Below are 57,671 nucleotides of genomic sequence, written 5' to 3' on the forward strand. Positions count from 1 at the left end.
GCGTCAAAACGAACAGCTTTCTCCACAATGCATATAGTAATATGAATGCATTCACAAGGAGGAAAATGTATGAAGGATGACGTTACAAATTCAATTATGGATCATCTGAGCAAGAAAGCTGATATTTCACCACAGGAAATCATGCAAGTAGCAAATGCTATGCAGCAAGCAAATTTCTCGGATGAAAATACGGTTAGAAATCTTGTCAGGAAGTTAGGAAAAATAGCCAATCGTCCGGTAACAAAAGAGAAAGAAGACCGAATTGTTGAATTGGTTACAAAAAAGAATCAAACAATGGATGCGAACATGCTTCAACAAATTTTTAAAAAATAGCAATTGTATAGGCTAGCGAACGTTCAAACCCACACGATTGTCATATGATATGGTGAAAGATTGATGAGCTGCTTGTGAGGAATTAGTCTGAGAGGTGTATGCCCCTACACCTCTTTTTTCTTTTTTTTGGTTTGTTATATCGTTTTCACCTGACCTGTACATTTGGCCTAAGAATTCACAAAGCTTTCAAGTTCAATACTTATAAGCGAAGGATAGAATGTGATATAATCTGTGGGGAAGAAAGTGAGGTTGTAACATGTCTCAATCAATGCTGAATATGTACATATCATTTGGAGGAATGGTTTTACTCTTTGCTGCAACTGGATTAATTATTTTGGCCCGAAACAAGCTGTCAGGTATTTTGCGATTTATCGTTTCTTTAACAGCTTACATATGTTTGATAGTCGGAGCAATCATTATTTTCTATATTGTTCTAAGTGGACCTACTGAATAAATGAGGGATGAAGAATGATGCGTATTCTTTTATTGATCTTTTCGAGCATCCTTTTAACTGGGTGTCTTTATCCGAATGATCAGCTTACTGAAAACCAAGCAACGAATGATGAACAATTAAATCGTGTGCAAGAAGCTGTTGATGAATACCGAAAAGCAACAGACGGATTGTTGCCAATTGAAACAAAAGATCAAAACACACCTATCTTTATTAAATACCCTATTGATTTCCAAGTGTTACGAGAAAAAGGAATAATGGGTGAAGTACCTAGCAACTCATTCGCAGGTGGAGGTGCTTATTCTTATGTTCTAATTAATCCAGAGAACGATCCAACCGTAAAGGTCGTTGACGCACGAATTACACAACGTTTAAGAACAGTCAATTATCAAATCAATTTATATCGGAATGAATATGATTTTGCACCCTTTGGTGATCGGTTAGGTAAAGGGGTTTTCTCCATAGACCAGGAAAAATTAAGACTAAAAGATGGTTATACAGTCGATAGTCCCTATACCGGACAAACGTTAGATCTCGTTATCGGTAAAGGAGGAGAAGCAAAAGTCGACTTCAGGCCAGATGTATATCAATTAATGGAAGAAGAAGGGATTGAGGAATACGAAGGAGATCTTCGTTTCCTTCTTACAGAGCATTATCCAATCGTGCCAGCCTATTCACCAGCCATGTTTTTGGATAATGGAGAAATTATATTAGAGTCATCCGAATAACTTTTAATCTGATGACATAGAGATTCTACTAAGGAAACTGTAGGATCTCTATTTTTTTATGTGTTTCTGGCATATTCAAGTAGGACAACGTCATAAGTTAATAGTGCATATGAATAACAGTTAATCGATACTGTATAAAAGGTCGGAGGGATAAGATGGATAATTTCAACGTGTTTCACGACATATCAAAGCGGACCAACGGAGATATTTACCTAGGTGTTGTAGGTGCTGTGCGAACAGGTAAATCCACGTTCATCAAAAAATTCATGAATCAGATTGTTTTGCCAAACATTGAATCTGAAGATGAGCGTGATCGTGCTACGGACGAACTTCCACAAAGTGCAGCCGGAAAAACAATTATGACGACAGAACCTAAGTTTATACCGAACAACGCAGTGGAAATTTCCGTTGATGAAGGTTTGGATGTCAAAGTCAGATTAGTTGATTGTGTAGGGTATACGGTTAATGGAGCAAAAGGTTTTGAAGATGAGAATGGCCCACGAATGATTCATACACCTTGGTATGAAGAGGCTATACCTTTTCCGGATGCAGCGGAGATTGGAACAAGAAAAGTTATTCAAGAGCATTCGACGATTGGCGTTGTCGTGACAACAGATGGGTCTTTTGGTGAAATTCCAAGGGATGAATATGTGGATGCGGAAGCTCGTGTGGTAGAAGAATTAAAAGAGGTGGGAAAACCTTTTATTATGGTGCTCAATTCCTCTAGGCCACATGAACAGGAAACGATCGAGCTTCGTAATGAATTGGCGGAGGAATATGATATTCCTGTCATCTCAGTATCTGTGGAAGATATGAGAGAAGATGACATTCACAATATTTTACGGGAAGCATTGTATGAGTTTCCAGTCATTGAAGTCAATGTGAATCTACCAAGTTGGGTCATGTCCTTAAAAGAAGAACATTGGCTTAGAAAGCAATTTCAAGAGGCCATACAAGAAACGGTCAAAGATGTTCGGCGCCTGAGAGATGTCGACCAAGTAGTAGGTAATTTTTATGATTATGATTTCGTCACCGATGCCAGATTGTCCGGAATGGAGATGGGCGAAGGTATTGCTGAAGTTGAGTTACACACATCAGATGAGTTATATGATCAAGTATTGAATGAAATTGTTGGTGTTGAAATACGTGGTAAAGATCATTTACTTGAATTGATTCAGGATTATGCAGATGCCAAAAGAGAATACGATCAGTATCAAGATGCGATTGCTATGGTCAGGCAGACCGGTTATGGGGTTGCAAATCCTACCTTAGAAGATATGAAATTGGAAGAGCCTGAAATTATACGTCAAGGTCCTCGATATGGAGTCAGGTTAAAGGCTGTTGCTCCTTCCATTCATATGATTAAAGTGGATGTCGAATCGGAATTCGCTCCGATTATTGGAACAGAAAAACAAAGTGAAGAGCTTGTTCGCTATTTAATGCAAGATTTTGAAGAAGATCCTTTATCCATTTGGAAGTCAGACATTTTTGGGCGTTCATTGAGTTCTATTGTCCGAGAAGGAATACATGCTAAGTTAACACTCATGCCAGAACACGCACGATATAAACTGAAAGATACACTAGAGCGAATCATTAATGAAGGAAGCGGCGGGTTGATTGCCATTATCCTATAAATTTGCAAAAGCGACAAAAAGTTGTCGCTTTTTTTCTGTTTAAAATGAGAAAAATGTCTTAAAACGTTGATAAATTAGGGCTTTTAGGCATTTTTATATTGAAAGGTGGATATGCTTGTGATACTATTCAAATACAGCTAGCGAGCCTAGAGGATATAGGCTTTGTAAAGCTTAGAAGCCAATGTTCCGGTTTGTGAATTGAAAACAAGCAACACAAGTAAACGATGCAGAATTATCATTTCGTGTAAATTATGGTTAAGTTGCAATTGTATAAATTCTACAATGTGCAATTTAATATAGTTACTCACTCTTTGAGAGGAGGTGAGACGGATGAACAAAACAGACTTAATTAATGCAGTTGCAGAGCAAGCTGATCTTTCTAAAAAAGATGCTTCCAACGCTGTTGATGCAGTATTTGATGCAATCACTGGTTCATTGAAAAAATCAGAAAAAGTACAATTAATCGGTTTCGGTAACTTTGAGGTACGTGAGCGTTCTGCTCGTAAGGGACGTAACCCTCAAACTGGTGAACAAATTGACATCCCTGCAAGTAAAGTTCCAGCATTTAAAGCTGGTAAAGCCCTAAAAGATGCTGTGAAATAACAGTACATAGGGTGTTCCCTAAAAAGGAGGTTTAACCTCCTTTTTTTATTTTTGTCTATAATAACGATAGAGATAATTTTTGACCTCGTTTATATTGTTTTTTTGGTCAAATTAGCGAATCGTTTAAATCAGATCCAAAGGTGTAACCGGGGAGTCAATATATCCTGTAAGAAGTCGAACTAAACGAATGAGGAATAAAAAATCGATTTTCAATTTAAATCAGTAAATGAAATTTTGATTTTTCCCTTCATCTTGTTAGCGAATTTCACTCGGACATGCTAAAATATCATAGGAGTCCTAGAACGTAATAGTTGGTGATTTAATTGAATTCAGTAAATGAGTATCAGGATCAATTGGTCCATACATTTATAGAACAATACAAACATACATACGTAAAAGCAGACCGTTATGACATGACCGGTCTTAAGCATCACCTACGTTTTTTTAGGGAATTAAAACCTGAACTGGATAGTCGGGAGCAGGTTATTTATGATGCTGTCATTCATATGCAAGTTTCCCTTCAAATCCACGACCGTGTCGAGTTTGATTTTTTACCGAATGACCGCACATATAACATGGTTGGATCGATACAAATGAATGCACTGATTGGGGATTATCATAGTTCCTGGTTCTATAAACTGTTATCTGGCAGTGGTGAACTAAGCGCTCTGGATCACTTTCTTGAACCAGTTAAGCAAGTTAACCGTACGAAAATTGAGCTTCTACATAATGAACAGTTATCCGCTATAGAGATCCTTGATAAAGTCGAGGATATTTATATCGGTTTATATGATGCTTATGCCTCGTATTATCAGCTTACTGACTATAATTACCTGCGCAAACAAATTATTTATCATTTTGTCTATCGGCAACAGCCATTTTGGATTGAAAAGATGATTAAACAAAACAGCCAAGTAATAGAGAAATGGCTAGAACGAAAATCACAGTTTGAAGAGACTTCAATTAACTGTGAATGAAAGTAGGAGACAAATGGACCCTCAAACAAAATCTGAAAAAGTACATTCTGTATTTGAAAAAATATATAGCCGCTACGATAAAATGAATTCAATCATATCTTTTCAACGCCACAAAGCATGGCGCAAAGATGTAATGAAGCGAATGGCTGTCGAACAAGGTTCTGATTGTTTGGATGTATGCTGTGGGACTGGCGATTGGACGATTGCCTTATCTGAAGCAACCGGACAAGATGGCCATGTCGTCGGTTTGGATTTTAGTCAAAATATGCTTTCGGTCGGAAAGAAAAAAATCTCAGACCAAAAAATTGAGAACATCACCTTCACTCATGGAGATGCAATGAATTTGCCGTATGCGGATAACTCATTCGACTATGTCACTATCGGATTCGGTTTACGTAATGTTCCTGATTACGATCGTGTATTGCAAGAGATGTACCGCGTTGTTAAACCCGGTGGAAAAGTTGTCTGTCTCGAGACATCACAGCCAACATTACCGGTTTATAAGCAACTGTATTTCTTTTATTTCCGACATATCATGCCTTTGTTTGGTAAGTTATTTGCAAAAAGTTATGACGAATACGTCTGGTTAAATGAATCAACAAAAAACTTTCCCGATAAAGCAACACTGAAAAAAATGTTTTTAAAAGCAGGATTTAAGAAAGTCCAAGTGAAATCATACGCACTTGGCGCAGCAGCAATGCATAAAGGCACTAAATAAAGAAAAGGTGAAAACGGATGAAACTTGCAGCGACTTTATCATCAATCAAGCCAGAGATGGATCAAGTTGAACGTAAAATCAAAGAGATAACCTCTGCTGAACCGTCTATGATCAGCAATACATCCAATCACCTATTGGAAGCGGGTGGCAAGCGGATTCGTCCGGTGTTTGTCTTGCTAGCATCCAAATTTGGTGCTTCAAAACAGGAAGATGTTATTGAAGTTGCCGTTGCACTTGAATTGATCCACATGGCTTCGCTTGTCCATGACGATGTCATTGACCGAGCAACAATACGGAGAGGGCGACCGACTGTAAACGATCGTTGGGATAATGGCACAGCTATGTTTACGGGTGATTTTATCTTTGCTCGGTCAGTGGAATTATTGCAACAATTGAATGAACCGAGACTTCACCACGTTTTATCCCATACGATTCATCAGCTTACTTTAGGTGAGATTGAACAATTGAAAGATCGTTACTTGATCGGTCAAAATTTATTTCGGTATTTTAGAAGGATCAAGCGTAAAACAGCTCTATTAATTGCTTCGAGTACGGAGCTTGGAGCAATCTCTTCGAAATGCAACGATGAAGAAATCATTCAGCTGAAGAAGTTTGGCTACTATATCGGAATGGCTTATCAAATCATCGATGATATTCTTGATTTCACTTCAACCGAAGAAAAACTTGGTAAACCCGTTGGAAGTGATTTGCTGAATGGCCACCTTACATTGCCGACGATTTTAGCCATTCAAAATGATGATGCTTCCCGTTCATCGATTGAAGCTTATTTTAAAGATCCAACTGAATACAATAAAGGTCTGATTAAACAAACCATCCAAGATATCAGCAGTTCACCTTCAATTGATGAAGCTTATGCTTGGAGTGATGCCTATTTAGACAGAGCGCTAAATGCATTAGAGTCGTTACCGTCTCATCCGATTAAAAAAACGCTACGAAAAATCGCAGTCTACTTAGGAAAACGTAAATATTAATATTTAAATTGTAATTTTCGTCAATCTTTGATAAACTTTTTACGGTTTGAAGAATGCATAAATATATTAAAGAGGTGTTATCTATGGAAAGAACTTTCGTTATGGTCAAGCCTGATGGTGTACAACGCAATCTAGTAGGAGATATTGTATCTCGCTTTGAAAACAAAGGATTTAAACTAGCAGGCGCTAAATTAATGCAAATCTCCCAGAACTTAGCTGAAACACATTACGGTGAGCATAGTGATAAACCATTCTTCGGTGAGTTGGTTAACTTCATCACTTCCGGACCTGTCTTTGCAATGGTATGGGAAGGTGAAAATGTTATTGCAACAGCACGTAAAATGATGGGTGCAACAAACCCGAAAGATGCAGACGTTGCAACAATTCGCGGTGATTTTGGTTTAACAGTTGGGAAGAACATCATTCATGGTTCTGATTCTGAAGAGTCAGCAAAACGTGAGATCGAACTATTTTTCCTAAATGAAGAGCTAGTTGATTATCAAAAAGATCAAGATACTTGGGTTTACTAATTATCTAAATGCCCTTAAAACCAGCTACAAATCGTAGCTGGTTTTTTGCTGTTTGTTTAAATGATTGAATTAATTTCATATACTTGAGCTTATGGAACAATGGCATTATATCGCTATTTTCTTTATAATAAGAAGTATTACAGATATAGGAGAGTAAAAGTTGTGGGGAATGATTATACTGAATTTGTACGTTCGATTAAACAGCAAACAGGTATTGATTTAGGGTTATACAAAGAGAAACAAATGAAACGGAGATTGACTTCTTTAAGGGATAAGCGAGGGTTTGACACGTTTTCTGGCTATTTCGAAGCAGTAAAGAATAATCGTGATCTATTAACGGAACTGTTAGACCGAATGACAATCAATGTATCCGAATTTTTTCGAAATCGTTCAAGATGGGATCGGCTGAAGTTTAATTTATTGCCTGAATTGATAAAAGATAAAAATCAAATCAACGTATGGAGTGCTGCTTGTTCAACAGGTGAAGAACCTTACACGCTCGCAATTCTTTTACATGAGTTCTTACGTTGGGATCAAATGAAGATCTTGGCAACGGACTTGGATGAAACCGTATTACATAAAGCACAACAAGGTATTTATCATGAACGTTCATTGAAAGAAGTTACAACTGGACAAAAGAGAAAGTATTTTCATCAAAACGGTCAAGTTTTTCAAGTCAACAATGCATTAAAAGAGGTCATATCATTTAAACAACATAATTTACTCGCTGATCTTTATACAGGAATGTATGATCTAATTTGTTGCAGAAACGTATTAATTTATTTTACGGACGAAGCGAAGACGAAAATATATACACAATTTGCGAATCATTTAAAGCAGGGTGGAATTTTATTTGTAGGGAGTACAGAACAAATATTTCAACCTGAAAAATATGGTCTAAAAGCGATTGATTCATTTTTTTATCAAAAGGTTTAAAAGGAGTCTTGAGCAATGCGTTACTTAACTGCAGGAGAATCACATGGAAAACAACTTACTACCATTATCGAAGGGATACCAGCTCATTTACAATTACTAGCTGAGGATATCAATCACTCATTGAACCGTAGACAAGGTGGCTACGGCAGAGGCCGTCGAATGAAAATCGAAAAAGATTTAATTGAGATTACTTCCGGAGTCAGACACGGATCTACTTTAGGTTCACCGATTAGTCTAGTACTAAAAAATGATGATTTTAAGCATTGGACGGATATCATGGGAGCAGAACCACTGCAGGATGATACCGAAATACGTAGGCAAGTAACGAAGCCTCGTCCAGGGCACGCCGACTTGAACGGTGCGTTGAAGTACAATCACCGAGATATGCGCAATATCCTTGAGCGTTCTTCGGCTCGTGAAACAGCTGCGAGAGTGGCAGCTGGGTCCGTTGCCAAACAGTTATTACGTGAAATCGGTATTGAAGTATTGGGTTTTGTCAAACAAATTTATCAAGTAGAAGCAAGTGACCAACCAGAGCTAACGATGCAAGAAAAACAAGAAATTTCTCATCGATCAGCACTGCATGTCATTGATCCTTCAGTTGAAGAAGATATGAAAGCTGCTATTGATCAGGCGAAACAAGATGGCGACTCCATAGGTGGCATATGTGAAGTGCATGTAGAGGGTGTACCAGTAGGATTGGGGTCGCATGTTCATTTTGATCGGAAACTGGACGGGAAGATAGCTGGAAGTGTGATGAGTATCAATGCATTCAAAGGAGTAGAGTTTGGCGAAGGATTCGAGGTAGCAAACAAACGCGGAAGTGACATTCACGATGAGATTAGCTATAGTGAGCAAAATGGATATCAACGAGAAACGAATCGATTAGGTGGTTTTGAAGGCGGCATGACAACGGGGATGCCAATCGTCGTAAAAGGAGTAATGAAGCCAATTCCCACTTTGTATAAACCATTAAACAGTGTTGATATCGATACGAAAGAAACGTTTAAAGCGAGTATCGAACGGTCAGATTCTTGTGCTGTTCCGGCCGCTGCTGTTGTCATGGAACATGTTGTTGCTTGGGAAGTCGCTAACGCAATTCTTGATCAGTTTCCAGCTGACTTCATGGATCAATTGAAAAAATCAGTTGCAGAATACAGAGAAAGGACTCGTTTATTTTGATCGAACTTTCGGTTACAGCAGCGTCACATAATTACCATATCTCAATTGATGCAGGCATACGCCATAAATTGGCTGAACTTCTTGATCCATCGATCGAAAAACTGGTGATTGTCACTGATGAACATGTAAAAAGGTATTATCTCGATGATTGCTTGCATGCATTGAACTTAACTTTTCCGACTGACATATACGTCATTCCACCTGGCGAGCAATCAAAGTCCTTGGAAGAATATAAAAGCTTACAACAATTTCTATTAAGACAACGAATGACAAGGAAATCAGCCATTCTCGCACTTGGTGGTGGGGTTGTTGGTGATTTAGCAGGCTTTGCTGCTGCTACCTATGCGAGAGGCATTGGTTTTATTCAAATGCCATCTACAATTCTTGCACACGATAGTAGTATTGGAGGGAAAGTTGCTGTCAATTTGGATGGAAAGAAAAATATCATCGGTAGCTTTTATCCCCCTCACCAAGTTATTTTTGATCTCGACATGTTCCAAACACTGAATGACCAAGAAATACGCTCAGGCCTAGCTGAAATGGTGAAACATGGTCTAATTGCCGATCGACGGTTGTATGATGATTTACTGACATTCACCCGAATGGGCATGGACCTTTCTTCAAGTGACTTTAAGCATTTACTCGTACGATCGATCCAAGTGAAAAACAACATTGTTCAATTGGATGAAAAAGAAACGAACATCCGTCAATTTTTGAACTTCGGCCACTCATTTGGTCATGCATTGGAAGCCGTCCGAATGAACGAACGTACACATGGTGAATGTGTGATGCTTGGTATGATTTTTGCTTTATGGGTATCGAACGAAAAGTTTAATCACCTAAACGATTTATCAATACAAGAATTGATCCATTGGGTGAAAAAGATGGATTACCCATTAAACTTGGATAACGTAACAAGTGAAGAAATTCTGAATCTCATGAAATTTGATAAAAAAAATACACGTGATGATTTTCAATTCGTCCTTTTAGAACAGGTTGGAAAACCTTACTTACAAAAAATAGATGTGAATACAATGGAAAACTATCTCAATGAATTTATGACAAAGTGGAATCAGGGTGAATTTAATTGGCTCAAATAAACGCATTACACGGAACAATCAGCATCCCTGGTGACAAATCCATCTCCCATCGTGCAGCCATTTTAGCAAGCTTATCTACTGGAAAAACTGTCATTGACAATTTTTTGTTCTCAGACGATTGTTTACGTACGTTAGATGCTTTTCAAGCGATGGGTGTTCAAGTGAAGAAGCAGGACCAGCAAGTCATCATAGATAGTGAAGGTGCATCGAAGCTATCCGCACCTACAGATGCGATTGACCTCGGTAATTCAGGTACGACAGCTCGGTTATTGGCAGGTGTGTTGGCTGCCATGCCGTTTCAAACGGAATTAGTAGGTGATCCCTCTTTATCAAAGCGACCGATGAAGCGGGTGTCCCAACCACTCTCTATGATGGGAGCAACGGTTGAATTTTTGACAGAAGATGGACATTTGCCAATGAAAATTGTTGGTGGGTCACTAAAGAAAATTGAGTATGATATGCCTGTTGCCAGTGCTCAAGTAAAATCAGCCATTCTTTTAGCAGGATTAACCGGACAAGTTAATGTTACGGTGACGGAACAAACTAAATCAAGAGATCATACTGAACGCATGCTCGAAGCTTACGGGGTTCATATCACGGATGAAAATGGTACAATTACATTAAAAGAAAACCAAGTGTTACATGCAAAAAACATAAAAGTCCCTGGAGATTTTTCTTCAGCTGCCTATTGGATTGCTGCGGCAGTCATTACACCGGGAAGTGAATTGACCATTGAACGAGTCGGCCTTAATCCGACGAGAATCGGCTTTCTGAATGTACTGAAGAGAATGGGAGCATCCATCGAAGTTATACAGAAGCCGAACATGATGAACGAACCTGTCGGAACAATTATTGCTAAGCATTCAACATTAAAAGCGACAACATTGAAAGAAGAGGAGATACCAACTTTAATTGATGAGATACCGATTTTAGCTTTGGTCGCATCACAGGCAAAAGGTATATCTCGCTTTCATCATTTAAGAGAGTTACGCTTTAAGGAGACGGACCGAATTCAAGCAACTGTTCAAGGGTTAGCCGCATTGGGTGTATCGATTAAAGCGGAAGAGGATGGAATGATTGTACAAGGCCAGAGTCGACTACATGGCGGGATGGTCAAAACATTTCATGATCACCGAATAGCCATGACAGCGATGATCGCCTCATTGATTACAAATGATGCCGTTACAATCGATGATTATGATTGTGTTAAAATCTCTTATCCTAATTTCTTTGAACAATTTAACCAACTCAAGCAACCGGAACATTCACCAAAAGATTGAAAGAAAGGTGACCGATGACAATGGATATTATTAATCAGGCACTTCAATTGAAGGACCAAGACAAAATTAATGATGCAATTCAGCTCCTGCAGGAATATCAACGGAGTGCTGGAGAAGAGGAGCGTCTAGAAATTGCCCAACTTTTTCAAGACTGGGGGTTAATGAATGATGCCATAGCCATTTATGAAGACATGTTATTGCTTTACCCAGAAGATTCACATATTAAATTACTATTGGCTGAAATATATACCGATATCGGTGATGACGAGAAAGTCATCGAGTTAATGGAGGCCATCAGTCCTGAGGAAGAAGCATATGTGCCAGCTTTAGTTCAATTAGCGGATTTATATCAAACACAAGGGTTGTTTGAAGTATCGGAACAGAAGTTATTGGAAGCAAAAGACCTCGCCCCCACTGAGCCAATCATTGATTTGGCATTAGCTGAATTGGCTTTCTCAAATGGTGAATTTCAAAAAGCCATTCCATACTATGAACGGATTGAACGATTGGATGAAGAAGTATCTATTGTCAATGTTAAGGAACGATTGGCTGAATCACTATCATCACTGGGTAATTGGGAAGAAGCATTACGTTACTATGAAATGATTACTCTGGAGCATCCAGATCAATTATTTAAATATGGATATACAGCTTATCAATTGGAAAGATATCAGGTAGCGATTGAAGCTTGGCGAAAACTGCTTGAAATTGACCAAGACTATACAAGTGTTTATCCCCTATTGGCAACCTCCTTACATGAAGAAGGTGCCGTACAAGAGGCTTTTGAAGCATTAGAACAGGGAATCCAAAAAGATGAATTCAACAATGAATTATACTTATTGGCAGCAGAGTACGCTGTTGAGCTAGGAAGACGAGAGGATGCAGAAGCGTATTTGAAGCAATCTCTATCGTTAGATCCTGGATTTGAAGAAGCTGCTGAACGGTTGCTAGAGCTATATGAAGATGATTTGGATTATGAGGCGGCAAATGACTTATTGGATGAACTGTTAAGCTATGAAGCCTACCCAGACCTATTATTATGGCGAAAAGCTCAAGTTTCTGTCGAACTGGAACAGTTTAAAGAAGCTAAGAAAGCCTACGAAAAGGCTTATCCGTCATTTCGAGAGCAACCAGACTTTTTAAAAGAATATGGTTACTTTATGAACGAAGAAGGCAATCGCGAACAAAGTCTATCGTTGTTGGAAAGTTATTTGACGTTTCGTCCCGAAGATGAAGAGGTTAGTGAATTTGTCAGTCGTTTGACGAATGAGTAAAGGCAGGTGAGCCGAAATGCAAGTACCTTCTGAAAAGAAAAAGGCTTTCATTGAATGGTTTTTAGCCACACATCCGCCAGAACAGCGAGAAGTCGTGTGGTTACTTCAATATATGTCAAAAAGGGATCAATTGCTTAGTCGCATTCATTTCATCTATGAAGCTCACTTAACACCACGAAGTATCATTATTTCTACCGAAGCGGCTGAAAATAGACCCTTCCGCTTTTACAAAGAGCATATTGTGACCACAGACGTTGATAAAGCATTTCATGACATTCGTTTAAATCAAGATCAAGAACTGTTTGTGGAATTCATATTTGAAGACGTCCGTCATTCAGCTGAATATGCAGAAGTATTAGAAGAAAATCCATACCTACCTGATGATTATTATTTAGAAAACACGGATTATCATGCGATCGAACAATTTCTACAGGCAACCTCCCAAGAAAATAAGAGACAATCCTTGCGAAAAAGGGTGAATGAAGCATTAGACCAGGGAGATGAGAAAGCTTTTCTAAAGTGGAGCAAGTTATTGAATAATCACAACAAAGAACACTCCGAATGAGAAGGGAAGTATAATATGAAATATATTGAAGAAGATATAAAAATGTATATTGCCGAAAAAGAATATATTGATACAGCAATCATTCCACTCGTTCCTTATGCGATTGATGATGATCAAGAAATGATTTTGACATCATTCCAACAAGAGCTAATGACTTTATATTCCCATCAACTTGAACAAAGATTGAAAGGCCGGTTATTTCTTTTCCCGGTTTATACGTACTTAAATAATAGTTTGATTGAAAATGAAATTGATCGAATCAATCAGCTGATCGATGAAGTGAAAAAACAACCTTTCAACGAAGTGTTTCTATTAACGTTTGATAAACAATGGCGTAAACATGGAACTTCATTAAAAGGTGAATTAGTATGGCTACCGGCAATCAAAAACGGTAATTTACAATCCAATGAAGTTCGTGAAGTCATTCAATCTCAAATTATCGATATCGAAGAATTAATCAAAGAAAGTTGGTCTTAATTTTGAAAAATTTTCGTCGAAATAGGATTTTTATTGACCGTAATGATGGGATACGCTATCATTGTATTGTCCTAATAAATAATCGTTACGAAAGACCCTATGCGTTGCATCAGATGGTAGAGGGGGGAAAAGAATGAGCAATAAAAAGAATAACCAAGTTTCTCGTCGACAATTTTTGAACTATACCTTAACAGGTGTTGGTGGTTTTATGGGTGCTGCATTGATAGCTCCGATGGTTGGATTTGCAGTAGATCCACTATTGAAAGGTGAGAAATCTGGTGACTTTGTTTACGTTTTGGACGTAGATGAGATCACGGAGACACCACAGAAAGTCTCATTCCAAGTCGATCAAACAGATGGTTGGTATGAATCGAAAGTTGAAAAAAATGCTTTCGTATTTTATGACAGTAATGGTGATATTTTAGCTTTATCACCAGTATGTACGCACTTAGGTTGTACAGTAGACTGGGCGACAGAAAAGGAAAACGAGTTTTTCTGCCCATGTCATGATGGTCGTTACAACGCTGAAGGAGAAAACATTGCAGGTACTCCTCCAACTGAACCATTACATGAGTATACGTTTAAGGTTGAAGAAGGAAAACTGTATCTAAGTCCAGAAACGCATGCAAGAGGGGGGGCATAATACGTGTTAAACAAAATTTATGACTGGATTGATGAACGATTGGATGTGACGCCAATCTGGCGTGATATTGCCGATCACGAAGTTCCTGAGCACGTAAACCCAGCCCACCATTTCTCAGCTTTTGTTTATTGTTTTGGTGGATTAACGTTTTTCGTTGTCGTCATTCAAATTCTATCTGGTATGTTTTTAACGATGTACTATGTACCGGATATTGAAAACGCTTGGGAATCTGTTCGCTACTTGCAAACAGAAGTTGCTCACGGGCAGATCGTTCGAGGAATGCACCACTGGGGTGCCAGTGTAGTAATCGTTATGATTTTCTTACATACACTGCGTGTGTTTTTCCAAGGTGCATACAAAAAACCTCGCGAATTGAACTGGATTGTTGGTGTATTATTATTCTTTGTCATTTTAGGTTTAGGGTTTACTGGTTACCTATTACCATGGGACAACAAAGCATTTTTCGCTACACAAGTTGGGTTGGAAATTGCTGAAAGTGTACCATTTATAGGAACTGAGATTAAAACGCTTCTAGCTGGTGATCCTACGATAGTTGGTGCACAGACCCTGACCAGATTCTTTGCGATTCATGTGTTCTTCTTGCCAGCTGTTTTATTTGGTTTATTAGCAGCTCACTTTATCATGATTCGTCGTCAAGGAATCAGCGGACCACTATAAGTTATATTTAGTGAATACAAAAAGGAGGGAACACTGTGCAAAAAGGTAAAGGTATGAAGTTTGTTGGCGATTCCCGTATTAAAGTGGGACCAAAGCAAACCATTCCAAAAGACTATTCAGAATATCCTGGTAGGACAGAACCATTTTGGCCAAACTTTCTATTGAAAGAATGGTTAGTGGGTGCTGTATTCTTAATTGGTTTTCTATGCTTGGTTGCTGCTCACCCATCTCCATTAGAGATTAAAGCAGATCCAAATACATCAGGCTATATTCCGTTGCCTGACTGGTATTTCTTGTTTTTATATGAACTGTTGAAATATGAGTACGCGGCTGCAGAGTATGTGGTAATCGGTACGATCGGAATTCCAGGACTAGCTTTCGGTGCACTATTACTTGCACCTTTCCTAGATACAAAACCTGGTCGTCGTCCGACACAACGACCAATTGCAGTTATCCTTATGCTTTTAGCGGTTACTTCCGTGATCTGGTTAACGTATGAATCTGCTTCTGCAGTTAACTGGGAAGAGCGCGCTGAATATTCCGTTGCAAATATGACGGAAGTTGAAGTAGATACAGACCATGCAGGTTATGAAGTATATGCGAATAACTGTATGAGCTGTCACGGTGACAGTTTGCAAGGTGTCCCTGGAATGGCTCCAGAATTAATAGGTCTTCCATACGATGCTGAAGCAATTAAAGACATTGCACAAAATGGTATCGGAGAAATGCCTGCAGACATGTTTAGCGGCACTGATGAAGAATTAAACCAGCTTGCTGAATTTATCGTCGCAACCAATTCCGACGGTGAAGGTTCAGAAGGAGAGAGCTCTGGTTCTGAAAGTAGCAATGAAGGTGAAGATTCTTCTGAGTAAAGTAATAATTTAAAGAAGTAGACCGGCAAAATCGATTAATTGATTTTGTCGGTCTTTTTCACATAAGCATTCAAGAAAGTGCGGGTTGAAAAATACATGTTTAAATACTTATTGATGGATCGAACGTTTCTTATTCTTTTATTAATCATCAACATCTTAGGTACAATATATGGGTACATTTGGTATGGTTGGCAGCTTGAGATAACCCCACCGATCTTTATTCCTTTCGTTCCCGATTCTCCTACAGCATCTTTGTTTTTCGTTATTGTTTTAATTGGCTTCTTATTAGGACGAAATTTTAAATACATAGAAGCTTTAGCTATGCTGACATTATTCAAATATGGTGTGTGGGCTGTTGTTATGAATGGTTTAACATTTATTCAATTGTCTTCTGTATCCGCTGTCGGTTTAATGTTGGTCGTTTCACATGGAGCTATGGCTGTACAAGGATTACTGTATGCTAAATTTTATCGAATCGAAATGAAGCACTTGGTTGTTGCGGCAATTTGGACATTACACAATGATGTCATTGACTATGTATATGGTATGATGCCAATCTATCACCAATTGACCGATTCGATGAACCATGTCGGTTATTTCACCTTTTGGTTAAGTATACTCTCAATTTGGCTCGTCTATCGATATGGCATAAAATCCACTCGTTCTAATTGGACACTATAAGCGCATAAAATGAACAAAGCCTTATAGAGGGGTGGAGCTGTGGATTACAAATGGCATCTGATTGGTTCTTTTTTTGCATTAAGCAGAACGCCCAGCTGGGGACAATTCTTTCTTATTGTGGCCATTATTTTTACCATTGTTATCAGTTCATTAATTTACGTTTCATGGAAAAAATATAAACAGACGCAACAGAGCAAAAGTGTTGAAAACGATGATGAATTTGACTAAAATTGACCTATAGAGAGAGAAAGAAATATGGGAGGAACGACTATGACAATCGGTTCAATGTTAGTTTATTTCGGAATATTGCTCCTACTACCCTTATGGGCGAGTAACAGAGTAAAGAAAACGTATCAAAAATATTCAAAAGTACGTAACTCCTCTGGCATGACTGGAAGAGATGTCGCTTTAAAAATATTACAGGATAATGGTTTATACGATGTGCGCGTTGAGGAAACGAAGGGCGTGCTATCCGACCATTATGATCCACGGCAAAAAGTTGTCCGATTATCGTCGGATAACTATCACCGACCTTCACAAGCAGCTGCAGCCATTGCAGCTCACGAGGTAGGACATGCTATCCAGCATGCGCAAGATTATGCATTCTTGCGTTTTAGAACGGCTTTGGTTCCAATGGCGAGTTTAGGTTCCAATATGTCGTACTTTTTGATTTTAGGTGGTATATTCCTTGGCCTCGGAGAACTTTATCTAGCTGGAATCGTCCTAATGGCTTTTGCCGTACTGTTCCAGTTGGTCACATTACCTGTTGAATTTGATGCTTCTAACCGAGCGATGAATCAACTGGTCTCAACAGGCGTTGTGACAAGTAGTGAACATCGTGAAACGAAGAAAGTATTGAATGCCGCAGCTTTAACATATGTTGCTGCAGCAGCAGTAGCAGTTATGGAGCTTCTCCGTTTTGTTCTGTTGTATTTAAACAGTGATAACTAATAACCTGAAGCAGGAAAAAAATTAATATTCATACATGGCATACTAGGCGTTACATACTGGTATGCCATTTTTTATTAGAGGGATGATGCTGATGAAATCATATTCAAAATACATACTCTTAATTTTATCACTCAATATAATGTTAACAGCTTGCAGTGAAACAGAAGTAACCGAACATATCGAAGTGTTTGTATCAGAAAGTCTTGAAGCAAACGAAGAAGGGATGTTTGAAAGGAAGGGTTATGAGAAAATAAATTCCATAACAACGACTGAGAGGAGTGAGAATCATATCAATACAACAATCAAAGCGATTAAGGATTATTATGACGCAGAGGGGCGTTATTTGCATACAGAGATTATTCATTCCTATTTCGAAAAATCAACAGTGACACAGTTCGAGGATGGAAACGAACAAAAGAAGACAACCACAACACCATTAACGATATTCATTCCGCAAGAAAACTTTGAGCAGTTTAGCAAAACATTATCAGCCGACGAAAAGAAAAAAGTGAAGAAGCATGTTTCATCATTCGTGGATGATTTGTAAACCTAATTTATAACATTAAAATGCCTGAATAAAGAGGCGTTTGCAACTTCATTCAGGCAATGAAATTATGAATCAATCGGATTTTTATTTTCATCCAGAGTGAATCCTTCTCCTAGAACGTCATGAACAGTCATCATGGAAACGAAGGCATGTGGGTCAATTTCGTTAATTAAATTTTTCAATCGAATAATCTCATTTCGTCCGACTACACAGTAAATAACTCTCTTATCTTCGCCTGTGTAACTTCCACTTCCATGTAAGAGCGTCACTCCACGATCCATATCCTTCAATATCTTACTGGCAATTGCATCTTGGTGCTCTGATACAATCAATGCACCTCTTGCAGCGTAAGCACCATCTACCATGAAATCAATCACTCGAGCGGCGATAAATACGGCAACTAACGTATACATTCCTTCAATTTCATTTAGATAAAGAATCACGGATGCAACAATAACGACAGCATCAAACAAAAACATCGTTCGTCCCATTCCCCAGCCAACATATTTATTGACTAGCCGGGCAATGATGTCGACTCCGCCAGTTGTACCTCCATAGCGGAAAATAATTCCCAATCCTACACCAATAAAGGAACCGGCAAACAATGCTGCCAATGTCATATCGTTTTGTAACGAAAAACCGTACGGAAAGATTTGAAATACCCATAGAAATACAGAAACCATAACTGTTCCGATTACCGTATAAATAAACGTCGACACTCCTAATAAACGCCACCCTACAATAAATACCGGGATATTCAGAACAAGGTTCATAATTGCGGGATCCCAAGAAAATAGAAAGTATAATAGAAGGGTGATACCGGTAAATCCACCTTCTGTTAAATTGTTCGCCATGTTGAAATTGACGACTCCGAATGAAAAGATTGCAGAACCAATGATAATAAACAGTGTATTCTTCATTTTAATCGGTATTTTCATTTAACCACTCCAAACATATCTCCAGAATATTATAGACAAATAAATCAGATTCATCAAACAAAGTTTAATGATTTGTCAAAATTCGTCTGTTTAGCTACCATATGATTAGATGTTTTCATGAAGGAGACGTATATCATGGAGAAACAATCAGTAACATTGAAAGAATCTCAAGAACGTGTTGATCGGTTTATCAGTCAATTTGAAGAGGGTTATTTTTCTCCACTTTCTATGATGGCTAGGTTTACTGAAGAAATGGGTGAGCTAGCTCGAGAAATTAATCATTACTACGGAGAAAAGCCAAAAAAATCAACAGAAAAAGAGAAATCGATTGAAGATGAGCTAGGTGATGTTTATTTTGTGTTGGTAACACTAGCTAATTCACTTGGCATTCAGCTTGATGAAGCATTTGATCGAAGTATGTCAAAAATAGAACAAAGAGACCAAAATCGTTGGACTAAGAAGGAGAATCAACATGAATAAGACCATTAATATGATCGTTGCCGGTCCCCGCGGTAAAATGGGGCAAGAAGCTTTAGCATTAATTGAACGAACGGACCATTTTCATTTAGTCGGTTGTATCGACCGGAAGAATAATGGAAAGAAACTACGTGATCTAGAAGGTCTGCCGGCATTCGATGCACCTATTTTCACAGATGCGACGGAAGCATTCGATCAGGTGAATGCTGATGTATTAATCGAATTGACGAACCCTGAGGCCGGGTATCACCATGCGAAGCAAGCACTGATTCATCACGTACGTCCAGTGGTTGGTACTTCTGGATTTTCGGAAGATCAGTTGCAAGAACTTAAAGACTTAAGTACGTCGAATGCAACAGGCATTGTCATTGCACCGAATTTTGCGATTGGTGCTATTTTAATGATGCGGTTTGCGAAAGAGGCTGCTAAATATTTTCCTGATGTGGAAATTATTGAAAAACATCATGACAATAAGCTGGATGCGCCATCTGGAACAGCAGTCAAAACAGCTAAGCTCATTCAAGAAGTAAGGGAAAAGCATAAACAAGGCCACCCAGATGAAAAAGAAACGATTGAAGGAGCACGAGGAGCTGATGTGGATGGGATGAAAATTCATAGCATGCGACTCCCAGGGTATATTGCACAGCAAGAGGTTGTGTTTGGAATGAGTGGACAAACTTTAACCATTAATCATAATTCAGCAGATAGAGCTTCGTTTATGAGTGGTGTTGAATTTGCGGTCAATGAAGTTGTGAACCGTGAAGATTTCGTTTATGGACTTGAAAACTTAATGGAATAGGTTGTGAAATAATGAAAATCGCATTAATCGCACATGACAAAAGAAAAAGAAATTTACTCAATTTCGTTACAGCTTACAAAGATATCTTTAGTGATTATGAATTGTTTGCTACAGGTACAACAGGAAAAATGATTCAAGAAGAGATTGGGTTGGATGTTCATCGGTTTCAATCAGGTCCATTAGGTGGCGACCAGCAAATCGGTGCTAAAATCGCAGCCAATGATTTAGATTTGGTTGTTTTCTTTAGAGATCCATTGACAGCTCAGCCACATGAACCAGATGTGACTGCATTATTAAGATTATGCGATGTATATCGAATCCCTCTCGCAACCAACGAAGCATCTGCTGAAATTATGATACGAGGCATTCAAAGCGGATGGCTTGATTGGAGAAACGTCAAGGAGTCAACATCCCTATATGATGAATAAAAAAATAGGTATCGTTTGCTATCCAACAGTCGGGGGATCTGGCGTGGTAGCAACTGAACTAGGTATGCACTTATCGGATCATGATTATGAAATTCATTTCATTTCACAGACAATGCCGTTTCGCTTAAAACGTCTAGACCCAAATATCTTTTTTCATGAAGTGGATGTTGCAAATTATCCGGTATTTAAGCATCCACCTTATGATTTATCACTGGCCAGTAAAATCGCTGAGGTCATCGATCGTGAACAATTAGATATTATTCATGCCCACTATGCTATGCCTCATGCAATTTGTGCGTTGTTGGCGAAACAAATGGCTAAAAAAGATGTTCGTGTCATTACGACTCTTCACGGTACAGATATTACCGTGCTGGGAATTGATCCGAGTTTGACTAATTTAATTCGTTTTGGTATCGAAGAGTCAGATGCAGTCACCGCTGTTTCTTATAGTTTAAGAGATCAAACAAAGAAATTATTGAATATACAAAAAGAAATTCAAGTTGTTCATAATTTTATCGATACAGACAAGCTGGAGGAACCGAGTGATACTGATAAATTAAAAAGAAGACTGAATATTCAATCAGACGAAAAAGTAATGATTCATATCTCTAACTTTCGTAAAGTGAAGAGAGTTCAAGATGTCATTCATGTTTTTCACCGAGTCCAGCAATCGATTAAAACAAAACTTCTTTTAGTGGGCGATGGACCAGAATATGGAGATGCATATCAACTTGTTCAAAATCTAGGTTTACAAGATAAAGTTATTTTTATGGGGAGACAGGACAATATACATGATTTATTCGCAATGAGTGATTTAAATCTATTGGTTTCTGAGAAGGAGAGTTTTGGACTGGTGCTTTTGGAAGCTATGATCTCTGGAGTACCATCTATTGGGTCGAACACCGGTGGAATCCCTGAAGTGATCGATGATGGAGAAACAGGGTATATTTGTGAAGTTGGCGATGTTGAAACCATGAGCAAGAGAGCCATTCATCTATTATCCGAAGAGTCCGAGTGGAAACGGCAATCCCTTCTTTCCAAGGCTCGTGTAAAAGAGTTATTTGATGCTGAACAAATTATTAAGCGCTATGAGAATATTTATTATGAAGTATAGAAGGCGGTAGATCCTATGGTTGGTAAACCATTCAATCAAGCGGCACCAATTATACATACATTCAATAATAATGGATATGAGTGTTTCTTTGTGGGTGGGTCCGTGCGTGATTATCAATTGAAACGACCGATTGGGGATATTGATCTGGCCACGAATGCCGATCCATACACCGTTCAACGTTTATTTGATCGAACCGTACCTGTTGGCATCGATCATGGAACGATATTGGTTTTATTGGGTGATGAATCCTATGAAGTAACGACTTATCGGACAGAAGGGGAGTATAAAGATCACCGCCATCCAGAACAAGTGTTTTTTGTAGAGAATATCGAAGAAGACTTAAGTCGAAGAGATTTCACTATTAATGCTATGGCTATGGGTCTTGATGGTAAGATTATCGATCCATTTAATGGCCTGCAGGACTTAAAACTAAAACGAATCCAGACCGTTAGATATGCACAAGACCGTTTCAGCGAGGACGCACTTCGGATGTTACGGGCCATTCGATTCTCCAGTCAATTGAATTTCAGCATCGATGATGAGGTCATTACCGCTATCAAGGAAAACCGTACACTTTTAGAGGCGATTTCTGTAGAACGAATTACAGTGGAATTGACCAAAATGTTCGGCGGAATGGGTGTTGGCAAAGCGCTGGATTATTTAAACGAAACATCTCTTTACCAACAATTGCCGATATTTGGAATGAATGAGAATGTTTTTTCACTGGTACATGAACAACTTTCAGAACCAATTGCCGATGCAACTGTTTTGGTCGCTTACTTTCACTATATGGACCCGTCGATATCAATTTCAACATGGGTAAAAGCCTATAAACTGTCTAACGCAGTCAAACGAAAAGCGACTATTATTTATGAAGCTTTTGACAAACATCAAGAACAGGGTTTAACAAAAGGCCTCCTGTATCAATTGACGTATGAGCACATCCAACCATGGAACGATTTTGTTCGCTTCGTTGCAGGGAAATCGTATGTGTTAGAAGAACTTTATTCAATGTACGATCAATTGCCCATTCAGCAAAAGAGCGACTTGGCGATTAATGGTACTGACTTGATTCGTCTATTCCCTGAACGGAAACAAGGAAAATGGATCAGTGATTATCTCCGTGAATTAGAACATTTAGTACTTTGTGGGGAGTTACAGAATCAAAAAGATACATTGGAAGGACAAGTGAAAGCATGGAATCAAACCGGACAAAACTAATCGAGTTGCTTTCAAATCATTCAGATACGTATGTATCAGGTGAAAGTTTATCTAAGCAACTCGGCATTTCCAGGTCAGCGATCTGGAAGCATATGAATGAGTTGAAGAAAGTTGGCTATCAAATTGAAGCAGTAAGAAACAAAGGGTACCGTATTACAGGGGTTCCGAGTGAATTATCAGCCTCTTCCTTACAATGGGGTCTTTCTACAAATTGGCTTGGAAAAAACTTGATTCACCATAAATCTATCGATTCAACTCAATTTTCAGGTCACGACTTAGCGAGAGAGGATGCACCACACGGGACCGTCATTATCGCTGATCATCAAACGAAAGGTCGTGGCAGGCTTAAAAGACAATGGCATTCTGAGGACAAGCACGGACTTTGGTTTACTGTTATTTTAAGGCCTACATCTCTTGAACCCAAAGATGCCAACCAATTAACACTGGTTGCTGCAGTTGCGTTGGTTGAAACCTTTCGTCATTTAGGTCTTGACGTTAAAATTAAGTGGCCGAACGATGTTTTTTCGAGAGGTTTTAAATTAACGGGAATTTTGACCGAAATGCAAGCTGAACAAGATCAAATTGAATATATATTGCTTGGAATCGGAATGAATATTAATCAAGAGCGAGAACATTTTCCTGAAGAACTTAGAGATAAAGTGACATCCTTAAAGATTGAAACGGGTAAGGCAAACGATTTAGCACATGTTTTTCATGAGGTTGCACAGCGGTTGGAAGAAAAGTATGATACATTTATAAAAGAAGGATTTCAACCGATCAAGAGAGAGTGGGAGCAGCACGCTTACCGATTAAATGAATGGTTGACAATAAAGACAAAAGATTCTTTCCAAGCGAAATTTGTTGGAATTCAACACGATGGCGCTCTTCTTATCGAAGATGAATATGGAAAACAAACAGCATTGTATTCGGCAGAAATATATTGGTGAAGGAGGCATTGATTTTGAAAACAAGACGGAGTTTCGAAAAAATGAAACGGGAAAATGAAAAAATTACCATGTTAACGGCCTATGATTATCCATCTGCCAAAACAGCAGAAACAGCAGGTGTTGACATGATCTTAGTAGGAGATTCGTTGGGGATGGTTGTCCTTGGCTACGACTCAACGATTCCCGTGACAGTAGATGACATGATTCATCACGGAAAAGCCGTGAAGCGCGGGGCACCCAATACATTTACCGTAGTTGATTTGCCTTTTATGTCTTTTCATATTTCCGAAGCAGATGCGATGAGAAATGCTGCTCGTATTGTTCAGGAAGCTGGTGCAGATGCAGTGAAATTAGAAGGCGGAAAAGAACTTGTGCCAATTATTCGTAAACTGACACAAGCAGGCATTCCAGTGGTCGGGCATATCGGACTGACACCTCAAACATTCCAAGTGTTGGGTGGCTATCGTGTTCAAGGTAAAACAACAGAAGAAGCGAGACAATTAATTGAAGATGCTGTCGCTTTAAATGAAGCAGGTGTTATTTCTATTGTTCTTGAATGTGTTCTTGCGAAACTTGCCACGAATGTAACTAAGAACTCCAAAGTGCCGACAATTGGTATTGGAGCAGGGAATGGAACAGATGGGCAAGTGCTTGTCTATCATGATCTCTTGCAATACGGTGTCGACCGTCTAGCGAAATTCGTGAAACCACAAACCAATTTAAATGAAAGTATCGATCAGGCTATTAGAAGCTACATAAACGAAGTAAAAACGACTGCTTTTCCGTCTGATGAGCATACATATGCCATTGACGATGATGTGCTTGATGGGTTGTATGGTGGAGAAAAATGATACACATTGAAACGATCAAAGAAATGAGAGACAAATCGCAAGCCGCTCGACAGAATGGGCAGTCGATCGGCTTCGTGGCTACAATGGGCTTTTTGCACGAAGGCCATCTGCAATTGGTGAAAAATGCAAGGAAAGAAAATGACTTAGTCGTCGTCAGTATTTTCGTGAATCCATTACAATTCAATCAATCGAGTGATTTAGCTACTTATCCAAGAGATTTAGCTCGAGACACTGCACTTTTGGAAGCAGAAGGTGTTGATATTGTTTTTCATCCGAGCGTCGAAGAAATGTACCCTAAACAAAGCGTTGTCCAAATGAGTCTTCTCAGTAGACAGGACGTTCTTTGTGGAGCAAGTAGACCAGGTCATTTCGAAGGAGTTCTGAAAGTCCTTTCAAAATTATTTTTGATCATTCAACCAACAAAGACTTATTTCGGATTAAAAGATGCACAACAAGTAGCAGTCGTTGAAGCATTAATTGAGGAATTAAACTTCGATATTACACTTGTTCCTGTTCCGACTATACGTGAGCCAGATGGATTGGCCTTAAGCAGTCGAAATGTTCGTTTATCTCCTGAAGAGCGAAAGGATGCAACGAATATCTATCAAGCCTTGCGTGCTGGCCAACAATACATTCGTTCCAATGAATATTGGTCGCGCGATCAAGTGATCGACTATATGGAACATATACTCCGAGAACGGATCAGTGGTAAGGTTGATTACGTGAACTGTTTGACTTACCCAGATTTACAGCCTTTAATAAATGAAAATGATTCGGTCATATTAGCGGTAGCTGTGTATTATGAGAATGCCCGGTTAATTGATAATCTCATTCTTGATCAATCGGGCGAAGAAATCTACAGGAGTGACAAAAAATAATGATTCATACCATGATGAACGCAAAGCTTCATAGAGCGACAGTGACAGAAGCAAACTTAAACTATGTTGGAAGCATCACAATTGATTCTACATTGTTGAAAGAGGTAGGCATCTTGCCTCATGAAAAGGTTCAGATTGTCAATAATAATAATGGTGAGCGGATTGAAACCTATGTGATCGCCGGTGAACCAAACAGCGGGATCATTTGTCTGAATGGAGCTGCAGCACGGAAGTTTCAACCGGGGGATCATGTTATTATTATTTCATATGTCCAAGTTGATGCGAAGGAACTTAGCGACCACAAACCATCCATCGCTATTTTGAATGAAAATAATCAAATTGAACAGCAGCTTGAAGAGGAACCGCCATTAATGATCCTATAACTCCCATTTCAAGTGGGAGTTTGTTTTGTTAGTTACTATTAATGGTAGAGAGGAGGAGAAAAATGACTCGGTTTGTATCAGTCGATTTAGAAACGACGGGAAACTCGGTAAAAAACGGAGACGAAATTATAGAAATTGGCATTGTGGTCATCGAAGACGGCAAAATTATCGATGAGTGTGAAACACATGTCAGACCGAATGGGTCGATTCCACCGTTCGTATCACAATTGACAGGAATCAACGAAAGCGATTTAGTCGACGCCCCGACATTCAAGGAAGTGATCCCTGAAATCTTACCTTACTTTGATGATTGCTTTTTCATTGCACATCCGGTTCATTTTGATTATGAGTTTTTAAATCAAAGTTTGGTTAAAGCGGGACACTCTCCGATTGCTTGTGCAGTCATCGATACAGTGGAATTGTCACGTGTTTTTTTCCCTTCGGCACCCGGTTATCGACTTCAAGATTTGACAAATTATTTAAACATCAAGCATTTCAAACCACATCGTGCGCTATCTGATGCATATGTAACGGCTCTTATTTTTCTGGAAATCGTTCAAAAAATGAATGGACTCCCACTAGAAACACTGCTACAACTGAAGCCGTTAATTAGTAATTTTCAAACGGACACGGAGTTTTTCTTCGATGATTTGATCAATGAAAAAAGAAAACATAATGACTCGAATTATGCGCTTGATTTTCGTTATGGATTGGCGATCAAGCAGAGTAATAGTATTGGCAAGGAAAACGACATAGAACTTAGTGATTTTAATTACTTTTTGAATGAAACTTTGTCAGGTCCTTTGTTTGAAAAGCGTGAAGGTCAGCAAGAAATTGCTGGTGAGATTTACCAAGGCTTTCAGATGAGACAGCATCGGGTGATCGAGGCACCTTCAGGATTAGGGAAAACGTTAGCTTATTTATTAGCTGCCTATGCATATAGCCGTAAGTATGATGTCCGTACGATCATCAGTACATACACCTTGCAGCTTCAAAAACAAATTGAGCGTTATAGCGAACGCTTTCCGGAATTATTTCCAGCTGGGAGTCTTGCACTACTGAAGAGTCCTCATAATTATTTGCATGTGCGAAGATTTAAGGCATTTTACGACCGCTCCATTAAGGATGCATCCAATTTTGATATTACGTTATCGTTAGCGATTATTCTCGTCTGGTTAACAGAAACGGAAACGGGTGATGTAGAAGAGCTGCAATTACCATCTCGAGGCCAAGATATTTGGAAATTGATCTCTTGTGATCATGATGATGAACCTACGGACCAATCATCTTATTTTTTTTCCGCCAAAGAAAGAGCGAAAAATGCATCGATTGTTATTGTAAACCATGCATTTTTGACAGCTGACTTTAAAAAAGGAAGAAAAGCAATTCCACCAAGTAGACAGATTATAGTAGATGAAGCTCATCAGTTTGAAAATGTCACAAGAAACCAACTATCAAATCAAATTGACTATATTTCCACATTACAGTTGTTTCAGTCACTTGCTCGAATCGGTATGGGCGAGGTGATTGAAACTGCCAAAGTAAATGCAGACTCTTTTTTTAGGCTTATTTATCAGGCGGTTGATTTTCTTCACTCGCCAAAGGACCCAGTATCAGACACCGGAAAAATCCAACTTTCTGTTGATGAAGAAGCTTTAGAGATGATTTTCAGCGGTGAAATTCGTGAACAATTAAATCAATTCTTGTTAAGTTGCGACCAGTTACGGAATTCAATGCTGAAAAAATATTTAAAAACGGATCTTGAACGTTCCATTCAAATGAAAGCGAATCGACAGTTAGAAGAAATTATAGACTTTTTAACAACGTTTTTCCATCAAGGAAAGAAGATGGTACGTTGGATTGAAATTGATCAACAAGGGGCCAAAAATGCAGCCTCATTAAATATTGAGCAACTTGACTTGAGTGAGCAGTTAAATAATTGGTATGAGCAATACACGAATAGTGTCGTTTTCATGAGTTCTACTTTACAATTAAAAAATTCGTTTCAACATTTTTTAACACAGATTGGTTTACCAGAAGAAACGCCTACTTCCATATATCCATTACCAAGTTCCTATGCGAATCGTTCAGAAGTTTTGATTCCTGCAGATTTCCCGAATATAACGGATGTAAGCGCGAAAACCTACGCACAACACGTCGCTTCGTTTGTCGATCGCTTTCATGCACAAACGAATAAAAAAATGCTCGTGTTATTCACGTCTCATCAGTTATTAAAAGATACGTACGAACGGTTGCAACCAACATCTCGTACAATGACGATATTGGCTCAAGGGATTCAATCCAGCAGTAGAGATAAATTGAAAAAACTTTTTGAAGAAACGGATGATGGCATATTATTGGGAACGAATTCATTTTGGGAAGGCGTAGATCTTCTAAATGATACCGATAAGATTATTTGCATGGCCCGGCTTCCATTTGAGTCGCCGAATCACCCAGTATTCCAAGCAAAGTGGAATTTGCTTAAACAGCAAAAAGAAAATCCTTTTGAACAGCTAGCTTTACCACTAGCAATTACACGATTTCGTCAGGCATTTGGACGATTAATAAGACATTCTGGAGATCGCGGATTATTGATCATTTTGGACAAGCGGATCATGAGTAAGCATTATGGGAAGCAATTCATTCAATCACTTGGTGAAACTGCTGTACTATATGAAGAAACACCGCAAATGATTGACCATGCAAAAAAATGGCTCTCATATGATAAAGACAATGACAAATGATAAGAAGAATGTCAGAATTCTTTATGGATAGGTGAAGCCATTGAAAATCATTCTTGCTCTACTAATCGGCATAACTTCTTTTCCGCTTTTTCAAACAGATTATAACGACGAATTAATTTACTACCCACTGAATGAAGGGAATATTGCTTTCCTGAAAGTGAATGAAAAGGATATCTATTTATTCAACACAGGGCATGAACTTGATCGACAACAAATTTTAAACCAATTAGATCAATGGGATGATTATACAATTCGTGGAATTGTTATTACGAAAATCGATGAGCACAACTGTGGAAACTTAACATTTCTCACAAAAAAATATTCTGTGGACCAATTAATAATTCCCGAACGATCAAAAACTTGTACAGTGAATCAAAAAGATGTCCAAGTCATCGATTTATCGAAAGAAAAATCCGTCCATTTTAACGATGAATACCAAGTGAAGTATTATCCATCCAAACATGGAATAACAGGAAACCTGGAATTAAAGCGTGATAACTTTTCTGCCTATTGGTATGAAACTTCGTCGGTCAAGCAGTACAGCGACCGAACGACCGTCGTTTATGTTCCTTCATATATTTATGAATCAGATTTAGATATAGGATTCTTGGATAAACTGGATCCACGCGTTGCAGTCATTCAGGAAAAAGCGAAGAAAAAACAAATGAGGTTACTGAATGACGTGTTTTCAAAGGAGTGGATTGAAGCGTTCTTTTTAACCAATCAACTATCTGTTCATATAGAACTAGGAAATAATCCTTATCGAATCTTCCTTGTCAGACGATAACCAATGAATTTGGGTGAAAACAATGAAAAAAATTGTTGATTACTGTTATAATGAACAGTGTGCTTAAATAGTCTAAAGAAAACGCAAGGTAGGTTCCACAGAAATGCAAATAAAGAAAAAATATATTGTCATCGGGATTATTACACTGATCGTTTTGTTCTTGGTTGCTCTTTTCAGTATTCTCATGGTTACATCTTATAACACAAAGAAAGATCATAAGGATCACATGGAACGTGTAGCGGAAATTGCTCTTGAGCACGGTCCAATTGAGTCCGTAGATGAATCGTTTGAATTCAATGGTGAATCATCTTATTTTGTCTATTTAGGTAAAAATAATGAAGATAAGGCTTACTATGTATTTGTACCAAAGACAGAAAAAGTTGAAGAAATGAAAACACTTGAGCAAGAGAACGGGTTGACAAAAGAAGAGATGCTGAACCAATGGTCGTCTCAATGCACGAACTGTGAACTCGTGTCCATCTCACCAGGAATTATCCAAGATCGTTTTATTTGGGAAGTGATCTACACAACGAGTGAGCAATATTACTTTCAGAACTTCCATTTTAGTGACGGAGAAATTTACGATTCAATCTCGTTTCAAAAAGAATAATGAAATCGAAATGAAGGAGTGGTGTTACATATGGAATTAGCCGATCGCGTTCAAGCATTGACCCCATCAACGACTTTAGCTATTACATCTAAAGCGAAGGCATTAAAAGAAGAAGGCCATGATGTGATTGGTCTTGGTGCTGGAGAACCTGATTTCAACACACCGGAAGACATTTTGAATGTAGCCAAAAAAGCGATGGATGAAGGAAAGACAACTTACACACCTGCTGGTGGTATTCCTGCATTAAAACAAGCGATCATTAAAAAATTGCAAGAAGATCAAGGGTTACAGTATACGGAAGAAGAAATTATCGTAACGACTGGTGCCAAGCATGCCTTGTATAATCTGTTTCAAGTGTTGTTGAACCGTGGCGACGAGGTCGTTATTCCTGTTCCTTACTGGGTAAGTTATCCAGAACAAGTAAAATTAGCAGAGGGGCAGCCCGTCTATGTAAAAGCTTCAGAAGAAAATGACTTTAAAATAACACCAGAGCAGCTGGAAAATTCGATAACGGATTACACGAAGGCTGTTATTTTAAATTCGCCTTCAAACCCTACTGGTACTCTTTATACACAGGAAGAATTAAAGGCACTTGGAGAAGTTGCGCTTAAACATGATCTAATTATTGTTTCAGATGAAATCTATGAGAAGTTGATTTATGGATCTGACGAACATGTATCGATTGCACAGTTATCAGACGAATTAAAAGAAAATACGGTTGTCATTAATGGGGTTAGTAAATCACATGCCATGACAGGTTGGCGTATTGGATATGCCGCTGGAAATCAACAAATTATTCAAGCGATGAGTAACTTGTCATCTCATTCGACATCCAACCCGACAACCATTTCGCAGTTTGCTGCCATTGGTGCATACTCCATGGATCAGCATAAATTGAACGAAATGAAAAAAGCATTTGAAGAACGACTGAACAAATTATATGAATGGATGACAGATATTCCTGGTATTTCTTGTGTAAAGCCTAAAGGAGCATTTTATTTGTTCCCGAACATATCTGAAGTTGTAGCAAATTCGCCTTTTGATTCAACAGATGAATGGGTGAAACAATTACTAGAGGAAGAAAAAGTAGCCGTCGTTCCTGGTTCTGGCTTTGGTTCGCCAGAAAACATACGTCTATCATACGCGACGTCACTTGAGAATTTAGAAGAAGCATCCAAACGAATTGCTCGCTTTGTGAAGAAGCATTCGTCGAATTAAGGAGGAAGTAATAAATGAAAACAACAATCGCAGAAGTCGGCAAACATGTAAATGAATCGGTAACGATTGGTGTCTGGCTTCATAATAAACGTTCTAGTGGAAAAATTGCATTTTTACAATTGCGTGATGGGACAGGCTTTATCCAAGGTGTTATTGTAAAGTCTGTTGTAGGAGAAGAATTATTCGAACAAGCGAAGCATTTGAATCAAGAAACTTCTCTCTATGTAACAGGTGAAATTGTAGAAGATAAAAGAAGCCCTTTAGGCTATGAATTACAAGTAACAGGCTTTGAGATCATTCAAGAAGCTCATGATTACCCAATCACACCAAAAGAACACGGCCCAGAATTTTTAATGGATCATCGCCATCTATGGTTACGTTCAAAAAAACAACATGCCATTATGAAAGTGAGAAATGAGATTATTCGTGCAACTTACGAATTTTTCAATGATGAAGGTTTTGTTAAAATCGATCCACCAATTTTAACCGGAGCTTCAGCGGAAGGAACAACGGAATTATTCCACACGAAATACTTTGATGAAGATGCCTATTTATCTCAAAGTGGCCAGCTTTATTTAGAAGCTGCTGCGATGGCGCTAGGTAAAGTTTTTTCATTCGGTCCGACTTTCCGTGCAGAAAAATCAAAAACACGACGCCATTTAATTGAATTCTGGATGATCGAACCAGAAATGGCTTTCATGGATCATGACGATAGTTTAGTCATTCAAGAAAATTACGTACAGCATCTAGTTCAATCTGTTTTGAAAAACTGTGATATGGAATTGGATGTATTGGAACGAGATAAAGAACAATTAGAGAAAATCAAAGCACCATTCCCACGGATTACGTATGATGATGCTATTGAATTTTTGAAAAAAGAAGGTTTTGAAGATATTGATTGGGGCGATGATTTTGGTGCGCCACATGAGACGGCGATTGCGAAAGCACATGATCAACCCGTATTCATCACGCACTTCCCGACGGAAATTAAAGCATTTTATATGCAACCCGATCCAAACAACGAGAAAGTCGCTCTTTGCGCTGATTTGATCGCTCCTGAAGGCTATGGTGAAATTATCGGTGGTTCCGAAAGAATATACGACTATGAATTAATGAAAAAACGCTACGAAGAACATGGGCTAGAAGGTCCTGCATATGAGTGGTATTTACAGTTACGCGAATACGGAAGTGTACCACATTCCGGGTTCGGACTCGGGTTGGAACGTACAGTTGCATGGATTTCCGGAACAGAACATATCCGTGAAACGATTCCATTCCCACGCTTATTAAATCGATTGTATCCTTAAGAAGACAGATGGCTCAATTTATATTGAGTCATCTTTTTAAGAGATTAAGTGACTTACCTTCTCAACGATTATCATGAAAGTTTTAGAATTTCTATACAAACAGCGGTTATACACTTCAGGAATATGAACGGCCTAGAAAGAGGGATCGTTTTGGATATACCATTTTCTTATCAAAAAATGATGATGCATCAGATCAGTGTTCCAACGGAGTTAATTCGTTCTTATCGAAAACTTGACCTCGTTGAACAAGATGTCATTGTTATTTTGCAACTGATCACTTTACAGCAACAAGGAGATTTATTGCCTTCATTTGAATTTATCTCTGAAAATATGCAACTATCTCCACATGAAGTAGCAAATATTTTAAAGAAACTTAAAAATAACGGTTATTTACGAATTGAACAAATAGAGGATGAACAGCGCATGGTGCATGAATGGTATTCTCTTGAACCGTTAATTAATAAATTATACGAAGGCTCTACCTCGACAAAAGAAGAAGAGAAGAAGGAAGAAGGAAAGCTTTTCGGATTATTTGAGCAGGAATTCGGTCGTGCGTTGTCACCTATAGAGATTGAAACCGTAAGCCACTGGCTTGATCAAGATCAATTTAAACCAGCTTTAATTAAAGCAGCTCTTCGTGAAGCTGTTTTAATGGGGAAAATGAATTTCCGCTATATTGATCGGATTTTGGCAGAGTGGAAGAAGAGAGGTATACGGAGTTCAGCGGATATGAACCAAACGAAAGAGCCGATACAAGAAAAACCAAAAGAGAAACGGGATACATCGGTTTATTATAATTGGTTGGAAGAGTAGGGGGGGAAACCTTGCTGACGAAGAAACAAATAAGAGTTGTTCTAGATACTTTCGAAGATATGTTTCCAGATGCTGAGTGTGAATTGACTCATTCAAACGAATTTGAACTATTGATTGCCGTCGTTTTATCAGCCCAAGCAACAGATGCGCTCATTAACAAAGTAACTCCCGATCTTTTTAAGAAATATCAATCACCAGAAGACTATTTAAATGTTCCATTAGAAGAATTGGAAAATGATATCCGACGGATCGGACTCTTTAGAAGTAAAGCAAAAAACATTCGCAAACTTTCCGAAGATTTGATTGCAAACTATGATGGGAAAGTACCGAATGATTATGATCAATTAATTGGTTTGGCTGGTGTAGGAAGAAAAACAGCCAATGTTGTGATGTCTGTCGCTTTTGGTATGCCAGCAATAGCTGTTGATACACATGTTGAGCGTGTTTCAAAGCGACTGGGAATCTGTCGTTGGAAGGATTCAGTACTTGAAGTAGAAAAAACATTAATGCGAAAAATCCCAAAGGAAGAATGGAGCGATACGCATCACCGAATGATTTTCTTCGGTCGTTATCATTGTAGAGCAAAGTCACCAAACTGTCCAGAATGTCCTTTACTGGAACTCTGCAGGGAAGGCCAAAAGCGGATGAAGAAAAAGGAAGTCATTTCGAAAACGTAACTGAACAAAACAATCGCCAGCTTCTATTGAGAAGCTGGCTTTCATATGTTGAAGATCTTTAGATTAATGCTGAAGAATGATTGATTAGTGTTGAAGAATTGAAAGTTAATGTTGAAGCCCAGCTAATTAACGTTGAACAAATAAAAATAAATGTTGAAGCGTAGCCAATTAATGTTGAAGATAAGCATATTAACCGTGAAGACATACACTCAGGGAGTAGCACGAAAATAAAACATCACAAAAAAGACATTGAGAACTGAATCTCAATGTCTTTTTGTTTTTATTTATGCAGCGTCTTCTTGATTTTCAGAAGACTGGTTTCCTGAAGAGTCATTCGTTGTGTTATCAGTTTCTTCACTATCAGGCTCAGTCTCCGTGTTATCATTTCCATTTTGTTCTTCGGTTTGATCTTGTTCTTGGTCACCTTCTTGACTATCATTGTCGTCGCCAGAATTAGTGTTGCCACCATTAGTGTTTTCATCGTTATTACTGTCATCGTTACCATTTCCACTATTACCGTCGTTACCATTTTCGTTATTACCATTGTTTTCTTGATTTTCTTCTTCATTTTCTTCTTCCGATTCTTCCTCGTCTTGCTCTGGTTCTTCTTCCTCTTCTTCAGGAATTTCTACTGAGGCAGTGACAGGATCACTTTGGTTTTCACTATTATTGGCATCAATCGCAACGAGTTCAAACGCATAAGTAGATCCTGGTTCAATTTCATCGAATGTGAATTCTGTCTCAGGTGTCGTTGTGACAGATTGCATGTCACTACCATCTACAGAGACACTTAGTTCAAATTCAACATCGATATCTCGATCAGAATCACCAAGTAATGGATGCTCCCAGAACAAGTTAATGAGCTGATCTTCTTCCTCATAGATTGCATCAAAGTTGGAAACAGGATCCATTTCAACATAGGTATCAGATGTTTCAGTAGGTTCATGACCTTTTACAAATAACTCTGTAACGATCTGACTAGATGGTGTATAATCACTAGCTAATTTTGCTGGACGAGAACCTTTTTCGACCGCAACTTCTATGACAGAGCTTGGTCGTGCGAAATCAGCTGTTTCTATACCTTCAGACATATGGTTCATCAGTTGACTGAATAATCGTTGAGATATTGATTTATCCGGAATTGATTTTTGTTCCTCAGCGTAACCACTCCAAACGGATATCGTGAAATTGGTTGAATAACCGACCAACCACGAATCCTTGTCGTCATTAGTCGTACCTGTTTTCGCAGCAACAGGAACGCTCACATTGGTATATCTTGAACCAGTACCAATTCTAGGTACATCTTTCAATACATCCGTAATCATATAAGCGGTGTAATCAGACATAGCTACACGAGACTCTGGGTTGATTTCAATTTCTTCTCCATCGCTCATAACGACTTTTTTGACTGAGTGAGGTTCATTGTAAATTCCCTCATTTCCAAAGGCTGTAAAAGCTCCGGCCATTTCAAGTGGATTCGTTTCCAATTTGCCACCACCGATTGAATCAGCAGGAACGAGGTGTTCTGGCATTTTCATACCTAAGCCTTCAGCAAACTCATATGCTTTCTCAGCACCAACTTCATCAAACGCTTTGTAGGCTGTCGTGTTATAGGATTGGTACAATGCCTCGCGCATTGTCATCCAGCCATGATAACCTCTCCCTGCGTTTCGAATTGGTTCATCTTTACCAGGAAAAGATATTGGCTCATCATTCATTTGATGATACGTAGACCATTTTAAATGTTCAATGGCAGGTCCAAAATCCAATACAGGTTTAATGGCTGAACCTGGTGGACGGTTTGAACTTAATGCATAGTTAAAACCAGCACCAATACCGTCTTTTTTGTTCCGACCGCCACCAATTGCTAAAATTTCACCTGTCTTTGTATCAATTGCGGCAATCCCTGCTTCCATTTCGTCATCCGGGAAGCTTACAGGTGAATCGTCACTTAACAGATATTCAACATGTTCTTGGGCAGATCGATCAAGTGTCGTATGAATCGTTAATCCAGAAGAGAAGATGTCAACATCGTCGCCTAATTCATCTTCCGTTTCACGAATGACTTGTTCGATGAATGAATCATAAGGTATTTCTGTTTCATAACCATCTTGAATCATATCGGCTACAGCTACTTGTTTAGCTTCTTCAGCCTGCTCTTCGGTAATTTTATCGTGGTGAACCATTAAGTCCAATACCGTATTCCGACGCTCTTCAGCTAAATCCGGGTTCTTGATCGGATCATAAGCGGAAGGTCGCTGTGGAATCCCTGCCAGTAATGCCGCTTCGGCAATCGTCAATTCTTCCAAGTCTTTCTTTCCAAAGTAAACCTCTGAAGCTTTGGCAACACCGTAAAGCCCGTTACCATAATAAATTTTATTTAAGTACATCATCAAGATTTGTTGCTTTGAGTATTCTTGTTCTAATTGAATGGCCAAGTATTGTTCTTGGACCTTACGCTTAATTTTCTTATCTTTCGTTAAAAATGCATTTTTGACGACTTGTTGAGTAATTGTACTTCCGCCTTGTGATCCAAAGCCGTCTGTAATGTTCGCAACGACTGCAGCTGCTGTACGCCTGAAATCAATGCCGTTGTGATCCCAAAATCGTACATCCTCCGTAGCCAATACGGCGTCTTCCATTAATGGAGACAGTTCTTCATAAGTAATCTTACGTCTTTTTTCTGAACCTAGTTCGCCTACAAAATCACCGTTTCTATCTAAGATTATTGTAGAAAGTGGATCTTCAAGCTGTTCAGCATCTAAGCTTGGTGCATCGCTAATAAATGATATCGCAACAGCTACAGCAATCACTGTACCTAATAAACCGACAATCAATAAGCTGATAAATAATTTTTTCCAACTAAACTTTTTCTTCTTTTTATTTTGTTGTTTCTTAGCCTTTCGACTTTTTGTTTCTTGACTCATAATTAATCTCCTCCGTTAATGTATACCTTCTCGATGACTTTGATGTAATCAACTTTTGCTTGTAATCTAAAAGGAATTTCAAAGCCTTTTTCTTTAATAAAAGTGTAGGGTAGGGATTTTCGTTTTCCATCAAACTCCGTATCCCATGCTCGTATAAATGGACGTATCGGTAACAAATAAGTTTCATTTAAAGGTTTGAATCGAATAATGAAAAAGCAAATACCTCCATGTTGATCGACATTTCGCATATGTTCTACCTGGTGGTCATGAATATTGGAAAATGGCAAAGATGTCTTATTATTCGTTTCTTTTGCTTCAAAGTCAATATATCTGCCTTTATACAAGCCATTGAAGTCTGTAGTCGAGGGTCTTCGATAATAAGCTTCCTTAATGACCGCTGCACTACGTTTCGGATAATCGACTTGTACGACTTGAACAGGTGTCGGTTTTTTATGAATGACAGCAATATTTGTATCTAAATAAAACTTATTCGTTTCCACAATTTCATTTTCGAGGGTCATTCCGCGATTACCGTATGTATTCAGTATGTTTTTTGATTGATTGATCGTCGCTTTTGGTGTGGCTTTTTTTCCATTCGGATAATTCATGGATACCTTCCTTTCATGGAACCCTGACATTATTGTATCAGAAGTGTAGTCATTGCCGTTTTACAATATCGTTAAATCGTACACTGACAAACGTGTGTTTCCTATCTATTTTACCAAACAATAGAGTAGGTTCCTATTGTGAATCAATAAAATGAAGCAGAATGAACGTTTTTGAATCGACTCATTTGTACATACTGTATAAAAACAGCGCGCAAAGGAAGAGGTACATGATACAGCTATGGATTCACTATATTAAGGACCAAACAGAAAAACATAATATCGATAATGTATCTAGAACGAAAGCATATTTAGAGTTCTATGAACGTTACCCAGATATACAGTGGGCATTTTTAGCAAGTTTTGTTTCTCGGAATGCAGGATGGAATATGACAGATTTATCGACTGAGACATACCAAAATTTATTATCAAAACAAGAACTGAAATCTCTCTATTTGACGTATGAAAGTACCAATTGGTATATATTCCAAGATGCGTATCCTCAATTACTCATCTACCATTTATCTGTAGAACAAAATAGGCCGATGTTTTTTCTACTGAAATACTTCCATGTTTCTTCATTCATGGAAGAGATGTGGTATGAATTTTTTAAGAATAAAGACCTTAATCAACTAATGTATGCCCAAATCATCAATGAACAAAACTTAATCCAGCATCCAATCATTGAAAACGAACCTTATCGAAAAAAGGTATTCCGCCGGATTCCTTATCATCTCCAGTCAATCTTTAACTTGAATGCTGTGTTATTACCCACGTTAAACGGCGAACTATACGGCGACTTTGTTCCACGTTTCAAACAAGTAACAAAGCGCATTCAATTTGGAAAAAAAATTGCCTCTATTTTGTTTGAGCAAGATCACTACCCATTATTTAAGGCGTTCTCGGATCAAGTGGAAGTGACCGGAAGCCGAATGGAATATGAACAGTTTTTATTTGAGAAACGAATTGAAACACCTACACTTGATCAAACATTTTCAGACACAAAACATTATTTGTTTGAAAGACGAACAGATTGGTTTGATCGAAAGAGAGTCAAAAAACGTTGGTTCAAGGATATTAAAATAAAAGAAATCAAACCGATCGGGGAGCAATTTTATGCGAAACGAGGCGGATTGGCAAATTTGACGAATACAATCGAAAAGGTGAAAAATCCATTTGCCGAGAAGAGGTGATTCAACAGATTCTTTGTCGGTATCCTTCTAGTTTTGTCAGGCTTGAAGGAGATTCTTTATAAGTTGTGTAAACGTATAGCTAAGCGAAAACAAAGGAGGACGATACTGATGAAGAAGCCGATTATAAGAGAAGATCACGTTCGAAAGGAATTACTGTTGAAATCACTAGGACGTTTGGAGAAAGAATTGACCATTTTAGAAGATCGTTTCTTTTCAAAAGCGCATGTAAAAAAATAAATGAATGATTGGCGCAATAGGTTATTTCATGATACATTATCATCACTGGTAGGTGAGATCATGGAAGAATTTATCGCGTTTACTAAAGATTTAAAAGAAAACTTACTCGAGGACTTATTTTACAAATATACAGAAGGCAGAAAGTTTAATCGAAAAGATTATGACGATTTTGCTATTGTTAAAAAAGAAAGTTATCCGCTTTTCGATCAAATAGAAAAATGGGAGACAGAGGCCCAGGCTATCGTTCATAAACTCCCGATTTTTCCCAATCAAATAACAAACACGAAAGATAACCTCGAAATCATGATCTTACATAGTTATTTTCACGACGTCAGAAGAAAGAGGTTTATGGAGCTATATCACTCGGTTTTATATAACTTCGATTTGGTTTTAGACCAATTTGACGCACAGTAATTATGAAGATCAATAGTAAACTGAGATAGGGTAGGGGGAAGGAAAATGGATCGAGATCGATTAATGAACCTGGCAAAAGAAATGCTGGACAAAGCGTATGTTCCTTATTCTGAATTCCCAGTAGGAGCTGCTTTGGTAACGAAAAGCGGGAAAGTTTACCAAGGATGTAATATTGAAAATGCCGCTTATCCAGTTAGCTGTTGTGCAGAACGTGTCGCTATTTTCAAAGCTGTTTCAGAAGGGGAAAAAGACTTTGACCAACTTGCGGTCATTGCTAATACGGACCGGCCAGTTGCACCGTGTGGCTCTTGTAGGCAAGTGATGGCCGAATTCTTTTCAGCTGATACACCGATCTATATGGGGAATCGAACGGGCGAAATTGAAGAAACGACTATCGGCAATTTGTTACCTTATTCATTCACTACAGCAGACCTGCGTTCAGGTCAAGAAAAAAATTAGATGGAATTATGTCAGAAGAGCTAGAGAAATCTAGCTCTTTTTTTGATATACTGATATTATGACGATGAATGCAATTACCATTACAGGTTATAAACCATATGAATTGAATATCCGAGATGACAAAGATGAGAAAATCCTTGTTATTAAAGAAGCCATTAAACGATCTCTCTTGCGCTATCTGGAGAACGGCGTAGAATGGGTATTGCTTTCTGGGCAACCAGGTGTGGAAACATGGGCATTTGATCTCATTCAAGAACTAAAAGAAGCATACACCATCTATACAGCCATCGTTCCACCATTTATGGAACAAGAAAAAGTATGGAAAGAGCCCGTTCAGGATAAATATTACCAAATGATTCAACAAGCTGATTTTTATCAACCTTTAATGAACAAACCTTACGAACATCCGCGGCAGTATGTCACCAAGGATAAATGGTTTATTGAAAAAACAGACGCTTGTATACTCGTTTATGAAGAAGAACATGGAGGCTCACCGAAATATTTCGAAGAATTGGCAAGAACGTACCAAGAAAGTCATATGTATGAAATGGATGTTATTTCATCTTTTACATTAGAGGATATTGCTAGAGAGATGAATGAGTTATAGATCGTGGAGGTGAATGGAAGTGAAAGGAATTAATTTAACGTCACAGGAAATACTGGATAAAGAGTTCAAAACAACGATGCGAGGTTATAACCAAGATGAAGTGGACGAGTTTTTAGATGTTGTCATTCAGGATTATGAACAGTTTCAAAAAGAAATCACGCGTCTGAAAGAAGAAGTAAGCAGATTAACACAAGCGAGCTCAACAAACACATCGACTGGTTCAACGCCACGTTCTCAAGTGAATGCGGATGTGTTACAACGTTTGTCGAACCTTGAAAAAGCTGTATTTGGAAAAAAATACTAAAACGATTATGATTAAAATCCAGCAAATTACTTATACTGGCCCTTCTTCCTATGTTATAATAGATGAACTAAACCAAATATGATAAATGCTCAAGTAACCGCTCGCACATGTTTGCGAGAGGAAAGTCCATGCTCACACAAGCTGAGATGCTTGTAGTGTTCGTGCTTGACGAAACAATAAGTCAAGGCAGCGAAGAATCGCTGACGGCAGGGTTTCGACCTACGTCCTTAATGGATATGGTCCATGACCCTTTAAAGTGCCACAGAGACGAGCTTGATTGGAAACAATCAAGGTGGAACGCGGTAAACCCCTCGAGTGAGAAACCCAAAATAAGGTAGGGGCGCTCTATTGCAGGGAATTCAACCTAGCATAGAGGCAGGCTTGCTAGACAAGTCTGCAGATAGATGGTTACACCGGAGTACGAGGCTGACCACCGTTTGCAGTACAAAGGAACAGAACATGGCTTATGTAGCATTTATCGGTCATTTTTTTATACATATAGAGGGAGCCCTAGAAGGGAATGAATACTTTTGAAAGACAACGTAACATTGATTGCTACAGCAGCAATGGGGCTCGAAGGTCTTGTCAAAGAAGAAATTAAACAACTAGGTTATGAAAACATTCAAACGGAAAATGGTCGTGTCATATTTGAATCCGATTTAGCAGGGATCGCCCGAACGAATATTTGGTTGCGAACCGCTGATCGAATTAAAATTATGATAGGGCAATTTTCCGCTTTTTCGTTTGAAGAACTATTTGACCAGACATTTGAGCTTCCATGGCACGAATGGATTGAAGAAGAAGGTTTTATTCATGTCGTAGGTAAATCACATAAATCGAAACTCTATTCGGTACCGGATAGTCAACGTATTGTCAAAAAAGCAATTGTGAAAAAAATTCAAGAGCGAAAGAAAATTTATACTGCGTTGCCAGAAACGGGACCTCGGTACAAAGTTGAAGTTTCCATATTAAAAGACCAAGTCACTTTATCACTGGATGCTTCCGGAGCAGGATTGCATAAAAGAGGCTACCGGATTGACCAAGTGGAAGCACCCCTGAAAGAAACATTGGCAGCTGCTTTAATTCAGTTGACTAATTGGCGACCGGACCGGACATTTGTCGATCCATTCGCCGGTTCTGGAACGATTCCAATTGAAGCCGCTTTAATCGGTCAAAATATCGCCCCTGGATTCAATCGTAGCTTCGCGGCTGAAGAGTGGAATACACTTCCACAGGATATTTGGGATCGGGCGCTGGAAGAAGCTGAGGACTTAGCCAATTATGATCAACCTCTTGATATTCACGGCAGTGATTTAGATCCAAAAGCGATTCAAATTTCAAAACAGAACGCTTTAGAAGCCGGACTTGGAGATCTCATCCAGTTTAAACAAATGCGTGTCGAGGATTTCAAACCTAGGACTGAAGGTGGCTACTTGATTGGAAATCCGCCTTATGGGGATCGGATTGGTGAAAAGAAAGATGTCGAGAAAATGTATCAATCCTTAGGAAGTATTATGAAAGACTATCCGACATGGAGTGTATATATACTAACCTCGAACGAAAATTTTGAACAACTTTATGGCAAAAAAGCCACAAAGAAAAGAAAGTTATTCAATGGATTTATTCGAACGGACTATTATCAATATTTCGGAAGAAAACCAAAGTAGGAAGCAGGTGCTCCAGCAATGAAATTAACAAAAAGTGAACAGCTATTTCTAGAAGAATATAAAACGATTTCACACTACAGAGAAGCAAGTAGTTTAATTGCTTGGGATCTTCGGACAAAAGCACCGAGAAAAGGCATCAAACAACGTTCCGAAACATTATCTTATTTATCTGAGAGACTCCATCAATTACAGACATCTGACCGGATGAAAGAATTCATTGATGAGCTACAATCATCAGAAAATCCATATATTCGTCGCTCGATTGAATTAGTGCAACGTGAATACGAGTTTCATCATAAAATTCCAGTTGAAGAGTTCAAAGCGTTTGTTCAGTTAACTTCTGAATCCGAATCGGTTTGGCAGGAAGCAAAGGACAAAAATGATTATTCCATGTTTCAACCTTATTTAGAAAAGATCGTCGATTATAATATTCGGTTTGCGAATTACTGGGGATACGAAGGACATATTTACAATGCGCATTTAAAGCATTATGAGCCGGGCATGACTGTCGATACGTTAGACGGTGTATTTCCTAAGTTGCAAAAAGATTTATCTCGTATGATCGAACAGGTAAAAGCATCACCGATCAAACCAAAAATCGATCAAATTACCGTTCAATTTCCAAAAGAGAAGCAAGAGGCATTTGCCTTATATGTGCTAGATCAAATGGGATACGATTTTGAAGCAGGTAGGCTAGATGAAACCGTTCATCCTTTTGCAATTGAAATCAATCCACAAGACGTTCGAGTTACCACGAATTATGATGAAAAAGATTTCCGAACAGCAGTTTTCGGAACGATTCATGAAGGTGGACACGCCTTGTATGAACAAGGATTCGATCCTAAGCTCTATGGGTTACCGGTTTGTTCTGCCACTTCAATGGGAATACATGAATCACAATCATTATTTTGGGAAAACTTCATTGGTAGAAGCAAAACATTTTGGGATACGAATTATCCTACATTCTTAAACTATGCACCTGAATCGTTTAAAGATCTTGCAACAGAGGATTTTTACCGAGCGATCAATGAAGTGAAACCGTCGTTTATTCGAATTGAAGCTGACGAAATGACCTATGCACTGCATATCATGCTACGCTATGAAATTGAAAAAGGCTTATTGAACGGCGATTTAAAGGTAAAAGATTTACCTGAAATTTGGAATGACAAAATGGAAACATACTTAGGCATCCAGCCACCATCAGACCGTCAAGGCGTGTTACAGGATATTCATTGGGCTGGCGGAGACTTTGGTTATTTTCCTTCTTATGCACTGGGCTATATGTATGGCGCTCAGTTTAAACATACACTTGAAAAAGAAATCAATATCGAACAAGCAATTGAACAAAACGAACTAGGAAAGATTAAAGAATGGTTAAATCAGCACATTCACCAACATGGCAGCATGAAAGAACCTCTCGATTTATTGCACGATGTAACAGGTGAAGGGTTAAACCATCAATATCTTGTCGAATACCTGACGAGTAAGTATTCGGATATTTATGGAATTTCTCTTTCTTAAATTAGACCTGAATTTGAAGGAGGAACATCTATATGGCGATGATTCATTCGGTTGGTACAGCTGTTCCTGAACAGCAATTAACACAAGAAGACGCAAAAAAATTCATCAGTTCTTTTGTGTCTGATCGTCGATTACAACGCTTTTTGAGTGTGTTTGACCAAGCGGATATCAGCAAACGCCATTTTGTTGTTCATCCTTCTTTTTTTCAGAAACAAAGATCGTTTCAAGAACGGAACAAGTTATATGAAGAACATGGCGTTCAACTGGCTTGTGAGGCTGTTAAAAAATGCCTCAACAATCAACATGAAGTGCAGGTACCGGATATTGATGCCATCATCACCGTCAATAGCACCGGGGTATTAACGCCAACCTTGGACGCCCAACTCATCAACCGGTTAGATTTGAACGACCGGATTATACGCATGCCTTTATTTGGCCTAGGTTGTGCAGGTGGCGCCAGTGGTCTGGCTCGTGCGTATGATTACTTGAAAGCGCATCCAACGAAATCTGTTTTACTCGTTGCTACCGAATTGGCGAGTGTCGCCTTTCATCCGGATGACCTAACACCTAAGGATATTGTCGGTACAGCCTTATTTTCAGATGGGGCAGGGGCTGTATTGCTGTTGGGAACGGACCATCCATCAAATGAAAATGGTCCGAGTTTTCAATTGACCGCATCCAGTTCACGAATTAAGAAAAATTCCATGGATCTTATGGGATGGGATGTAAAAGATGATGGGTTCCACGTCATCTTTTCTCGCGAAATACCTGAACTCGTCCATACTTTTTGGAAAAATCACTTGAATGATTTCCTTGCAAATAACAGCATAGATTTAAGTGAAATCAATCAGTTAATCGCTCATCCTGGCGGTAAAAAAATACTTAAAAATATAGAAGAATTACTCTATCCCCATCAAGATGCCCACCTGTCCTCAATCGTTTTACGGCAATTCGGGAACATGTCATCAGCGACCGTACTTTTTGTCTTAGAGGCATTTTTGAATGAAGAAACGTCTAAAAAAGAAGGAAAACACTTAGTGACTGCTTTAGGGCCAGGATTTTCATCAGAGATGCTATTAATGGAGCGTAGCGAATGATTTATCTTGGCATCTGGTTTTATCTTATCTTACAACGGCTTTATGAATTACGTCTGGCCAAATCGAATGAAAAATATCAGAAAGCCCGAGGAGCAATCGAAATCCAAGATCCTTATTATCATTGGATTGTTTGGGTGCACACAATATTTTTCTTGGCGTTGTTGATTGAAGCCTATTTTAACCATCAACTACAAGCTACTTTATCTGCCATATGGTTGATTAGCTTTGTCGTGCTACAACTCTTGCGTTTTTGGTTGCTCCACACTATGGGGCGATTTTGGAACACGAAAATCATTGTGCTACCAGGCGCAAGGTTAGTGAATAGAGGACTTTTTCGTTTTGTAAGACATCCAAATTATTGGATTGTGTTCCTAGAATTCATCGTAATTTCTTTATTGTTTCATGCCTATTGGTCAGCAATTATATTCCCCATTTTACACATCGTGCTAATGTCCAAACGAATTCCGATGGAAAATAGAGCTTTAGAAAAATATAACGAGGGAAGGGGAGAGGTTTAATGTTTATTTCAGTAGATGAGGCTTATCAAAAATGGAAAGATTCGAACGTACAGTTTGTGGATTGCCGCTTCGATTTACAAGACACATCGAAAGGGGAAATGGATTATCGTTCCGCCCATATACCTGGTGCCGTCTATTTCAACTTAGACAGTGATCTCAGTGACCCTGTGCATGAACATCGAATTGGTGGTAGGCATCCGCTTCCAGATTGGCAAGCATTTGCTCAAAAACTAGGCGATCGAGGAATTGACCGGAATACAGAAGTCATTGTTTATGATGATCATCATGCGTTCGCTTCTAGAATGTATTGGATGCTCATGGCAATTGGGCATTCAAATATTGCTATATTAAATGGTGGTTTTCCAGCATGGAAGCATCGTGATTTCCCTACAGAAAAAGGTTCAGTTGAAAAAACACCTATTCAGTACGGAGAATTTCAAGTGAACGAAAAGCTAATGGCCAATCAAGAAGAAGTGAAACAAAAGGTAACAAACGAAGATGTGATCTTAATTGATTCACGAAACGCGGAAAGATACAAAGGAAAAGTTGAACCAATCGACCACAAAGCAGGGCATATACCAGGTGCTGTGAATTATGATTGGTCACAACTTTTTGAAGATGGACAGTTGAAAAGCCAGCCAGAAATTAATAAACATTTTCAAGAAATCGACCGGAATAAGGAAGTGATTGTTTATTGTGGCTCTGGTGTAACGGCAACACCGAATGTCTTAGCCTTATTGCAAGCAGGCTACGAGAATGTGAAGCTATACCCGGGAAGTTTCAGTGACTGGATTTCGAATGACCAGAATCCCGTAGAAACCAAAAAATAGGTGAAGTGAATGTAAAAAAAAGGATGTCTACGTGTCCATAAGACTTGTAGCATCCTTTTTTTATGGTTCTGTTAAGTATTAACGTTGATTACTTTAACAGGGGAATTCAATTATGATTTATGGATTTTCTTGGCCATATACATAAACGGTGTGTCCAGTGCTGATACGAGAAATTTGATGACATAAGTTGAAAGGAAAATGGAAAGCCACACACTCATATCCGTCGTTAGGAAATGCCAAAATGCTATAACTGAGAAGATCGTCGTATCAATCAACTGACTGATCATAGTACTTAAGTTATTACGTATCCATAAAAATTTCGTTCCGGCAAATTTGCTCTTTAATTTCGCAAATATAACGACATCAATGTTCTGACTGATGATATATGCCAGCAAACTACCAACCGCCACTTGCGGAACAAGACTGAAAATATCCGAAAGTGCTTCATGGGCAACATCTGATTCATGCGGTTGAAATAGCAAGGCAAATTGCATGACAATAGTCATCGTAATCAACGTGTAAAAGCCTAACCACACTGCTTTTCGTGCTTCTTCTTTACCGTATTTTTCGTTGATGATGTCTGTTGCGAGAAAAATCGTTCCATAAACGATATTCCCTAACGTCGCCGTCACCCCAAATAATTCTACTGTTTTCAACACCTGCATATTTGCGAGTACGGTGGACATCCCAATCCAAACAATCAAACCATTTTTCCCAAAAATACGATAGATAAAAATGACCAATAAGAAATTGATCAATGCAAAAATTAACCATAATACTTCGTTTGACATTCAAACCACTCCTTAGTTTTGATTACGCAGGATTTTGCGAACTGCGTTTAAAACAACTATAAGCATAATAAAGAATTAGAAAATAAACAATAGCTGATTGAAAATTTTATGTGTGTTTATCAAAAAGAAAACTGGCCAAACCTACGATAGGCTTGGCCAGGGTATATTTTTTGTTTATTATTTTTTGTTTACATTAGCTGCTTGTGGTCCGCGGTCGCCTTCCACAATTTCAAATTCAACTTCTTGACCTTCATCTAATGTTTTGAATCCTTCTTCTTGAATTGCAGAGTAGTGTACGAATACATCGTCTCCACCTTCAACTTGAATGAATCCATAGCCCTTTTCAGCATTAAACCATTTTACTACGCCGTTTTCCATTTAAATAAATCCTCCTAAAAACTTTCACCTGATGGTGTGTGATATTCACAATAACATGTAAAGTGACTAGTTCGTTTGCAAGATCAATGATTCACCATCTGAAATCCATCAATTACTTGCCAAAAAAGACCAAATCCTTCACATCTTTATTGCACTTTCAGTATACTGAATAGTCAGTTTAGCGTCAAGCAATAACATCTTAGCCAGTGAACCAGCAGAACAAAAAGAATTGAGCAAGAATAGTATACACAAAAAAGGATCATCCGATTCACCCAGAGAATCGATGATCCTTTTTAATGTTAACGGACGGATTTTGCACCGATATATCGTGACTTCCAGTAGTTATTATCTAAATGACTAATGGTCACACCCGTTGACGCACCCGCATGAATAAACTTGCCATTACCAAGATAAATACCGGCGTGAGAAGGACCTGAGCGGTAGGTTTCAAAAAACACTAAATCACCGATACTTGGTTGATCCACCGATTTTGTCGAATTCCAAATGGAACTCACTGTTCTTGGCAGCGAAATGCCATGCTGATTATATACATATTGTAAGAATCCACTACAATCGAATCCAGTAGGCGTTTCTCCACCCCAAACATAAGGTGTTCCAATATGAGATTGAGCTGTTTTCATAACCGATGCGTGGCTCGCTTTGCTTGTTGTTTTAGTCTTCGTAACGGATTGTTCTTTAGGTTTCGTTGACGCTGATTGCGATTGTGTTACTTGTGAACGGTTGGTCGGACTATTGGAAGACTGCACTTGCTGGACAGTCGGTTCAGGTGTCTTCAATGTGTCCAAAGCCAGGTCGAATCCTTCAATATCTCCATAGCTTTCCAATGCGTTTTTTGTTTTTACACCAGCAATCCCGTCAATCGCAAAATCGTAATAGCCAAAGTAGCTTAGCGCGCGTTGAACATTTTTGACCCGATTGGATTGTTCACCATATGTTAATTTTTCAGCATAACGACGAATCGATTCATGGTAATGTTGTTCCATTTCATCTTCCAAGGCAATAATGGTTTCATCGTTCACTGCACCGCTGACTTCTAGTGAGTGTTCTGATTGAAAACTCTTCACAGCGTGTTCAGTTAGGATATTGTAATTGGGTGTATACTCACCTTGATAATGTCTAAGTACCTTTAATTTTCGTTGTAGTTCAACAACCGCTTGTTCATGGTCTCCATACTTCAATTGTTTAAGCTCTGATATTTGTTCTTTTGTTTGAGCGTCAACGGGTACATGAAGGATGAGGGGTGAACTGATGGCCAAACTACCTGCAACGGTTCCCAACAACATTGGTCTTCCTCTTTTTTTGCGTAACATCTTTTCATCACCCTTTGCACTTTGATATTAAAACTTTTATGAGTGGGCATGATTAATTATTCGGATTAAGACTATTTGTTATATGATTGTCATAATCGCTGAAAATTAGGTACAATATGAATAAGAAACAGATAGGGAGGCATAAGTGGTGAATAAAAATGAACACGCTTATTTAGATTTATGCAAGCAAGTAATGGAAAATGGCTCTGACCGAGATGATCGAACGAAAACAGGAACAAGGTCGATCTTTGGTTATCAAATGCGATTTGATTTAAATGAAAACTTTCCATTATTGACAACAAAAAAAGTGCCTCTCCGATTAATCGTCAGTGAATTACTCTGGTTCATCAAAGGTGATACAAATATTCGTTATTTATTGGAGCACAACAACAATATTTGGAACGAGTGGGCTTTTAAATCTTGGGTGGAAAGTGAAGAATATGACGGGCCTGACATGACCGATTTTGGTATTCGATCACAAAAAGATCCTGAATTTAAAAAGCAATACGAAAAGCAATTAGCGATTTTTAAAGAAAATATTCTTACTGACGATGAGTTCGCCAATCGTTTTGGCGAACTGGGAAATGTATATGGAAAACAGTGGCGAGATTGGCGTGGACCAGCCGATGAAACGGTTGACCAGCTAAAACAAGTCATTGAACAAATTAAACAAAATCCTTCGTCAAGAAGGTTAATTGTTTCTGCATGGAACCCGGTAGATGTTCCATCAATGGCTTTACCACCCTGCCACACATTATTCCAATTCTATGTAGAAAACGGGAAACTTTCCTGTCAGCTTTACCAAAGAAGTGGTGATGTTTTCCTTGGTATTCCATTCAATATTGCAAGTTATGCTTTATTGACTCATCTTGTCGCCCATGAATGTCAACTTGAAGTCGGTGAGTTTATCCATACGATTGGGGACGCTCATATTTACCATAATCATTTTGAGCAAATAAACACGTTACTTTCCCGAACACCTAAAACGGGGCCAACATTAACACTGAATAAAGACAAACAACATATTTTCGATTTTAATGTGGAAGATATTCAGATCGAGAACTATCATCCGCACCCACCAATTAAAGCACCTGTTGCGGTTTAAGGAGTGATGACAGCATGTATTCGTTAATGGTTGCATTTGATGAAAATCAAGTCATCGGTCATCAGAACGGAATGCCTTGGCATCTACCGAATGACCTAAAATATTTTAAAAAAGTGACTACAGGTAAACCCATCGTAATGGGACGGAAAACGTTTGAATCCATTGGAAGGCCCTTGCCGAATAGAGAGAATATTATCATGACCAGAGATGAAAAATATGAGCAGGAAGGTTGTACCGTCATTCATTCATGGGACGAGCTAGATCGCTTTAAATCTTATGATGAAATCATCATCATCGGTGGTTCGCAACTATTTGAAAAAGCGATTGATTTTGTCGACCGAATGTATGTCACAAAAATTCATGAAACATTTGAAGGGGACACTTATTTTCCTGAAGTCAATTGGAGTCAATGGGAGGAAGTATCCAGTCAAAAAGGTATTGTGGATGAGAAAAATAAATATGAGCATGTATTTTATGTTTACGAACGAGATAAAACGTGAATATTTTACAACAAATGAACCTTATGTTTGCAATATTTCTCCAAATCGGTGAAAATAAGAAGGTAACAGATGAAGAAATGGCAGGTGTGAGCCGTGCATGTAGGAATTCCAGGATTAATATTAATTCTATTAATTTTACTTGTTTTATTCGGGCCAAAAAAACTGCCCGAATTAGGTAAAGCATTTGGACAAACGTTCAAAGAATTCAAAAATTCATCAAAAAGTGAAAAAGAAGATGAAAAGGAAAATAATCGTTAAGTTCATTGAAATAAACTAACTTATTATCGTGAGGTGCATTTTTATGTCACTTGGAGGAATTGGTATTCCTGGCTTGATTTTGATTCTAATTGTTGCATTGTTGGTATTCGGACCTTCTAAGCTTCCTGAAGTCGGAAAGGCCTTTGGTAGCACGTTGAAAGAATTTAAAAAAGCAACAAACGATTTAGTGAATGATGACTCCTCTTCAAAAGATCAAAAAGATACGAATCAAAAAGATCAATAAATACGTTGGGAACTGAAAGGTGTAAGGACTCCCTTACATCTTCTTTTATTCTTAATACTTGTTTTATTCGTTCAAAAGAGTAAGCTTTGTCGTTAGAAGGGTGAAAGATATGGCAAAAAACACACAAACAATTCCAGAAGATATGCATTGGACAGGTCACCTAGGTGAGTTAAGAAAAAGATTGTTCATTTCTCTAGGTGTATTTATTGTCTTTTTTGGACTTGGATTTTATTTCGCAAAAGATATCTACTTTTACGTTGAAGGCGATGTACCTTTCCAGCTGACAATTTTGAGCCCTTTTGAAATTATTTGGGTCTACATTATGATTGCCACGATGGCAGGATTGATCATTACCTTGCCATTTCTAGGATTACAATTGTGGCTATTCATCAGCCCAGGATTAACGAAAAAGGAACGGAAAGTGAGTTTGTTATACATTCCCGCAATGTTTTTGTTGTTTGTATTGGGTCTTGGTTTTGGCTTCTTTTTCATTAAAGACTTAATTTTACATTTTCTTTTGGATTTAAGTGAGGGTGTTGTACAAGAAATGTACACAGCCAGAAATTATTTTAAATTCATCATGCAAACAACCATTCCTTTTGCGTTCTTTTTCGAAGTTCCATTAATTGCAATGTTTCTAACGAGTTTAGGTATTTTGGATCCAAAGGTAATGAAGAAAACAAGAAAGTACGCTTATTTAATTCTTGTTATTCTAGGAGCGATGTTATCTCCTCCAGACTTCGTATTACAATTACTCGTTGCTGGACCGTTAATTTTGTTATATGAAATAGCAATCTTTATGTCTGGTATCGTTTACCGAAGAAGAATGAGACACTTGAAATCATTGTATACAGATACTGATGAATAATGTAGGTGAGTTTAATTGAGAAGTTTTTATCATTTTGCCATGAGCTATCGAGGTATTCGAGATCGACATAATAATAAAAAAAGGCTCGCTGACTGGATGTTTCAAGAACATGACTTTCCAAAACAAACAACCAGTTATGCCGAGCTGACAGATTACCTTGAATTCAATAGTCCTTTTCCGGAGGCATTATCCATATTCGATGAATTATGGACGGAATACTTAAATTACGAAAATGACTAACCGAAAGCTGTACTCAGAGTCATAGATTTGACTAGTTGAGTGCAGCTTTCCTTTGTCTATAGCACAAATTGAGAATGTTCATGACAAATATCTTGAAACTTAACCTGTCTATCGTCTAGGATAATAGTAAGGAACAGAGGAGAGGTGAAAGGATGTCCAATCACTTTGTGATGCAATGGAAGATCGTTACGGAAGGTCAGGAACGTCGAATCTCTGAGGAAAACGATTTATTTGAAATAATTTTTGATGGATACCATATATTTCCGATGGAAGAACCAATTGATATCCAGCGGTCACTTGATTCAGACCAAATTGGCACTGCAAAAGTTGCTAAATTATCATTTTCTAAAGGTCTTACCATTTGCCAATATCAATTAATTTCACTATATAGCGTCAATTAATGACATAATCCTTTCATAATCATGTCGAATGTCTACGTTTCCTGCGCTTTCCCAGGAAATAATAAGGGGAAATACTATGCAAATAATTACCGATTGGAACGAAGAATTAGCGAATGAATTTAAACAGCCTTATTTTCAACAATTAATACAGGCAGTGCAGCATGCATATGAGAAAGAAACCGTTTTTCCAGCTAAACAGGATTTATTCCGTGCATTCAATGAAACACCTTTTAACCAAACGAAAGTGGTCATTATCGGACAAGATCCTTATCACGGCGTTAATCAAGCAAACGGATTAAGTTTCTCTGTCGCAAAAGGACAGACGATTCCACCATCATTACGGAACATTTTTAAAGAATTAAGTGACGATATGCAAATAAGCGAACCAAAACATGGCGACTTAACCGGTTGGGCAAACCAAGGTGTTCTGTTACTGAATTCAGTTTTGACCGTGCGAGATGGTGAGGCATTCTCTCACCAAAATCTAGGCTGGGAGCAGTTTACAGATCATGTCATTGAGAAAATTAGTAAGCAAAAAGAAAATGTGGTGTTTATTCTTTGGGGAAAACATGCACTAAAAAAAGGGCAAACCATTAATCCATTCAAACATCTGGTCATCCACTCTGCACATCCAAGCCCTCTATCCGCATATAGGGGCTTCTTTGGCAGCAAACCGTTCTCGAAAACGAATCAGTACTTAATCGAGAAAGGTAAAAATCCAATTGATTGGAGAATATCGTAAAATCGCCCATACGTGATAGCTGTCCTATTCGTAGACTATAAGTAGTAGTCTATGAGGAGGTTTTCTTTATGTATCCTTTTAATTTTTATCAACAGCCGCCGGCACAGAAGCCACCATTTTTGCAACAGGTACTCAATTACTTACCTGCGAAGGCACAGGATGTACCACCATACGCCATGCCACCCAATGCAGGCTTAGCACCGTATTCACAAACGAGTAGTCTCGTAAATTCAATTACGAAAGTCCATAAAGGTTTACAGGTTGTTCAGCAAGTTTTGCCCATTTGGAAACAATACGCACCACTAATAAAAAACGCACCGATGTTGATTGATATGGCTAAAATCATGTTAACTGAAGAGTCAGAGAATCAGGAAGAAGAGTCACTTACCGAAGACCAAGAGGATGAAGGCTCGATTCAAGCAGCTGATTCTGGTGATAAGCAGCTACAGAAACAACAAGATACAACCGATCATAAAAACGAAATTGATGGAATACCAGGACCTAAACTATATATTTAGCCATTCAGAAAGGAGCTTATTATGGAACAACAATTAAAAAAAGCAACATTCGCGGGAGGATGCTTCTGGTGTATGGTCGAACCATTTGACCGAAGACCAGGAATAGAGAAGATTGTTTCTGGCTATACAGGTGGATCTGTTGAAAATCCTACCTATCAAGAGGTATGTTCGGAAACGACAGGTCACCTGGAAGCAGTACAAATCACATACAATCCAAACATTTTTCCTTATGATGAGTTGTTGGAGATTTATTGGCAACAAATTGATCCAACTGATGCAGAGGGTCAGTTTGCCGACCGCGGGGAGTCCTATAAACCAGCTATTTTTTACCATGATGATGAACAAAAGCAATTAGCCGAACAATCGAAACAGAAAATGGAGGAGAGCAATAAATTCGACCAACCCATTGTTGTAGAAATTCGTCCGGCAGAAACGTTCTATGAAGCTGAAGAAGAACACCAAGATTATTACAAAAAAAATTCTTTTCATTACCAACTGTATAAAAAAGGATCAGGAAGAAAGCAATTTATTGAAAACACTTGGAAAGACCAAGATAAAGAGGACCTTCGCAATCGTCTGAATGAAATGCAATATATTGTCACACAAGAAAATGGCACTGAACCACCCTACCAAAACGAATATTGGGATCATGAAGAAGAAGGGATTTATGTAGACATCGTGAGTGGAGAACCACTATTCTCTTCAAATGAGAAGTATGATGCGAATTGCGGGTGGCCAAGCTTCACTAAACCAATTGCTCCATTGAACGAAGAACTCGATACATCATTCGGTATGCGGAGAGTGGAAGTTCGTAGTGGACATGCTGATTCACATCTTGGCCACGTATTCAATGACGGACCACAAGATCAAGGTGGCATGAGATATTGCATCAATTCTGCAGCACTGCGATTCATCCCAAAAGAGGACTTAGAAAAAGAAGGTTACGGGAAGTACAAGCAATTATTTGAGTAAAATCTAAGAATTAATCATACGTTTGATTAAAAGGTGGAGTAGTCGATGATTCATAAAACATGGAATGAAAATAAAACATTAAAAGAAATTAAGTGTGTCAATACGGATGCAGAAAAGTTCACCGTCACAGACTGTCTTACAGTCGGAAAGACTTATCAAGTGAAGAATGAAACGGAAGAATTTTATTTTGTGATTGATGATACCGGTAAAATGGGCGGATTCTACAAAAACTATTTTGAAGAATAAGTATTATAAAGTAGAGTCAATTTCATAATTGTTCTTTTTAAAATGATTAAAGAGAGTTACACCTTTACTATAGTCATTGAGAGGTGTACTCTCTTTTTTGTGTTTAAATATAATAATTGGCCAGGAAAATACCCAACATTTCTTCATAAAGAACATCAAACTGACTAATTGGGAGTGGGTTCACACCTTTACCTAATTCAATAGTGAAGCCTGGTCTTCGGAACTCTTGAATAAACCAATCTTTATAGCCTGCATGACTGTCGACATAACGGATCGGTGTATATGAACTGACTTGTTGATACTCCAATGCAATCTGTTCCGCTTCAGGTGGTTCAAGACCCTCATATCCCCAATAAATAACCTCACCTTGTGTATGAAGTGCTAGAACGCGGTCAAATTGCTCTTCAAATGCAAGATTATATAAAGCCAATGCTTCTGGTTCCGTCAACGGGCCAAACCCAGGGAAATTACGTGGTTGGGGTGTTTTGGGTTTTCTTTGTTGCTCAATCGTCCACCCTGCAGGATATTGATTATTCAAATCGACCCCTCTGATATTCGCCTTCCACGAGCGAAAATCTGTGCTACCGTTATTGATTTCAATTACCTGTTCACGAATTTCCTGATCGCTCGGTAATTGTCCATTCACTAAATCAACACTATCGGGATTGACTAAGGGAACAACTGAAAGCCGAACCTCTCTAAAAAATGAACTCATATCAATTCCACGAATGGGATCTTGATTAACCATTGAATATGCATAATTCTCTATAAAAGCCATAATAACATTCGTCGTAATCGACTCATTCGCATGGAATGAACCATTTATATGAACGAGCTTATCTCCTGTCCCGATATGCAGCTCATAAATTGGTTTTCCCAAGACGGATTCTCCAATTGTTCGAAGTTCCATAAAAGGATAGCGAGAGATAAGTAACATCAATTCATCTTCCACGCGTTCGGACGTATATGGCTTACGTACATTCGTGATTCGTTGTTCTGTTATTCGAGGTATTTCCAACGTTTGGCCGATTTCAAGCCTTGTCGGTTCAACTTGGTTAATCAGTAATAATTGCTCTATAGGTACATCGTAAGTCGTCCCTAATTGATAAAGCGTATCACCCGATTGAATCCGATGAGAAACCGTTTCATAACCAGGTATTTTTATAACTTGGCCTGGAATCAACTGATCGGGTTCCAAGAAACGATTGGATTTCAATAATAGATCCAATGAAATGCCGAACGTCCGAGAAAGATCGTAAAACGTCATTCCCGGTTGAACAATAATTTCCAAAGCTTATCCCTCCAAATGTCTGATCGAATGATGGTAGACTGTTTAGCTGTGAAGCGTATTAGCATGAGTTTTTGCCGTGAAAAGACAGGTTTATAAATAGCCAATGAACTGGTATAGAATATGCAACCGATGTAGGACTGTTGCAAGTTTGGCGAAAAGTACATATAATTTTCATGGGAGAGGGTTTATTTCTGCTTGGTGGTTGTTTAAAATAATGATAGGATAAAGATATACATGAATAAGGAGGAATTATTGTGGCATTTGTCATTACATCACCGTGTAAAGATGAAAAAGCGGGTGAATGCGTCGAAGTATGTCCTGTAGATTGTATTGAAGAAGGTAAGGACATGTTCTATATAGATCCTGATATTTGTATCGACTGTGGGGCTTGTGAAGCAGTTTGCCCAGTTGAAGCCATTTATCATGAGGATGAGGTTCCTGCGGAAGAAACTGAATACATCGAGTTAAACAGAAGGTTCTTCCAAGAATAGTAAGCCAATGAACCAAAGTAAGAGGCTGGATGTTTATTCAGCCTCTTTTTAGTGTATAAATTCTGCAAGAAATTTTCGACAAAACATATATAGGGGAATCCATATGATCTACACAGATAATTTTCGAAAATCAGAGCACTATTTTTCAATTGTCCGTTGGTTGATTTTTATCGGAGTGGTTTTTCTTGTTTATTTTTCAACTTATCTGGACTACCTAAAAACTCACGAAGATCTATTTTTATACTTTATTGGATTCGCCTTCATTTACACCGTAGTCATTCAAATCATTTTGTGGATTAAACCGTTATTTCATCAGTATTATCGTGTTTTTGCTCTTATATCAATTGGCATGGACCTGGTCGCCATTTTATGGTTAATTTTCATCACCGGTGGCGTCAACAGTCTGTTTGCTCCTTTTTTATTGCTCGTCATCATCCACGGACTCATTTATTGGCGTCTCGTTGGCTTCATAATCATATTTGCATTCATCTCCATAGGGTACACAGGTATATGGGTTTTTCAAGAACAATATACTGACGAATGGCATCTATGGGTGTATGGTTTTTATATGA

Annotated in this window: 70 protein-coding genes and 1 other RNA gene (1 of these 71 running past the window's edge); 64 read left to right on the forward strand and 7 right to left on the reverse strand. The window is 38.4% G+C overall.

Translation table 11 applies throughout. The annotated features are described in order from the left end of the window. Positions 1 to 69: 69 nt before the first annotated feature. The 23 genes from FPQ10_RS00830 to FPQ10_RS00940 all read left to right on the forward strand — a co-directional run bounded on the left by FPQ10_RS00830 (position 70) and on the right by FPQ10_RS00940 (position 18,152). Positions 70 to 333, forward strand: a complete 264-nt coding sequence (locus tag FPQ10_RS00830; RefSeq protein WP_144158803.1) for a stage VI sporulation protein F — start codon at positions 70 to 72, stop codon at positions 331 to 333. 256 nt (positions 334 to 589) lie between these two features. Next, positions 590 to 787: a DUF2768 domain-containing protein gene (locus FPQ10_RS00835; protein ID WP_144158806.1), complete on the forward strand. Its 198-nt coding sequence runs from the start codon at positions 590 to 592 to the stop codon at positions 785 to 787. Positions 788 to 801: 14 nt separating this feature from the next. Continuing rightward, on the forward strand, positions 802 to 1,512 hold the full coding sequence (locus FPQ10_RS00840; RefSeq protein ID WP_144158809.1) for a hypothetical protein: 711 nt from the start codon (positions 802 to 804) through the stop codon (positions 1,510 to 1,512). A gap of 155 nt (positions 1,513 to 1,667) precedes the next feature. Further along, positions 1,668 to 3,146 (forward strand): stage IV sporulation protein A, encoded by a 1,479-nt coding sequence (spoIVA, locus tag FPQ10_RS00845; RefSeq protein ID WP_144158812.1) that lies wholly within the window; start codon positions 1,668 to 1,670, stop codon positions 3,144 to 3,146. 330 nt (positions 3,147 to 3,476) lie between these two features. After that, a complete protein-coding gene (locus FPQ10_RS00850; RefSeq protein WP_144087326.1) occupies positions 3,477 to 3,749 on the forward strand; it encodes an HU family DNA-binding protein in 273 nt (90 codons plus the stop codon). Between the two features lie 323 nt (positions 3,750 to 4,072). Continuing rightward, positions 4,073 to 4,726: a heptaprenyl diphosphate synthase component 1 gene (locus FPQ10_RS00855; protein WP_144158815.1), complete on the forward strand. Its 654-nt coding sequence runs from the start codon at positions 4,073 to 4,075 to the stop codon at positions 4,724 to 4,726. A gap of 13 nt (positions 4,727 to 4,739) precedes the next feature. Further along, a complete protein-coding gene (locus FPQ10_RS00860) occupies positions 4,740 to 5,444 on the forward strand; it encodes a demethylmenaquinone methyltransferase (protein ID WP_144158818.1) in 705 nt (234 codons plus the stop codon). Positions 5,445 to 5,461: 17 nt separating this feature from the next. Beyond that, entirely contained in the window at positions 5,462 to 6,436 is a 975-nt protein-coding gene (locus tag FPQ10_RS00865; RefSeq protein WP_144158821.1) for a polyprenyl synthetase family protein, read from the forward strand. Between the two features lie 83 nt (positions 6,437 to 6,519). Further along, positions 6,520 to 6,966: a nucleoside-diphosphate kinase gene (gene ndk, locus FPQ10_RS00870; protein ID WP_144158824.1), complete on the forward strand. Its 447-nt coding sequence runs from the start codon at positions 6,520 to 6,522 to the stop codon at positions 6,964 to 6,966. A 162-nt stretch (positions 6,967 to 7,128) separates the two neighbouring features. Then, positions 7,129 to 7,902 (forward strand): CheR family methyltransferase, encoded by a 774-nt coding sequence (locus FPQ10_RS00875; RefSeq protein WP_255439602.1) that lies wholly within the window; start codon positions 7,129 to 7,131, stop codon positions 7,900 to 7,902. Positions 7,903 to 7,917: 15 nt separating this feature from the next. Continuing rightward, positions 7,918 to 9,084 (forward strand): chorismate synthase, encoded by a 1,167-nt coding sequence (gene aroC / locus FPQ10_RS00880; protein WP_144158830.1) that lies wholly within the window; start codon positions 7,918 to 7,920, stop codon positions 9,082 to 9,084. Next, complete coding sequence (gene aroB / locus FPQ10_RS00885) at positions 9,081 to 10,184, forward strand: 3-dehydroquinate synthase (protein WP_186278483.1); 1,104 nt, start codon at positions 9,081 to 9,083, stop codon at positions 10,182 to 10,184. Before aroC ends, aroB begins: the two co-directional genes overlap by 4 nt. After that, positions 10,172 to 11,464, forward strand: a complete 1,293-nt coding sequence (aroA, locus tag FPQ10_RS00890) for a 3-phosphoshikimate 1-carboxyvinyltransferase (protein WP_144158836.1) — start codon at positions 10,172 to 10,174, stop codon at positions 11,462 to 11,464. The genes aroB and aroA overlap by 13 nt, the downstream gene beginning before the upstream one ends. A gap of 20 nt (positions 11,465 to 11,484) precedes the next feature. Then, complete coding sequence (locus FPQ10_RS00895; protein WP_186278484.1) at positions 11,485 to 12,738, forward strand: tetratricopeptide repeat protein; 1,254 nt, start codon at positions 11,485 to 11,487, stop codon at positions 12,736 to 12,738. A 16-nt stretch (positions 12,739 to 12,754) separates the two neighbouring features. Then, the gene (locus tag FPQ10_RS00900; protein WP_144158842.1) at positions 12,755 to 13,303 is read left to right on the forward strand and encodes a ReoY family proteolytic degradation factor; all 549 of its coding nucleotides are present in this window, start codon (positions 12,755 to 12,757) and stop codon (positions 13,301 to 13,303) included. Between the two features lie 15 nt (positions 13,304 to 13,318). Continuing rightward, positions 13,319 to 13,780, forward strand: a complete 462-nt coding sequence (locus FPQ10_RS00905) for a DUF2487 family protein (RefSeq protein WP_144158845.1) — start codon at positions 13,319 to 13,321, stop codon at positions 13,778 to 13,780. 133 nt (positions 13,781 to 13,913) lie between these two features. After that, a complete protein-coding gene (locus FPQ10_RS00910; RefSeq protein WP_144158848.1) occupies positions 13,914 to 14,423 on the forward strand; it encodes a QcrA and Rieske domain-containing protein in 510 nt (169 codons plus the stop codon). Positions 14,424 to 14,426: 3 nt separating this feature from the next. After that, positions 14,427 to 15,101 carry a menaquinol-cytochrome c reductase cytochrome b subunit gene (qcrB, locus tag FPQ10_RS00915; protein ID WP_144158851.1) on the forward strand — a complete coding sequence of 225 codons (675 nt, stop codon included), beginning with the start codon at positions 14,427 to 14,429 and terminating at the stop codon, positions 15,099 to 15,101. Between the two features lie 35 nt (positions 15,102 to 15,136). Then, the gene (locus FPQ10_RS00920) at positions 15,137 to 15,973 is read left to right on the forward strand and encodes a menaquinol-cytochrome c reductase cytochrome b/c subunit (RefSeq protein WP_144158854.1); all 837 of its coding nucleotides are present in this window, start codon (positions 15,137 to 15,139) and stop codon (positions 15,971 to 15,973) included. A gap of 96 nt (positions 15,974 to 16,069) precedes the next feature. Continuing rightward, positions 16,070 to 16,654 carry a lipoprotein heptaprenylglyceryl N-acetyltransferase LhaT gene (lhaT, locus tag FPQ10_RS00925; RefSeq protein ID WP_144158857.1) on the forward strand — a complete coding sequence of 195 codons (585 nt, stop codon included), beginning with the start codon at positions 16,070 to 16,072 and terminating at the stop codon, positions 16,652 to 16,654. Between the two features lie 39 nt (positions 16,655 to 16,693). Next, the gene (locus tag FPQ10_RS00930) at positions 16,694 to 16,882 is read left to right on the forward strand and encodes a hypothetical protein (protein ID WP_144158859.1); all 189 of its coding nucleotides are present in this window, start codon (positions 16,694 to 16,696) and stop codon (positions 16,880 to 16,882) included. Between the two features lie 42 nt (positions 16,883 to 16,924). Then, a complete protein-coding gene (locus tag FPQ10_RS00935; protein ID WP_144158862.1) occupies positions 16,925 to 17,605 on the forward strand; it encodes a zinc metallopeptidase in 681 nt (226 codons plus the stop codon). A 91-nt stretch (positions 17,606 to 17,696) separates the two neighbouring features. Then, complete coding sequence (locus FPQ10_RS00940; protein WP_144158865.1) at positions 17,697 to 18,152, forward strand: hypothetical protein; 456 nt, start codon at positions 17,697 to 17,699, stop codon at positions 18,150 to 18,152. Positions 18,153 to 18,217: 65 nt separating this feature from the next. Here FPQ10_RS00940 and FPQ10_RS00945 read toward each other — a convergent pair whose 3' ends face one another. Further along, entirely contained in the window at positions 18,218 to 19,090 is an 873-nt protein-coding gene (locus tag FPQ10_RS00945) for a YitT family protein (protein WP_144158868.1), read from the reverse strand. A gap of 135 nt (positions 19,091 to 19,225) precedes the next feature. Between FPQ10_RS00945 and FPQ10_RS00950 the strand changes: the two genes are divergently transcribed. The 16 genes from FPQ10_RS00950 to nth all read left to right on the forward strand — a co-directional run bounded on the left by FPQ10_RS00950 (position 19,226) and on the right by nth (position 34,344). After that, positions 19,226 to 19,570 (forward strand): nucleotide pyrophosphohydrolase, encoded by a 345-nt coding sequence (locus tag FPQ10_RS00950; protein WP_144158871.1) that lies wholly within the window; start codon positions 19,226 to 19,228, stop codon positions 19,568 to 19,570. Continuing rightward, positions 19,563 to 20,366 (forward strand): 4-hydroxy-tetrahydrodipicolinate reductase, encoded by an 804-nt coding sequence (dapB, locus tag FPQ10_RS00955; RefSeq protein WP_144158874.1) that lies wholly within the window; start codon positions 19,563 to 19,565, stop codon positions 20,364 to 20,366. Before FPQ10_RS00950 ends, dapB begins: the two co-directional genes overlap by 8 nt. 11 nt (positions 20,367 to 20,377) lie before the next feature. Continuing rightward, a complete protein-coding gene (mgsA, locus tag FPQ10_RS00960; RefSeq protein WP_144158877.1) occupies positions 20,378 to 20,794 on the forward strand; it encodes a methylglyoxal synthase in 417 nt (138 codons plus the stop codon). Further along, complete coding sequence (gene bshA, locus FPQ10_RS00965; protein ID WP_144160126.1) at positions 20,787 to 21,908, forward strand: N-acetyl-alpha-D-glucosaminyl L-malate synthase BshA; 1,122 nt, start codon at positions 20,787 to 20,789, stop codon at positions 21,906 to 21,908. The genes mgsA and bshA overlap by 8 nt, the downstream gene beginning before the upstream one ends. Positions 21,909 to 21,923: 15 nt before the next feature. Continuing rightward, positions 21,924 to 23,129, forward strand: coding sequence for a CCA tRNA nucleotidyltransferase (locus FPQ10_RS00970; protein WP_144158879.1), 1,206 nt, complete (start codon positions 21,924 to 21,926; stop codon positions 23,127 to 23,129). Further along, complete coding sequence (locus FPQ10_RS00975; protein ID WP_144158882.1) at positions 23,105 to 24,076, forward strand: biotin--[acetyl-CoA-carboxylase] ligase; 972 nt, start codon at positions 23,105 to 23,107, stop codon at positions 24,074 to 24,076. Before FPQ10_RS00970 ends, FPQ10_RS00975 begins: the two co-directional genes overlap by 25 nt. A 14-nt stretch (positions 24,077 to 24,090) precedes the next feature. Then, entirely contained in the window at positions 24,091 to 24,927 is an 837-nt protein-coding gene (gene panB, locus FPQ10_RS00980) for a 3-methyl-2-oxobutanoate hydroxymethyltransferase (protein ID WP_144158885.1), read from the forward strand. Next, positions 24,924 to 25,805, forward strand: coding sequence for a pantoate--beta-alanine ligase (panC, locus tag FPQ10_RS00985; RefSeq protein WP_144158888.1), 882 nt, complete (start codon positions 24,924 to 24,926; stop codon positions 25,803 to 25,805). The genes panB and panC overlap by 4 nt, the downstream gene beginning before the upstream one ends. Beyond that, complete coding sequence (panD, locus tag FPQ10_RS00990) at positions 25,805 to 26,188, forward strand: aspartate 1-decarboxylase (protein WP_144158891.1); 384 nt, start codon at positions 25,805 to 25,807, stop codon at positions 26,186 to 26,188. The genes panC and panD overlap by 1 nt, the downstream gene beginning before the upstream one ends. Positions 26,189 to 26,250: 62 nt before the next feature. Next, the gene (locus tag FPQ10_RS00995) at positions 26,251 to 28,932 is read left to right on the forward strand and encodes a helicase C-terminal domain-containing protein (RefSeq protein ID WP_186278485.1); all 2,682 of its coding nucleotides are present in this window, start codon (positions 26,251 to 26,253) and stop codon (positions 28,930 to 28,932) included. A gap of 40 nt (positions 28,933 to 28,972) precedes the next feature. Further along, positions 28,973 to 29,719 carry a hypothetical protein gene (locus FPQ10_RS01000; RefSeq protein WP_144158897.1) on the forward strand — a complete coding sequence of 249 codons (747 nt, stop codon included), beginning with the start codon at positions 28,973 to 28,975 and terminating at the stop codon, positions 29,717 to 29,719. A gap of 103 nt (positions 29,720 to 29,822) precedes the next feature. Continuing rightward, positions 29,823 to 30,329, forward strand: coding sequence for a cell wall elongation regulator TseB-like domain-containing protein (locus tag FPQ10_RS01005; protein WP_144158900.1), 507 nt, complete (start codon positions 29,823 to 29,825; stop codon positions 30,327 to 30,329). A gap of 30 nt (positions 30,330 to 30,359) precedes the next feature. Beyond that, entirely contained in the window at positions 30,360 to 31,547 is a 1,188-nt protein-coding gene (locus tag FPQ10_RS01010; RefSeq protein WP_144158903.1) for a pyridoxal phosphate-dependent aminotransferase, read from the forward strand. 14 nt (positions 31,548 to 31,561) lie between these two features. After that, complete coding sequence (gene asnS, locus FPQ10_RS01015; RefSeq protein ID WP_144158906.1) at positions 31,562 to 32,854, forward strand: asparagine--tRNA ligase; 1,293 nt, start codon at positions 31,562 to 31,564, stop codon at positions 32,852 to 32,854. A 150-nt stretch (positions 32,855 to 33,004) separates the two neighbouring features. Then, complete coding sequence (locus FPQ10_RS01020; protein WP_246569027.1) at positions 33,005 to 33,667, forward strand: DnaD domain protein; 663 nt, start codon at positions 33,005 to 33,007, stop codon at positions 33,665 to 33,667. Positions 33,668 to 33,678: 11 nt separating this feature from the next. Beyond that, the gene (nth, locus tag FPQ10_RS01025; protein WP_144158912.1) at positions 33,679 to 34,344 is read left to right on the forward strand and encodes an endonuclease III; all 666 of its coding nucleotides are present in this window, start codon (positions 33,679 to 33,681) and stop codon (positions 34,342 to 34,344) included. Between the two features lie 284 nt (positions 34,345 to 34,628). On the opposite strand, the gene FPQ10_RS01030 is transcribed toward nth, so the two are convergent. Next, positions 34,629 to 37,271: a transglycosylase domain-containing protein gene (locus FPQ10_RS01030; RefSeq protein WP_144158916.1), complete on the reverse strand. Its 2,643-nt coding sequence runs from the start codon at positions 37,269 to 37,271 to the stop codon at positions 34,629 to 34,631. A 2-nt stretch (positions 37,272 to 37,273) separates the two neighbouring features. Continuing rightward, positions 37,274 to 37,879, reverse strand: a complete 606-nt coding sequence (gene recU, locus FPQ10_RS01035; RefSeq protein ID WP_144158919.1) for a Holliday junction resolvase RecU — start codon at positions 37,877 to 37,879, stop codon at positions 37,274 to 37,276. 227 nt (positions 37,880 to 38,106) lie between these two features. Between recU and FPQ10_RS01040 the strand changes: the two genes are divergently transcribed. From FPQ10_RS01040 to FPQ10_RS01090, 12 genes are all read left to right on the forward strand, one after another. Then, entirely contained in the window at positions 38,107 to 39,069 is a 963-nt protein-coding gene (locus FPQ10_RS01040; protein WP_186278486.1) for a DUF2515 family protein, read from the forward strand. A gap of 108 nt (positions 39,070 to 39,177) precedes the next feature. Beyond that, entirely contained in the window at positions 39,178 to 39,306 is a 129-nt protein-coding gene (locus FPQ10_RS13265) for a hypothetical protein (protein ID WP_255439603.1), read from the forward strand. Between the two features lie 60 nt (positions 39,307 to 39,366). Next, positions 39,367 to 39,720 (forward strand): DUF1798 family protein, encoded by a 354-nt coding sequence (locus FPQ10_RS01045; RefSeq protein ID WP_186278487.1) that lies wholly within the window; start codon positions 39,367 to 39,369, stop codon positions 39,718 to 39,720. A gap of 45 nt (positions 39,721 to 39,765) precedes the next feature. Continuing rightward, positions 39,766 to 40,179: a cytidine deaminase gene (gene cdd / locus FPQ10_RS01050; RefSeq protein WP_144158928.1), complete on the forward strand. Its 414-nt coding sequence runs from the start codon at positions 39,766 to 39,768 to the stop codon at positions 40,177 to 40,179. Between the two features lie 58 nt (positions 40,180 to 40,237). Then, positions 40,238 to 40,786: an SLOG family protein gene (locus FPQ10_RS01055; RefSeq protein WP_144158931.1), complete on the forward strand. Its 549-nt coding sequence runs from the start codon at positions 40,238 to 40,240 to the stop codon at positions 40,784 to 40,786. Positions 40,787 to 40,799: 13 nt separating this feature from the next. Beyond that, positions 40,800 to 41,090: a cell division regulator GpsB gene (gene gpsB, locus FPQ10_RS01060; RefSeq protein ID WP_144158934.1), complete on the forward strand. Its 291-nt coding sequence runs from the start codon at positions 40,800 to 40,802 to the stop codon at positions 41,088 to 41,090. Positions 41,091 to 41,175: 85 nt separating this feature from the next. Continuing rightward, positions 41,176 to 41,562: RNase P RNA component class B (gene rnpB / locus FPQ10_RS01065), an RNA gene on the forward strand. Between the two features lie 58 nt (positions 41,563 to 41,620). Further along, entirely contained in the window at positions 41,621 to 42,757 is a 1,137-nt protein-coding gene (locus FPQ10_RS01070; protein ID WP_246569025.1) for a THUMP domain-containing class I SAM-dependent RNA methyltransferase, read from the forward strand. Positions 42,758 to 42,775: 18 nt separating this feature from the next. Then, positions 42,776 to 44,278, forward strand: coding sequence for a carboxypeptidase M32 (locus FPQ10_RS01075; protein ID WP_144158937.1), 1,503 nt, complete (start codon positions 42,776 to 42,778; stop codon positions 44,276 to 44,278). Between the two features lie 32 nt (positions 44,279 to 44,310). Beyond that, a complete protein-coding gene (locus FPQ10_RS01080; RefSeq protein ID WP_144158940.1) occupies positions 44,311 to 45,375 on the forward strand; it encodes a type III polyketide synthase in 1,065 nt (354 codons plus the stop codon). Then, on the forward strand, positions 45,372 to 45,893 hold the full coding sequence (locus FPQ10_RS01085; protein ID WP_246569023.1) for an isoprenylcysteine carboxyl methyltransferase family protein: 522 nt from the start codon (positions 45,372 to 45,374) through the stop codon (positions 45,891 to 45,893). The genes FPQ10_RS01080 and FPQ10_RS01085 overlap by 4 nt, the downstream gene beginning before the upstream one ends. Next, the gene (locus tag FPQ10_RS01090; protein WP_144158943.1) at positions 45,893 to 46,723 is read left to right on the forward strand and encodes a sulfurtransferase; all 831 of its coding nucleotides are present in this window, start codon (positions 45,893 to 45,895) and stop codon (positions 46,721 to 46,723) included. The genes FPQ10_RS01085 and FPQ10_RS01090 overlap by 1 nt, the downstream gene beginning before the upstream one ends. Before the next feature lie 110 nt (positions 46,724 to 46,833). Here FPQ10_RS01090 and FPQ10_RS01095 read toward each other — a convergent pair whose 3' ends face one another. The 3 genes from FPQ10_RS01095 to FPQ10_RS01105 form a co-directional block, all read right to left on the reverse strand. After that, complete coding sequence (locus FPQ10_RS01095) at positions 46,834 to 47,514, reverse strand: queuosine precursor transporter (protein ID WP_144158946.1); 681 nt, start codon at positions 47,512 to 47,514, stop codon at positions 46,834 to 46,836. A 177-nt stretch (positions 47,515 to 47,691) separates the two neighbouring features. Continuing rightward, positions 47,692 to 47,892, reverse strand: a complete 201-nt coding sequence (locus FPQ10_RS01100; RefSeq protein ID WP_144158949.1) for a cold-shock protein — start codon at positions 47,890 to 47,892, stop codon at positions 47,692 to 47,694. A gap of 299 nt (positions 47,893 to 48,191) precedes the next feature. After that, positions 48,192 to 49,223, reverse strand: a complete 1,032-nt coding sequence (locus tag FPQ10_RS01105) for a C40 family peptidase (RefSeq protein WP_144158952.1) — start codon at positions 49,221 to 49,223, stop codon at positions 48,192 to 48,194. Positions 49,224 to 49,371: 148 nt separating this feature from the next. Here FPQ10_RS01105 and FPQ10_RS01110 point away from each other — a divergent pair, with 148 nt between their 5' ends. From FPQ10_RS01110 to FPQ10_RS01160, 11 genes are all read left to right on the forward strand, one after another. Further along, a complete protein-coding gene (locus FPQ10_RS01110) occupies positions 49,372 to 50,328 on the forward strand; it encodes a thymidylate synthase (protein ID WP_144158955.1) in 957 nt (318 codons plus the stop codon). 14 nt (positions 50,329 to 50,342) lie between these two features. Next, entirely contained in the window at positions 50,343 to 50,828 is a 486-nt protein-coding gene (locus FPQ10_RS01115) for a dihydrofolate reductase (RefSeq protein ID WP_144158958.1), read from the forward strand. Positions 50,829 to 50,921: 93 nt separating this feature from the next. Beyond that, on the forward strand, positions 50,922 to 51,086 hold the full coding sequence (gene tatA, locus FPQ10_RS01120; RefSeq protein ID WP_144158961.1) for a twin-arginine translocase TatA/TatE family subunit: 165 nt from the start codon (positions 50,922 to 50,924) through the stop codon (positions 51,084 to 51,086). A 43-nt stretch (positions 51,087 to 51,129) separates the two neighbouring features. Then, positions 51,130 to 51,330, forward strand: coding sequence for a twin-arginine translocase TatA/TatE family subunit (tatA, locus tag FPQ10_RS01125; RefSeq protein WP_144158964.1), 201 nt, complete (start codon positions 51,130 to 51,132; stop codon positions 51,328 to 51,330). Between the two features lie 109 nt (positions 51,331 to 51,439). Continuing rightward, positions 51,440 to 52,198 (forward strand): twin-arginine translocase subunit TatC, encoded by a 759-nt coding sequence (gene tatC / locus FPQ10_RS01130; protein ID WP_144158966.1) that lies wholly within the window; start codon positions 51,440 to 51,442, stop codon positions 52,196 to 52,198. Between the two features lie 15 nt (positions 52,199 to 52,213). Then, entirely contained in the window at positions 52,214 to 52,438 is a 225-nt protein-coding gene (locus FPQ10_RS01135; protein ID WP_144158969.1) for a YozE family protein, read from the forward strand. 152 nt (positions 52,439 to 52,590) lie between these two features. Continuing rightward, positions 52,591 to 52,839, forward strand: coding sequence for a DUF2584 family protein (locus FPQ10_RS01140; RefSeq protein ID WP_144158971.1), 249 nt, complete (start codon positions 52,591 to 52,593; stop codon positions 52,837 to 52,839). 76 nt (positions 52,840 to 52,915) lie between these two features. Continuing rightward, entirely contained in the window at positions 52,916 to 53,581 is a 666-nt protein-coding gene (locus tag FPQ10_RS01145) for a uracil-DNA glycosylase (RefSeq protein WP_144158974.1), read from the forward strand. A gap of 68 nt (positions 53,582 to 53,649) precedes the next feature. Continuing rightward, a complete protein-coding gene (gene vrrA, locus FPQ10_RS01150; protein ID WP_144158977.1) occupies positions 53,650 to 54,099 on the forward strand; it encodes a VrrA/YqfQ family protein in 450 nt (149 codons plus the stop codon). A gap of 21 nt (positions 54,100 to 54,120) precedes the next feature. After that, positions 54,121 to 55,071 (forward strand): peptide-methionine (S)-S-oxide reductase MsrA, encoded by a 951-nt coding sequence (gene msrA / locus FPQ10_RS01155; protein ID WP_144158980.1) that lies wholly within the window; start codon positions 54,121 to 54,123, stop codon positions 55,069 to 55,071. A gap of 45 nt (positions 55,072 to 55,116) precedes the next feature. Further along, positions 55,117 to 55,317, forward strand: a complete 201-nt coding sequence (locus FPQ10_RS01160) for a DUF6501 family protein (RefSeq protein ID WP_144158984.1) — start codon at positions 55,117 to 55,119, stop codon at positions 55,315 to 55,317. Positions 55,318 to 55,420: 103 nt separating this feature from the next. Here FPQ10_RS01160 and FPQ10_RS01165 read toward each other — a convergent pair whose 3' ends face one another. Further along, positions 55,421 to 56,608: a M14 family metallopeptidase gene (locus tag FPQ10_RS01165; RefSeq protein ID WP_144158987.1), complete on the reverse strand. Its 1,188-nt coding sequence runs from the start codon at positions 56,606 to 56,608 to the stop codon at positions 55,421 to 55,423. Between the two features lie 254 nt (positions 56,609 to 56,862). Here FPQ10_RS01165 and FPQ10_RS01170 point away from each other — a divergent pair, with 254 nt between their 5' ends. Both FPQ10_RS01170 and FPQ10_RS01175 read left to right on the forward strand, forming a co-directional pair. After that, on the forward strand, positions 56,863 to 57,099 hold the full coding sequence (locus FPQ10_RS01170; protein WP_144158990.1) for a ferredoxin family protein: 237 nt from the start codon (positions 56,863 to 56,865) through the stop codon (positions 57,097 to 57,099). A gap of 103 nt (positions 57,100 to 57,202) precedes the next feature. Continuing rightward, positions 57,203 to 57,671 carry the 5' portion of a GGDEF domain-containing protein gene (locus FPQ10_RS01175; RefSeq protein ID WP_144158993.1) on the forward strand. The gene runs 569 nt beyond the window's last position, so the window shows 469 of its 1,038 coding nt (coding positions 1–469); it begins with the start codon at positions 57,203 to 57,205; the stop codon falls past the right edge of the window.

The sequence above is a fragment of the Allobacillus sp. SKP2-8 genome, assembly GCF_007559355.1.
Taxonomy (GTDB): domain Bacteria; phylum Bacillota; class Bacilli; order Bacillales; family Alkalibacillaceae; genus Allobacillus; species Allobacillus halotolerans.

Bases quoted from the DNA above. Each gene is read 5' to 3' on its own strand.
- lhaT (WP_144158857.1), top strand. From the start codon at position 16,070: ATGTTTAAATACTTATTGATGGATCGAACGTTTCTTATTCTTTTATTA.
- FPQ10_RS00830 (WP_144158803.1), top strand. From the start codon at position 70: ATGAAGGATGACGTTACAAATTCAATTATGGATCATCTGAGCAAGAAA.
- cdd (WP_144158928.1), top strand. From the start codon at position 39,766: ATGGATCGAGATCGATTAATGAACCTGGCAAAAGAAATGCTGGACAAA.
- FPQ10_RS01115 (WP_144158958.1), top strand. From the start codon at position 50,343: ATGTATTCGTTAATGGTTGCATTTGATGAAAATCAAGTCATCGGTCAT.
- FPQ10_RS01080 (WP_144158940.1), top strand. From the start codon at position 44,311: ATGGCGATGATTCATTCGGTTGGTACAGCTGTTCCTGAACAGCAATTA.
- FPQ10_RS00840 (WP_144158809.1), top strand. From the start codon at position 802: ATGATGCGTATTCTTTTATTGATCTTTTCGAGCATCCTTTTAACTGGG.
- FPQ10_RS01160 (WP_144158984.1), top strand. From the start codon at position 55,117: ATGATTCATAAAACATGGAATGAAAATAAAACATTAAAAGAAATTAAG.
- FPQ10_RS00905 (WP_144158845.1), top strand. From the start codon at position 13,319: ATGAAATATATTGAAGAAGATATAAAAATGTATATTGCCGAAAAAGAA.
- vrrA (WP_144158977.1), top strand. From the start codon at position 53,650: ATGTATCCTTTTAATTTTTATCAACAGCCGCCGGCACAGAAGCCACCA.
- FPQ10_RS01010 (WP_144158903.1), top strand. From the start codon at position 30,360: ATGGAATTAGCCGATCGCGTTCAAGCATTGACCCCATCAACGACTTTA.
- recU (WP_144158919.1), bottom strand. From the start codon at position 37,879: ATGAATTATCCGAATGGAAAAAAAGCCACACCAAAAGCGACGATCAAT.
- mgsA (WP_144158877.1), top strand. From the start codon at position 20,378: ATGAAAATCGCATTAATCGCACATGACAAAAGAAAAAGAAATTTACTC.
- FPQ10_RS00970 (WP_144158879.1), top strand. From the start codon at position 21,924: ATGGTTGGTAAACCATTCAATCAAGCGGCACCAATTATACATACATTC.
- ndk (WP_144158824.1), top strand. From the start codon at position 6,520: ATGGAAAGAACTTTCGTTATGGTCAAGCCTGATGGTGTACAACGCAAT.
- FPQ10_RS00865 (WP_144158821.1), top strand. From the start codon at position 5,462: ATGAAACTTGCAGCGACTTTATCATCAATCAAGCCAGAGATGGATCAA.
- tatA (WP_144158964.1), top strand. From the start codon at position 51,130: ATGTCACTTGGAGGAATTGGTATTCCTGGCTTGATTTTGATTCTAATT.
- panD (WP_144158891.1), top strand. From the start codon at position 25,805: ATGATTCATACCATGATGAACGCAAAGCTTCATAGAGCGACAGTGACA.
- FPQ10_RS01075 (WP_144158937.1), top strand. From the start codon at position 42,776: ATGAAATTAACAAAAAGTGAACAGCTATTTCTAGAAGAATATAAAACG.
- panC (WP_144158888.1), top strand. From the start codon at position 24,924: ATGATACACATTGAAACGATCAAAGAAATGAGAGACAAATCGCAAGCC.
- FPQ10_RS00975 (WP_144158882.1), top strand. From the start codon at position 23,105: ATGGAATCAAACCGGACAAAACTAATCGAGTTGCTTTCAAATCATTCA.
- asnS (WP_144158906.1), top strand. From the start codon at position 31,562: ATGAAAACAACAATCGCAGAAGTCGGCAAACATGTAAATGAATCGGTA.
- aroC (WP_144158830.1), top strand. From the start codon at position 7,918: ATGCGTTACTTAACTGCAGGAGAATCACATGGAAAACAACTTACTACC.
- FPQ10_RS01045 (WP_186278487.1), top strand. From the start codon at position 39,367: ATGGAAGAATTTATCGCGTTTACTAAAGATTTAAAAGAAAACTTACTC.
- FPQ10_RS01055 (WP_144158931.1), top strand. From the start codon at position 40,238: ATGACGATGAATGCAATTACCATTACAGGTTATAAACCATATGAATTG.
- FPQ10_RS01145 (WP_144158974.1), top strand. From the start codon at position 52,916: ATGCAAATAATTACCGATTGGAACGAAGAATTAGCGAATGAATTTAAA.
- FPQ10_RS01095 (WP_144158946.1), bottom strand. From the start codon at position 47,514: ATGTCAAACGAAGTATTATGGTTAATTTTTGCATTGATCAATTTCTTA.
- FPQ10_RS00900 (WP_144158842.1), top strand. From the start codon at position 12,755: ATGCAAGTACCTTCTGAAAAGAAAAAGGCTTTCATTGAATGGTTTTTA.
- msrA (WP_144158980.1), top strand. From the start codon at position 54,121: ATGGAACAACAATTAAAAAAAGCAACATTCGCGGGAGGATGCTTCTGG.
- FPQ10_RS00935 (WP_144158862.1), top strand. From the start codon at position 16,925: ATGACAATCGGTTCAATGTTAGTTTATTTCGGAATATTGCTCCTACTA.
- FPQ10_RS01105 (WP_144158952.1), bottom strand. From the start codon at position 49,223: ATGTTACGCAAAAAAAGAGGAAGACCAATGTTGTTGGGAACCGTTGCA.
- FPQ10_RS00950 (WP_144158871.1), top strand. From the start codon at position 19,226: ATGGAGAAACAATCAGTAACATTGAAAGAATCTCAAGAACGTGTTGAT.
- tatC (WP_144158966.1), top strand. From the start codon at position 51,440: ATGGCAAAAAACACACAAACAATTCCAGAAGATATGCATTGGACAGGT.
- FPQ10_RS01085 (WP_246569023.1), top strand. From the start codon at position 45,372: ATGATTTATCTTGGCATCTGGTTTTATCTTATCTTACAACGGCTTTAT.
- FPQ10_RS01090 (WP_144158943.1), top strand. From the start codon at position 45,893: ATGTTTATTTCAGTAGATGAGGCTTATCAAAAATGGAAAGATTCGAAC.
- spoIVA (WP_144158812.1), top strand. From the start codon at position 1,668: ATGGATAATTTCAACGTGTTTCACGACATATCAAAGCGGACCAACGGA.
- gpsB (WP_144158934.1), top strand. From the start codon at position 40,800: ATGGAAGTGAAAGGAATTAATTTAACGTCACAGGAAATACTGGATAAA.
- FPQ10_RS00895 (WP_186278484.1), top strand. From the start codon at position 11,485: ATGGATATTATTAATCAGGCACTTCAATTGAAGGACCAAGACAAAATT.
- FPQ10_RS00835 (WP_144158806.1), top strand. From the start codon at position 590: ATGTCTCAATCAATGCTGAATATGTACATATCATTTGGAGGAATGGTT.
- FPQ10_RS00945 (WP_144158868.1), bottom strand. From the start codon at position 19,090: ATGAAAATACCGATTAAAATGAAGAATACACTGTTTATTATCATTGGT.
- FPQ10_RS00940 (WP_144158865.1), top strand. From the start codon at position 17,697: ATGAAATCATATTCAAAATACATACTCTTAATTTTATCACTCAATATA.
- dapB (WP_144158874.1), top strand. From the start codon at position 19,563: ATGAATAAGACCATTAATATGATCGTTGCCGGTCCCCGCGGTAAAATG.
- FPQ10_RS13265 (WP_255439603.1), top strand. From the start codon at position 39,178: ATGAAGAAGCCGATTATAAGAGAAGATCACGTTCGAAAGGAATTACTG.
- FPQ10_RS01030 (WP_144158916.1), bottom strand. From the start codon at position 37,271: ATGAGTCAAGAAACAAAAAGTCGAAAGGCTAAGAAACAACAAAATAAA.
- FPQ10_RS00860 (WP_144158818.1), top strand. From the start codon at position 4,740: ATGGACCCTCAAACAAAATCTGAAAAAGTACATTCTGTATTTGAAAAA.
- bshA (WP_144160126.1), top strand. From the start codon at position 20,787: ATGAATAAAAAAATAGGTATCGTTTGCTATCCAACAGTCGGGGGATCT.
- FPQ10_RS00910 (WP_144158848.1), top strand. From the start codon at position 13,914: ATGAGCAATAAAAAGAATAACCAAGTTTCTCGTCGACAATTTTTGAAC.
- FPQ10_RS00995 (WP_186278485.1), top strand. From the start codon at position 26,251: ATGACTCGGTTTGTATCAGTCGATTTAGAAACGACGGGAAACTCGGTA.
- FPQ10_RS00850 (WP_144087326.1), top strand. From the start codon at position 3,477: ATGAACAAAACAGACTTAATTAATGCAGTTGCAGAGCAAGCTGATCTT.
- FPQ10_RS01005 (WP_144158900.1), top strand. From the start codon at position 29,823: ATGCAAATAAAGAAAAAATATATTGTCATCGGGATTATTACACTGATC.
- FPQ10_RS01040 (WP_186278486.1), top strand. From the start codon at position 38,107: ATGATACAGCTATGGATTCACTATATTAAGGACCAAACAGAAAAACAT.
- FPQ10_RS01100 (WP_144158949.1), bottom strand. From the start codon at position 47,892: ATGGAAAACGGCGTAGTAAAATGGTTTAATGCTGAAAAGGGCTATGGA.
- FPQ10_RS01140 (WP_144158971.1), top strand. From the start codon at position 52,591: ATGTCCAATCACTTTGTGATGCAATGGAAGATCGTTACGGAAGGTCAG.